The organism is Methylovulum miyakonense HT12, assembly GCF_000384075.1.
Taxonomy (GTDB): Bacteria; Pseudomonadota; Gammaproteobacteria; order Methylococcales; family Methylomonadaceae; genus Methylovulum; species Methylovulum miyakonense.
The window spans coordinates 2740019-2797689 of the sequence record NZ_KB913025.1 but is presented as its reverse complement, the minus strand read 5'-3'; the positions used below and the strand labels follow the sequence as shown (position 1 = coordinate 2797689).

The window sequence follows — 57671 nt, the reverse complement described above, 5'->3', positions numbered from 1 at the left end:
GCCCGCGACATCATCAAAGTCAAAAGCGTCAAAAACAAAATATTGGAAAAAGGCTACGGCTATGTGCGTATCAGCAGTTTCCAATCCGGCACCGGCGACAACCTTGCCGAATCAATTACTGCCCTGAAAAAAGACAACGGCGGCAATTTGAAAGGCTTAGTGCTGGACTTGAGGAACAATCCTGGCGGCGTCTTAGATGCGGCCGTAAAAGTCAGTGACGCCTTTTTGACCAATGGCCTGATTGTCTATACCGAAGGCCGTATTGAGAACTCGGAAATGCGCTTTAACGCCGCCCCGGATGATTTGATTGATGGCGCCCCCATCGTCGTCCTGATTAACTCGGGCTCGGCATCGGCCTCCGAGATTGTCGCCGGAGCCTTGCAAGACCAAAAGCGCGCAATCATCATGGGCGAAAAGTCTTTCGGCAAAGGTTCCGTGCAAACCATTTTACCGACAACCAACGGGGCCGCCATCAAACTGACGACCGCGCGCTATTTCACGCCATCCGGACGCTCCATCCAAGCTGAAGGCATCGAGCCAGACATATCATTGGCCAGGGTGAAATTGGAAACGCTCGATAAGTCAGAATTCACGCCCGTGAAAGAAGCGGATTTGTCCGGGCATCTACAAAATAACAAAGGTAAAACCAATGGGGCAGGCCTACCTGATAATAAAGAGAAAGAGGATTTGGACGTGAAAGATTATGCGCTCTCCGAAGCCTTGAATTTATTAAAAGGCATCAGCATCATGAAAACCCGATAAGCTTTCATGCCCTTCATAACCGGGAGCTTCTGGCTTCCGGTTACCGTTATTTGCCAACCTTAACCGGCAAGCTTTTTTAACGTTGAATTCAACCGCTGCAACGCCAACCGCAATTCCCCGTCACGAATGCTGAGGCTTTGTTTCTGCATCATATCCAGGGTCGCGGCCGAGGGGATCTTGGCTTTAAACACAGGTTGTGAAACCGCCCCAGTGTTCACGGTCATGATTTTTATCTGCACTTTTTGTACGCCCCCACGTGTTAGCGGCTCAATATTCGCCAGCATGGCCTGGGTATAAAAACGCAATTGCGAAGCCCACATCGCCGAATCGGTATAGACCACCAGGGAATTCCCGCTGATCAGACAATGGCAGGCATGTTTTGCCAGATTTTCAGGCAACCCGCGACGGACATGCTGCAAAATCCGCTTTTGCTGTTCAATTTGGCTATGGAAAAAACCGAGGATCCGGTTTTGGAAAGCCAGCGGAATATGGAAAGGCTTTTTTGGCATAAAATACTCAGGCTAGTTTGCACCTATTATAACCACCGTCCGGCCAACCATAACCATTTCGCCGCTTTTATTGTTTATCAGCTTTTAATAATTCATGTTAGTACATCTTAAGACCCTGGGCTGCCGCCTGAACGAAGCGGAACTGGAAACCTGGGCGCAGGCCTTCCAAAAATCAGGCCATCAAATCACCCGCCAAGCCGAAGCCGCCAATCTGGTGGTCATCAATTCATGCGCCGTAACCCAAGACGCCGCGCGTAAATCCCGCAATCTGATCCGCCGTATCCACCGCGACAACCCCCAGGCAAAACTCGTGGTCAGCGGCTGTTATGCGACCTTGAACCCTGACGAAGCCGCCGCATTAATGGGCGTTGATCTGGTGGTCAGCAACCAGGACAAAGGCCAACTGGTGGAAAAGGCCCTGGACGAATTGGACATGGGCACCATGCCCGCCATGTCCACCGAACCGGGCGAAATCTCCCTGTTCACCCGTGGCCGGCAACGCGCCTTTGTCAAAGTCCAGGATGGCTGCCGTTACCGGTGCACGTTTTGTATCGTCACCGTCGCCAGGGGGGAAGAATCCAGCCGCACAGTGCAGGCCGTAGTCGATGAAATCAATGCGCTGTACGCCCAAGGCATTACCGAGGTCATTCTGACAGGCGTCCATTTAGGCGGTTATGGCAGTGATTTAGGGCTTAATTTGGTGGCTTTGGTGCAAGCCATCATGGCCCGGACGGCCATCCCTAGGTTGCGCTTAGGCTCATTGGAACCTTGGGAATTTACCGAGGGTTTTTTCGAACTGTTCCAGAATCCCCGCATCATGCCGCACCTGCACTTGCCCTTGCAAAGCGGTTCCGACAGCGTCTTACGGCGTATGGCGCGGCGCTGCAAAACCGAAGAATTTGCCGGGATCGTCCAACAATTACGCGCAAAAATCCCGCACTTCAATATCACCACCGACATCATCGTCGGTTTCCCGGGAGAAACCGAACAGGAATGGCAAGAGAGCCTCGCTTTTATCAAGCGGGTTGGGTTCGGGCATATCCATATTTTCACTTATTCGAAACGGGAAGGCACTAAAGCGGCCAGTTTACCTAACCAAATCGCTAACGAAGTCAAAAAACAGCGTAGCCAGCAACTTCATGAACTGGCAAACTCAATGAAACAACAATTTGCCAAGGCTAATTTGGGGCAGGTTTTTCCGGTATTATGGGAAGCCTACAGCGAGCCCTATGGGGAAGGCAAGCAACGAGTATTTGGATATACGCCCAATTATCTTCGTGTAGGGTGCGTCATCAACAACGGCGAATCTTTAGAAAACCAAACCCGCAATGCCAAAATCACGGCATTGGCTGAACATTGCCTATCGGCCGATTTGGCGCCATAACACAAATTTGACTGAAACCACGATCACTTTAACTTATCCTATGGCATTGTTTTTATTATATGTTTAATGATCCTACAGCCATTTAGCTGACGTTAAGAATACAAGGGGCATCGCATTACCTCACCTAAAAGCCGTACGCTTTTGCCAATAATGGGTGGGCAATAGCAGGCCGCCCCCTTATCCATTGATGGGGATTTTTTCGACCACAATGTTGCCATCTGCCAGGGACATGGCAAAACCATGCCTGCCCTGACGCTTGACCTCGTACATGGCTTGATCGGCAACCTTGTACAATTGTTCTATGGCCTGTTCCTGGCCTCCATTGATAGCTATGCCGATGCTGGCCCCAAGCCGCACCACCACGGTAGGGCTGATCCTGATGGGCATACTGACCGCAATGCAAATATCCTTGGCAATCTGCCGGGCATAGTCGGCGGACACACCATCCACAAGGATAATCAGGAACTCATCACCACCCAGCCTCGCGGCAATATCGCTGGCACGCACACAATTCTTAAGCCGCGCGGCAACTTCAACCAAAACATAATCGCCCGCATCATGGCCATAGGTATCGTTGATCTCCTTGAAGAAATCCAAATCTAACATAAATAAAGCCAGCGGGGTTTCTGCACCTGTGCGGGTGCCGATTAGTTGTGCCAGCAGCCGCTCGGCGGCGGGCCTGTTGAACAAAGCCGTCAGTGAATCATGGTCAGCCTCGTGCCGGATGCTGGCCTCGGCCACAATGCGGTCGGTGATGTCGTAAACGACACCTTCGAAACAGACACCATGCAAAGCATCCGTTTGCCGTGAAAGTATGCAGTGGACCCAGTTATTTGAGACGTCCCCACGCTTTTTTAAACGCAAATCCTGAACGACTGACAAGTTCCTACTGGCGGCTATAGCCATGAGTTCCCGCATGAGTTCCGGCTCGGCGAAAACCAGTTCAGGGAAATTCTGCCCAAGCAACTCTTTAGGCGATAAATGGGGCAATGCGATGACCTTCCCCAAGGCCGGGTTTACAGTCAACAACCTTCCCGTGGCATCCAGCAAGAAAATGCCGGCGCTCGTCGTTTCAAAAATGTTGCGCAACTGGCGCTCAATAACCTCGATTTCCTCACGTAACCCATGCTCTGCGGAAAATTTTTCCTGCAATGTTTCCAACAGCCTATTGATGTCTTCCACCAGTTGTCCCAGTTCGTCATCGTGGTTACGCGGCAATGGCCCCAAACGCTCCTGCTCCCCCACCCTGATGGCGTGCAAGGTATTGGACACCTTCATTAATGGAAGCGAGAGGGATGACCGTACGATCAACAACACGATCAAGGCGGTTAGGCCGATCAGCACAGATGAATTCAGCCCACTGAGCAAGGCGCTGTGCCGGGCTTCCAAAAGGTTGTATTGCGCTTCAGGGGTAATGGCCAGGCTACCAATCACTTCCGCCTCGCCAAAAGGCGAGTGCAACGTGCGGACAACCCCGGCTTGCCAAGGCACCTCGGTGTCTTTTGCCTTGGCCAGTTGCAGGCCTTGGGTACTGCTCAAACGGGCCTCATGGACAATGTCATTACGCAACAGGCCCTTGAGCACATCCTCGCCGATAGTGCTGTTATTGGAATAGGCGGCGATGGCGGCGGTGCTCTCCACCGTGTCAAGCAGTTGGTTGAGCATGACCAGGGTCTTTTCATTGGACCGGTTGAGTTCGGTAATGAAAAAAAGCACCGACGTGATTGCCGAAAACAGCAATGCAACCCAAAAAACTGTCTTCGCCAGTTTATGGTGAAGGTAGTGTTTTTTCACGGTTTCCACGGCTGCACCAATAGCAAGACGCGGATAGTGCCATCCACGCGTGTTTTGTCGATATACCCGATGGCGCCTTCATTTTCCCGGACTGTTTGCAATACCGCCTCATCATCAGGCAGCCGTTGCGGCGGCGAGGCTTGACCGGTGAACATGATTCTCGCCCAGTAGGCATTGATCTGTTCGACGGGGCGCCCGGTTAGTTCTTCGTAAAATTCGGCACGCAGGGGGGAAGATTGGTCTATGGGCAGGGCGAATTTGCCATTGGGGAAGATGCGCGTGCGGCCCATAAAAATATCTTGTACTTGCTTGGCTGTAAGGCTACTAAAGTTGCTTTTAATATGGGCGATGACCGCCACATCGGCTTGGGCCACTGGCATAGCCATGGCCGAAAGGAGCGAAAAGAAGGGGATGAGAAACTTTTTCATGTCAAAACACGAAGTCCATACCGACTGACCAGACGTTGACCATGTCGGGCGTCGGGCCGGACGCAGGCGCCAGCCATAATGCCGTGCCATTGTCGCCCAGCCAGTAATGGCTCCATTGTGTCTTAAGGGCGATATGCTCGTGGATATCCCAGCGTAGGCCTAATGAAATTGACTTCTCATCCACGCCTATAAGATTGGATAGGCGGCCAATGGAATTTTGTAGCGCAGCCACCGCCGGGACAGGCGCCAAAGGATTGGAAAATTTAACCCGGTTATTCAGCGTTTCCGAGATGCCGAACAGCGAGTACAAGGTCAGTTTTCCAAAGCGCCTGCCCAGGCTGAAATAGCCATTCGCCACGCTGGGATAGGTGATCAGGTCTGTATCGATATAAGAGGCTTCCAGTTGCGTCAGCCAGACACCGTCATCATAAGCCAAGCCGATGGAACTGTAATGGAAGGCCTTATTCTTGGTGGAGATTTGTTGGCTAAGGGATTGCGCACTGGGCCAGACGGTGTTGACCGCCGCGTTATTAAGTCCGTCCAATACTGGTTGCAATGGCGCCAGTTCAAGGTTATTCAGCAAATAGCTGTAACTCATGCGGACATTCCAGTTCCCGACTTCATACGCCAATTTGCCGCCGGCAATGGACAAGCTTCGGTCGGCTATGACAGAAGAGTTAGGGATGGGGATTTGTATGAAACTGTGGCCACCGAATGCCTTGATGGTCATTATGCCTTCGCCAACCGTGAATTTCTTGGCAATGTCCGCGCCATCAAAATGGTAGATGGGCAACCCCCCGTAAAATTCATGGGGGGGGCGCATCCATAAATAGGCATATCCGACGTTACGGTATTCCGACAGCATAAAAGTATCGAAACCCAAGCGCCCTGCCCGGATGTCCAGGTTATCCGCAGGCCGCCAACGTAGAAAAGCCCACTCCAGGTTTTGCTCTAAAAAATCACCCGTCGTATTTCGCGCAACCCATTGCACCGTCGCGTGCCATGAGCTGTTGATGGCCGCATCTAGCTGCAGCCCCAAGCGGGAATCGCTGTCAAAGCCCCAGCTATCCGTCACGCCCGGCGTTTCTTTAGTGGTGCCCCGAAAACTGAGCTGGCTAGTGTCCGTGCCGCTGGCGCCCAGTGTGCCAAATCCCGTGACGGTAAAATCCGGATAGGAATCTTTAGCAAACGCGGTAATGGCAACCCAAAAAAGGAGCATTGTGGTTAATGAACGGATGGTTTTCATAGTATCTTTAGGCTTATATCACCGTTAAATCTTGAAAATGTCCCTGCGCAGGCATTGGGCGGCATTTCCACGGATAATCCAGTTGACCACGCCTCGCCAGCAAAGCCAGTGTAGCAAATATTTAGCCCCTACACCGCTAAAGTGTTCCGCCCGCTTGGCCGGCGCAACCATTTTCGATGCCCGTAATGCACAAGCGCAATTAATCCTGATTAAGACGGTGTGCAATACCCGCCAATGCTTTGGCCAATAATTCCGGGTCACCCGATTCAAACTGCAAGGCTTCGGTCTCTTTCCGTAGCCAGGTAAATTGCCGTTTCGCCAATTGCCGTGTTGCGGCTATGGCTTTTTCAGTCATGGTTGCCAAATCTGTTTGGCCTTGCAGATACTCCCATGCTTGCCGGTAACCCACGGCACGGATGGCCGGTAGCGTCCCATCCAAGTCACCCCGCAAGTATAGTGCCTGGACTTCTTCCAGAAAACCCTGGGCCAACATTTGCCGGAAACGTTGGGCAATTTTTGTGTGCAAAATAGCGCGGTCTGAGGGGGCGACTATCAATTTACTGACATGGTATGGCAAAATTTGCGGGGTATCAGCAAACAAATCCGATAACGGTTGGCCGCTCAGCTCATACACTTCCAACGCCCGTTGCACCCGTTGCGGGTCATTAGGGTGGATTCTGGCGGCGGCTTTCGGGTCTACCGCCGCCAAGCGTTGATGCAGCATTTCATTGCCAAATTCCGCCAATTCCTGGTCTAGCCGCGCCCTGATAGCAAGGTCGGCTTCCGGCAATTGCGCCAAGCCCTTGCTTAAGGCATTAAAATACAACATCGTGCCACCGACCAATATCGGCAATTTTCCGCGCCGGGTAATATCCGCCATGATCGCCAAAGCTAGGGTGCGGAATTGCCCCGTCGAGAACGCTTCGGACGGGTCTAGGATGTCGATAAGGTGATGCGGGATGCCGCCGCGTTCAGCTACGGCCGGCTTCGCGGTGCCTATGTCCATGCCTTTGAAAACTAATGCGGAATCGACGCTGATGATCTCACCATTAAGTTGTCGGGCCAATTGCACGGCTAAGGCGGTTTTGCCCGACGCGGTTGGCCCCATCAAGAAAATGGCGGGGGGATTTGGATTCATAAAATGCTGTACCTAATGTTAGCCCAAAAATATGAAAAAACCTGAAACCGACTTAGATCGTGTTTTAAAAGCGTCGTAAGAGGTTCAATTAGGCGGCACAAGGCAAGGCGGCAGGTATTAGATATGCCGGACACCTAACCGCATTGAAATTGCTTATGGCGGCAGCTTTCTAGCTAACAAGCCGCCAATCCACGCCCTGGAAAACCTACATCCAGAACCACTACTGCCCACGCAAAAAGAACCTGTCCAGATCACCTGTGGATAACGCAATCCATGTCGGGCGGCCATGGTTACATTGCCCGCTGCGTTCGGTTTTTTCCATATCCCGCAATAAGGCGTTCATTTCATCAATAGTCAAGCGGCGTTGGGCGCGGATGGAGCCATGGCAGGCCATGGTCGCCAACAATTCCTGGATATGTTCCTGCACCCGCTGGCTCATGCCGTGTTCGGAGACATCCGCCAACACATCACGCAGCAAGGTTTCCACATCGGTGTTGCGCAATAAGGCGGGGACTGAACGCAACACCAAGGTTTCCGGGCCGAACCTGTCCAGTTCAAAACCCAAGGCGGTGAATACCGCCTGTGAATGCTCCGCCAATTCCGCTTCGGCAGGGCTGACGGTGATTTTGATCGGCAACAGCAACGGTTGGCTGACAACCGTGCCTTGCTGGTATTGTTGCTTCAGGCGTTCGTAAGTGACCCGTTCGTGCGCGGCATGGGCGTCAACCAAAATAATGCCCGTGCGGGTTTCGGCAAGGATAAAAATATTGTGCAAATGGGCGATGGCATAGCCTAGCGGAGGGTAATCCGTTGATGCTCCAGTATCCGCGTGGACAGCCACCAAAGTCTCAGGCGCAAGTTTGGCATATTGGCGGATTTGTTCTTCGACTTGCAACGGCACGGTGCCTTGCTGGGGTGGCCTAAATGGGTACGCATTGGGTGCGGGGGTAGGTTCCGCCGTTGCGGTTGCAGCTGTTGGCAAATCCAGCCGGGTGGCGGCAATTTCTTGGAATCCCGGGCGTAAATTTGCCAAACTGCGGTGCAAGGCACTGAACAGGAAATCATGCACCAACCGCCCTTCCCTAAAACGGACTTCCAGTTTTGCCGGATGGGCATTGACATCGACCAAGGTCGGGTCTAGCGCCAAATACAGGACAAACACCGGATGCCGGCCGTGGAACAGCACATCCTGGTAGGCTTGCCTGACAGCATGGGCGACCAGTTTGTCCTTAACCAAACGGTTGTTGACATAGAAAAATTGCATGTCCTGCTGGCTGCGCGAAAACGTCGGCAAACCCACCCAGCCCGTCAATTGCAAACCGGAGGCGGCCATATCAATTTTTACGGCGTTATCGACAAAGGCGCTGCCGCAGATAGCGGCAATGCGTTGCAATTGTTGCGCCTCGTTTTGCGCGGGCCTTAGTTTGAAAATTTCTTTTTGGTTGTGTTGCAAGGTGAAGCCGATGTCGAAGCGGCTTAAGGCCATACGCTGCAATAGGGTTTCGATGTGCGTGAATTCGGTTTTTTCGGTTTTTAAAAACTTGCGCCTGGCGGGGGTGTTGTAAAACAAATCACGCACTTCGATTGTCGTGCCTGGCGGGTGTGGGTCAGGTTGTGGGGTATAGTTTGCTTCTGAACCATCGGCATTGACACGCCAGGCACAATCCGAGCCGGGGATCCTGGAAACCAGCGTCAATCGGGATACGGAACTGATGCTAGGAAGCGCCTCGCCGCGAAAGCCCATGCTGGCGACTTGTTCCAAATCTTCTAAGGTGGCGATTTTGCTGGTGGCGTGGCGCGACAACGCCAATGGCAAATCCTCTTTGACAATCCCGCAACCGTCATCGCGGATTTTAATCAGGCGCATACCGCCTTGCTCTATGTCGATATGGACGTGGGTCGCCCCGGCATCAAAGCTGTTTTCAACCAGTTCTTTGACCACGGATGACGGCCTTTCAACCACCTCGCCTGCGGCAATTTGGTTAACCAGTTGGGTGGGGAGGGAATGTATACGCATTAAAATTAAACTAGGGTTACAGCCATTTTGCCGGAAAGCTATGCACCCTGTGCATTATTGGCCGATTTTTGAAGGGCATTCACAACGACTCACAGGATTTAAAAACGGATATAAATGCCGAGATGCAGGTTGTAAATTTTTTGAGGAAAAAGTTTGCCGGGCTATAACAGGCAAACCAATGATGATTAGGTAGTGATTGATAGAAACTGTCCCTGGAAAAGCTTACGCCCTGCCTGCTGGATGCTCCGCGGCCTAACCACGGGCAATCCATGCAAAATGACGGCCCCAAGCCTAGCAGTTGCCTGATAACCACTACCCATGCTTAGAGTGCCGCCATGCGGCTATCCACAGGTGCGGATTCTTTAAAGTAGTGATAGACGCCTTTGAATATGGCCTTGGCCATTTGTGTCTGGTAACGTGTGCTGAGCAAGTTTTGTTCTTCCAAGGGATTGGAGATGAAAGCGGTTTCCACCAAAATGGAAGGGATATCCGGGGACTTCAACACAATAAACCCCGCTTTTTGTACAGAATCACGGTGCAATTGGCTAATGCCGTCAAAATGTTTTAGGACACTGTCCGCCACTTGTTGGCTTGCTGACAATGTGGCGGATTGTGACAGATCCAACAGCACCGAAGCCAGCATATCTTCTTTGTCGCTCAAATTGACACCGCCCACCAATTCCGCTGCATTTTCCGATTTTTCCAGCCAACGGATCGCCTCGCTAGATGCACCCTTAGTCGATAAGGTAAAAACCGAAGCCCCCCGTACTGACGTGTCATTAAAGGCATCAGCGTGTATGGAAATGAACAAATCCGCTTTTGCAGCCCGGGCAATTTGCATCCGGTCACGCAGGCCCACGTAATAATCGTCTTTACGGATCATCACCGCCCGCATGCCAGGCTGGGCATTGACTAATGCGGCAAGCTTTTGCGCAATGGCAAACGTGACGATTTTTTCTTCCGTGCCACGCGGGCCGTGTGCACCGGGGTCGTTACCGCCATGTCCCGCATCAATGGCAATGATAATGTCGCGGCCTTTGTTGGCGACGGCTTTCAATTCAGGCGGTTTGGTTGTGTTGGCTTTTTTTGCCGTTTGCAATGATGCGTTTTTAATGGGCCCTACCGGAGTGGTTTTGCTGGTAAGGCCGACAACCAAACGGTGTTCGTCACTATTATTGGACATTAATGTGAATTTTTCAGGGCTGACCGGTTTTTTCAAATCCATCACCAACCTTAAACCTGCGGCATTTTGGGTGGCCAACCTGAGCTTGGCAAATAAAGGATGCGTGGAGGGCGGTTGGCGCAAGGCCCCTGTTAAACTGGCATCCTTAATGTCTATAACCAACCGCGATGGGTTTTCCATGACAAAAACCCGGTGCTTTGGGGAAGCCGTGACAGCAAATGACAGCCGCCCTTGTTGCTTATCATAAGCCAATGAATTAATTTGAATTTGCTCTGCAAAAGCAACGGCAGAAAAACACTGCAAGGCCAGTATGCACAATTTTTTATGGTAATTTTTCATAGACAAGGCCGAAAAAATAATATCCGAATTGAGATTATATATGAGTAGCCCTTTATGTATATATAAGCCGGTAAATTTTTATCTATTTACCTCAGGCTCTAGGGCCAGCCGCCGCCCGCCACCTTCGGCGCTTAAGGAAATGGTGAAATCAGGCGCCGGTAAAAAACCCTCCCCCTTGTCCGGCCATTCAATAAAACAAACGCTATCCTGAGAAAGATAATCACGTATGCCTATCCATTCCAATTCTTCCGGTTCGGCAAGACGGTATAAATCAAAATGGAATACTTTCCGGCCATTGATAGTGTATTCCTCAACCAACGTATAAGTAGGGCTTTTGACCGCACCGGCAAAGCCACTGGCACGAAGATAGGCCCTCACTAACGTGGTCTTGCCCGCACCCAGATCACCATACAAAAAAACCAGGGATGGGCAGGGCAATAACGGCCATAATTCAGCGCCGAATTGTTCCGTCGCTTCGGTGTCGGGTAAAAAACGCTGCATCATTGATTGACCAAACGCCTTAAATAAGGCATCAGGTCACTCGCCAACAAGCCCCGTTCGCCGTCCTGTTCCACAGCAAGGTCGGCCGCCTGCCCATGGATATAAACGCCTTGTTGGGCGGCATCTTTTAGCGGAAAGCCTTGCGCCAGCAAACCCGCTATCACCCCGGAAAGCGCATCCCCCATACCGCCTGACGCCATGCCCGGGTTGCCAGTGCCGGAAACGGCGATATCCTCTTCCGAGGCGATTAACGTCCCGGAGCCTTTAAGGATGGCAATCCCGCCGTATTTTTTCTGGATCAATTTGACCACTGCAAACCGGTCTTGCTGTATTTTCGTAGTGGACAGGCTCATTAAACGGGCGGCCTCCCCGACATGCGGGGTCAAGATGCTCCTATAAGGGGACAGCACCAAGTTATTATGCGCGGCGGGTATTTTTGACAGAATATTCAAGGCGTCCGCATCAATAATCGACAATTTTCTGGAATCAATAACCGCCAGCAACAAATCCTTTGCCCAATCGCTTTGCCCTAAGCCCGGGCCAATGACAATCACATTGGCTTTTTCCAGCAATACGGTAAGCTGGTCGGAATTGTCCACCCCATGGCACATCAGCTCAGGCCGGTTGACGGTCATCAGGCCCGTATGCGCCCTGCGGGTGGCCACACTGACCAACCCCGCACCTACCCGTAACGCCGCCTCACCGGCCAACATCACCGCCCCAGAAAAACCCAGCTCCCCCCCGATTATCAGGACATGGCCATTGTCACCTTTATGCATGCCACGCTTGCGGCGGGGAAAATGCCTGGGCATGACACGGTAAACGGTTGACGGCACTTCCTGAAAAATATCAGCAGGCACGGTCAGCGCCGAATAAAATATTTCACCGCAATAATCGGCGGCGTCCCCTGTAAACAAACCTTGCTTAAGGGCTATAAAAGTCACGGTGCAGTTTGCTTTGACCGCTTCGCCCATCACCCTGCCGGTATCGGCATTCAGCCCTGAGGGTATGTCTACAGAAATTACGTTCGCTTGGCTCTTGTTGATGATCCTAATGGCGCTTAAATAATCCCCCAACACCGGCCTGTCCAAGCCTGTGCCAAACAAGGCATCGACGATGACATCCGCCCGCACTGATAAGCCAACATTAAACGGCATGACCGTACCGTTCATGGCGATGTACTTCTGGTAGGCCTTCAAAGCATCACCCTTGAGGCCTTCAGGATTCACCATCGTATAAACGTGGACATTAAAACCTTCGGACAAAGCCAAGCAGGCGACGATATAACCATCGCCGGCATTATTGCCGGAACCACAAAAAACGGCGATATATTTGGAATCCCGCCATTTGTCTTGCAGGCGTTTGAAAACTTCGTACCCGGCTTTGCCCATTAATTCAAATCCCGAAATACCGCACTGGTATATCGCCCGGTCTTCAAGTTCCTGGATTTGTTTGGTCGTGTAAAGGGTTATGGGAAGTGTCTGCATGATGTTTTGTTAGCAAGCCGTTTAAAAAGCCGTTTTTATTCCGGGCCATTTTCAAGGGCGTTTTTTATGGTACATTAATCCTTGCTTATTTAATTGGAACTATAAACAACACTAAAGAGATAAGCGGCCACTTTATAACCCATAATAATAAATAACCAGACCATGAGGAAGAACCATGAACAAAGTTTTGAATGAAGTATTGATGGCTAACCGGGAATATGCCGCCAGTTTTGACAAAGGTGACCTGCCTATGCCTCCAGGGCGGCATTTTGCTATCCTGACCTGTATGGATGCCCGCCTCGATCCTGCCAAATATGCGGGCTTGTCAGAAGGCGATGCCCATGTCATCCGCAATGCGGGCGGCCGGGCCAGTGATGACGCCATACGCTCACTGGTCATTTCTTACAAACTGCTGGGCACCCGCGAATGGTTTGTTATCCATCATACCGATTGCGGCATGGAAACCTTCACCGATGACATCATGCGCGATTTGCTGGCGTCTAGCCTAAAAACCGCCTCCATTGATGAACATGGTTGGCATGATTGCTGTGAAGGCCCAGGCTCCGCCGAAGGCAAATATATTGATTGGTTGACTATTAAAGACCAAGCGCAAAGCGTGCTGGAAGATGTTGTGCGTATCAAATCCCATCCTTTAGTGCCTTCGGACATTCCTGTCTATGGCTACATTTACGATGTGAAATCTGGCCGTTTAATTGAAGTGCCTGGGGCGACGGCGGCTGGCAAATAAAACAACCTACTTGGGGCATCACAGATAACCTCCCTTCAAGGGACGTTATCTGTGTCAAGCAATTGGCTAATGAGACTGTGAAAAAATTATTTTATGTCCACGAAAATCATGAAAAAACACGAAAGTGTAAAACTAGATTAAATATAAGTTATTGAAATCTATTATTTAATTGTTTCGTATGTTTCGTGTTTTTTGTGGACAATCATTAATTCTTAGAGCATTTTGCAATACTTTCACAGTCTCTAATCCTTATCCATCCATTCTTCCAACGCGGCAATAATGCTTTTTGCCTGGTCTTTGCTAGAAATATTGAATTTGGACTTTTGCTGATATTCGCCATTGCGTTTTTGGTAACGGCGGATCGTATATTTATCCGGCCCGTATTCTTCCTTGGCACGGTTCCAATCCTGGTAGCGATACATCACGGTTGCCCAAGCGCCTTTGGTCAGGACTTTTTTATCCAGTTCCTTAACGGTTTCAATACCGCCATCCTGATAACTAACCGTCAATTCATCTACTGTTTCAGCCATTTCTTCCCCAACCATTAACAAATAATTTGAAGTCTATCATATCAGTGCAACACACTGATATTATTTGCTGATAAACTGCCCAAAGGCACGGCTGCCCTCGCCTGTCTTAATGGTCTTGATAACCCGCAGGGTTTTGGCATCAAGCACCGAAACATTGCTGTCGAACCAATTGGCGACATAAACATGGCGGTCATCAGGATGCGTGCTGATACCCTCAGGCTTTTCACCGACACCAATCAGGCCTATAGCTTTTAAGGTTTCCGTATCAATCACCGAAACCGAATTGTCATCCTGGTTAGTCACCAACAAGCGGCTATCGTTGAGGGCTAAAGCCACGGCATAAGGCAGCATACCGACCTTGACCGTAGCCAGTGCCTGCATCAATTTTGTGTCAAGGACAGTGACATCATCGCTTTGCACATTAGCGACATACACCCTCTCGCCCCGGCTATCCACCGTCAAACCAAACGGATGGCTGCCAACTGGCGTGGTTTGCTTGACCGTCCAATTTTTGAGGTCAATCTTGCTAACTGAATTGCCCAGCCGGTTAGCCACATACAGCCAACGGTTATCGGGGCTTACGGCCAAACCCGATGGCGATTGCCCCACGGCAATGGTCTGCAGGACTTGATAATTTCCGGCATCGACGACGGCAACCGTGTTGTTATACCAATCGGCCACATAGATGCGTCGGCCATCAGGGCTAGCGGCAATCCCTAAAGCCCCGTCACTGACCTTGACTTGGGCGACCAAAGTGCGCGTTTGGGTATCAATCACCGCGAACCCATGCGTTTCCGGGGTGCTGACATAACAATGTTTGCCATCAGGGGCAAGGGCGACACCCGCAGGTTTACCGGGCACGGTAACGGTTGCCGCAACTTCGCCAAGCCCGGTGTCAATAATGGAAACACTGCCGCTTAATTGGTTGCTGACATAAGCCAACGGTGCGGCAAGCAGCGCGGATGTAAAAAAAGCGGTGGCGCAGGCCACCGCCTTAAAAAGTTTAATCGGCACTGAAATAAACCTTATTTCTCAGCCAAGGTTTTCAGGTTCGCCAAACCGCCTTTCAAAATGGCCGTGACTGCCGTGTTGGCCGCTTCTTCGTTCATTTCTTCTGGGGGATTGTTGTTCATATAGGCACGGTAATAGCCGGCTTTCCAAGACACCAAGGCAGAACCGCCTTTATCTTCGACTTCAATGCTGGCCGCATAGTTGTCTACCGGCAATACCGGCACTTTTTCTTCCGCCCCTGAATGGGTGATCGTTTTCGCAACGCTCATATCGGTGATTTTGTACGCATAAGTCATTTTCTTATCGTCATATTTTTTCAGCTCTTCGGTGATGGTTCCGCCATCTTTCAAAGTCAAAACACGGATTGAGCCTTTATTGTTGCCTTTATCGGCGGTGGTGCTTTTGACACCTGGCAACCAAGACATATCGTCGTAGTTTTTAATGATGCCCCATACTTTTTCCGCGGGCGCGTTGATGGTCACCTCTTCTTCAGCTTTTTGGCGGACAGGGCCATGGGCATAGGCAACCGCTGTAAACATGAACATGGCGGATAAACTTAATAAAGCAATTTTTTTCATAGTAACTTCCTAGTGGGATAAAGATAAACGCGGCATTATATGCCAACTACACCTTACTGGCATCAGTTGATGCGGGTGCTTTTCCATACTCATGGCCAATTTTAATCGCTAACCTTAATCCCATACTTTTCAAACAGGGTGTACAACGTAGGGCGGGTCACACCTAAAAGCTTTGCCGCATTAGAAATATTGTTATGGGAGATGGCCAATGCCCTCTTGATAGCCGTGGTCTCGGCAGCTTCCCGGACCGCTTTAAGATTAAACGGCATGGTTTCATCGCCAAGTTCACCTAATTCAAGGTCATCAAAATCAATGACGGCATCGTCCGCCATGATCACGGCCCGTTTGATTTTATTTTCCAGCTCGCGGATATTGCCGGGCCACGGGTAGTTTTCTATCGCCTGCACGGCCTCCGGGCTAAAGCCTTTCAGGATTTTATTATTGGCCTCGCTGAAGCGTTTCAACAAGACATTGGCAATGGTTATCGCATCCCCATCACGCTCCCGCAAGGGCGGGATACTCAGCGTGATTTCGCTGACGCGATAGTACAAATCGCTTCTGAACCGGCCTTCGTCGATCAAGGCCTGCAAGTTTTGATGGGTTGCGCAAATGATACGGACATCAACGGGAATTTCCTTGCGCCCGCCGATGCGTTCTATGCTCCGTTCCTGAAGAAAGCGCAATAATTTCGACTGCAAACCAACGGGCAAATCGCCAATCTCATCAAGAAAGAACGTGCCTTTATCGGCGTATTCGATCTTGCCCTTGGTTTGTTGGGCGGCTCCGGTAAACGCGCCCTTTTCATAGCCGAACAACTCGCTTTCCAATAAGTTTTCCGGGATCGCCGCACAGTTTACGGCAACAAACGGCTTGCTTGCACGGTGGCTTAGGCCGTGGATAGCCCTGGCGAGCACCTCCTTGCCGGTGCCGCTTTCACCTAACAGCAAGGTTGTCGCATTGGTGGGGGCGACTTTTTCCACCATACGCGTCAAATCCTGCATCTTCTTGCAGGAAGCGATAATGCCCTCCAAAGGCTCCTGCGATTTATGCTGCAGTTGGGCATACGCTTTCTGCAAGCTGGCAAACTGGAAAGCCCGCTCAACAATCAGGTTTAAAATATCCAAATCAATCGGTTTCTGATAAAAATCATACGCCCCCATGGCAACCGCCCTGACGGCATTGTCGCGGTCATCATTTCCGGTCACGACAATCACCTTACTGGCAGGCGCCAATTGCAGGATTTCCTTCAAGGTTGCAAGGCCCTCGCTGGCATTGGCAGGATCGGGCGGCAACCCCAGATCCAGAGTGATGACTGCGGGCATAAAACGCCTTAACGCCACTATCGCGTCATTCCTGTTGCCGGCAATGACCGTCTGGTAACGTTCAAACCCCCATTTTAATTGGGTTTGCAAACCATGGTCATCTTCAATGATCAATAAAACGTTCTTCTCACCCACTTATCACCCATCCTCTGCGCCGTTTCATTTTCAATGCACCAACAACCACTGTTCCAACATAACCAACAACCAAATCATAACGCCATAATAAGAGGCGTGGCTATCCTGGTGCAGATGGATAAGGTTTTTAATGTAAGCAGGATTCAAAAAACCCCGCTTAGCCACACCTTGCAAATTCGCCTCGGCGAATTCTTTTAGGTTTTTATCGGCGCCCATCCAGACCCCGAAAGGCAAGCCAAAACCCTGTTTGCTTTTTGCCAAGGTTTCTTTCGCCAAAAAACCTTGCATCGCCTGACGGTAAAAAGAGCGTAATTCAAACCCTTGCATCAGCCATTTTGAAGGGACTGAAGCGGCAAAAGCCACTAGGTTTTCCTGCAACATAGGGTATTGCACCGTGACCCCCGCCAGATCGCACATCCGGTTGACTTTCCTTAAATCATTATCGGCAAGCGTGAATTTGTTATCCAAAAACAGCATTTTTTTGACCAGATCATCGCCCCCGGTGCGCTGGTATGTGGCTTGCAATTGGGCCAGGGGAGCCCCGCTGTCAATCTGGGACAGAAAGTCTTGCGCAAAAATATCCTCCAGAGGGGCCCTGTGCAGAAAGTTATACGTTTCCAAACGTTGTGGCATGGGGATTTTGGCCTGTTCGATATAGCTTTTCACCTTACGTAACGGCGGTAAGCTAGCCGCTACCGGCTCCAGCATGGCTTTGGCGAACCCCGGCACATGCCGGTACAGGTCGAAAATTTTTTGTTTGGCATAACGGGCGTTGCCCGCAAAAATCTCGTCGCCGCCATCGCCAGCCAATAACCGGGTCATGCCGTGTTCGCGGGCGAGTTTTGCACAGTAATAAGCGGGCACGGCCGAGGCATTGCCAAACGGTTCATCGTACGTTTGCGCAAGCAAGGGGATCGCGTCCAGGACATCGGCGGGCGTGACATAATACTCATGCAAGTTGGCGTTAAAATGCCTGGCGGTGATGCGGGCGTAGTCCATTTCGTCATAGCCCTCGGCGGCAAAGCCGATGCTAAACGTGTCAACAGGTTGCGCGGACAATTTTTGGAACACGCCGACCACGGTGCTGCTATCCAAACCACCACTTAAAAACGCGCCGGTTTTTGGGTCGGGGGCGCACTGTTTTGTTGCCTGTTCCAGTTCGCCATGAAGCTGGGCGAGCAAATCTTGCTGACTGGCGGTGCTGTCCTGATAACGCCTTTGCCAATAATAGCCGTTAGTGGCTTGGTTGTGGCCGACTTCCAAAAATTCGCCGGGCTGTAGTTTTGTTATCCCTTCATAGATGCTGCCAGGGCTAGGGACCATGTGGAAATACAAATAATCGAAGAGGGACTGCCGGGAGATTTCCGGCCGCACATCAGGATGGGCCAACAATTGCTCCAGTTGGCTACCAAAAACCAACAAATTGTCTTGCCGGTAAAAAGCGAGCGGCCGTAGACCCATCCTATCCACCGCCAGCAATGCGTAATGCTGGTCGGCCTGCAGCACACCAACGGCAAACGCGCCAGCCATTTGCCCCAGCACCTTGCGGCCTTGCCTTAGAAAACCTTGCGCAAGGGCATAGGCATCGCCATGGGATTGTGCCATAGTAGCCAAAACCGGGTCTTGCCATTGCGGTGACCCGTCAACAATCACCAACAACGCACCATCCTGATAAATGCCCGGTGCGGCAATTAGGCCATGACCGCCCAGGCCAGCGGCTTTATAATGGCGGGCAACCTGTGGCGAACCCGCCATCAGGCCACGGGTGGCGTCACGTTGGGCATCAACCAGCCGGGCCGAAGCGGGCGTCTCGGTGGCGGATAGCCAACCGTAAATGGAACTCATAGTCGGTCTTCCTACAGTTTGTTGGGGCATCGAAAAACCCGGCTATTATGGCATTGTACGGTTGCTTAATGAAAGCGGTTAGGTCCGGTTACCCTAGCCCAAGCGAAATGGGTGGCATGTTTATAGCTTATCTGTAAACCCAAACGCCCTCAGGCAGGTTTTAGAAGCCCGCCAGACCTGACGGCAATAGAAACGGCAACAGGCATTTACCCCAAGGTTTATCAATCGGTGACCAGCATCTGATGAAAAAAAATTTCACCCCCGAAAAACTCCTATCCGGCAACTTTTCCGAACCAGACCGCCTACAAATTGACAAGGCCATGGCGATAGTGGGGCAACTTGTCGATGACCCGCGTTATTACCGCCCTAAAGGCTATGAAGTGGCGACCATCCTCATGGATTTCCATGTCGATTTAAACACCATCCTGGCCGCGATCCTGAGCGACCCGCGCCTGACCCCGCTCAAACTGTTGCCACACATCAAAGAACAGTTTGGCGAAACCGTGGAGGCGCTGGTCAAAGATGTCAACTGGCTCAACACCATCGCCATTTATTCGTTGGACATGACCGACCAGCCCAACCAGTCGGAAATCCTGCGCCGGATGCTATTGTCGATGACCCAAGATGTGCGGGCGGTGCTGATCAAGCTGGCTTACCGGATCAAACGCTTGGGCGTGTTGCCTAAAGAATCTTACGAAATGCGCCGTTTCATCGCCCAAGAAACCTTGGACATTTATGCCCCTATTGCCAACCGTATGGGCATACACCAGCTCAAATGGGAGCTGGAGGATATGGCCTTCCGTTATCTCAAGCCACAATCCTATCTGCATATTGCCAAATCGCTGAACGACAAACGCACGGAACGGGAAGACTGCATCAAACGCTTTATCGAGCTGCTAAAAAAGACGCTCGCCGCCGAAAACATCAGCGCGACGATTTATGGCCGCCCCAAGCATATTTACAGCATCTGGAAAAAAATGCAGCGCAAGCAACTGGGCATAGAAGAGCTCTATGACCTTTTGGCGGTACGCGTGATTGTCGATAACCTGGGCGCTTGCTACACCACCTTGGGCATCGTCCATAGCCTGTGGCAGACCATCCCCAAAGAATTTGACGACTACATCGCCAACCCCAAGGAAAACGGCTACCAATCCTTGCATACGGTCATCATCGACCCTGACGGAAAGCGCATCGAAGTGCAGATCCGCACCCAAGAAATGCACGATTTTGCCGAATTTGGCGTTGCCGCGCATTGGTCATATAAAGAAGGCGGCAAACATGACGCGGCCGTCGAAAAAAGCATCAGTTCGTTGCGCAAATTGCTGGAGGAAAAAGACGACGACGAAACCCTGAGCGAACACTTCCGTAATGAGCTGTTCCATGACCGCGTCTATGTGCTGACACCCAAAGGCAAGCTCATTGATTTGGTGAAAGGTTCCACGCCGCTGGATTTCGCCTATGCGATACACAGTGAAATAGGCCACCGTTGCCGTGGCGCGAAAGTCAACGGGCGTATCGCCCCCTTGACCTATATCCTGAAATCTGGCGAGCAAGTGGAAATCCTCACCGTCAAGGAAGGCGGGCCGAACCGCAATTGGATAGACCCTAACCTGGGCTACCTAAAATCATCCAACGCCATCAGCAAAGTCAAAAGCTGGTTTAAAAACCAGCAAGAAACGCAAAATATTGCCGCCGGAAAATCCATACTCGATAAGGAAAGCCTACGGCTGGGCATCAAAACGCCCAATTTGACCGAGCTTGCCAAGTATTTCCACCAACCCAATACCGACCAATTGCTGGAGTTCATTGGCCGGGGTGACATCAATACCCGCCAACTTGCCGCATTTTTCAAAATTCCTGAGCTGGAAACGGCGAAAGTGAAAAAAACGGCGGCAAAACCGGCGGACAAGACGGAAGTGTCCGTGGATGGCATCAACCAAATCAAGACCACATTCGCCAGCTGCTGTAGCCCTGTCCCCGGCGATGACATCATCGGTTTCATTTCCTTGAAAAAAGGCATCATCGTCCATAACAAAAACTGCCCTAACATCATTAATATGGGGCATGAAAAACAAAGCCGTTTGATTGGCGTGGCATGGGGGAAACAAACCAGCAGCCATTTCGTGCCGATCGTCATAAAGGCCTTTAGCACCCAACACCTGCTGAATGAAGTGTCCCAGCTTTTGGCCGAAGAGAAGATCTATATTGCCAATGCGGCGATGGAAACCCAAGCCGATTTTTCCGCCCTACTCAACCTGACCATCCAAATCAAGAACACCGACCAATTAAGCAAGGTCCTGAAAAAAATAGGCTGCTTGTCGAATGTCATTGACGTCAAACGCAAGATTTAAAGGTGGCGGGGATTTGTGGAGGCTGGATGGCCGCTGTCCTTCGGGCACGTCCTTACTGTAAAAAGGTGGGTTCCGGCAATCCACGCTTACGAAGGCTGGCCTTTAGGCAGGCGGCGGGTCCGGCCTAAGGAAGGTTAGTTTCCAAAGAGCTCCTGTCCAACCACTACCGGAATGCCAAAGCTAGCCGTTATCGGCCATGTAACATGCGTAGGGCGAACGCTTCGGGTAAATGGCATTGGCGCATTTTGGCAATGACCGACTGATAATCATAAGGCAATTGCATAAAAGACACCCGCCGCAACTCCTTGTCATAAATGGCGAATTGCGTGTCGGTGTGGCCATTACGCGGTTGCCCGACCGAGCCTGGACAAACCAAGGCCTGCTGATAAGCCGCCAAACTGATTATTTGGCCGGTTTTTTGTACATCATTATACTTGCGGCGGGCAAAAATGCCCGGTATGTGCGAATGCCCATGAAAGCATAAACCCATGCCATTTTGCTGCATATAGTCAAGATTATCCTGATAAGTCATGGCATACACATAGGCATAAAAATAATCAGGGTCCATAGGCGCCCCATGCACCGCATACCAATCTTCCTGTTGGATAGACAGCGGCAAATCATTTAACCACTGGCGATAGTCAGCCGATAGCTGGCCAATCGTCCAGTCTATGGCCATTTTAGCCTCCCGGGAAAAACCTTTAGCCGTGTCGCCAGTCGCAACACCGTAATCGTGGTTGCCTTTTATGGCCTGGAAACCGCAATCCTGTAAGCGCTCAATACACGCTTGGGGTTCAGGCCCGTAACCCACAATATCGCCCAACACGATCCCTTCGTTAATATGCTCGGCCTTGAGGTAATCCAGCACACAAGTGAGCGCCGGGTAATTGGCATGGATGTCGGCCAAAAGCGCTAGATAACGCCCGCTAGCCTGACGTTTGGCTGCTTTGGGGGCAACGGCCGTTGATAACAGGGAGGTGCTTGTGGACGTTGGTTTAGCATCAGACGGATGCTGTAATACTTTGATTAAACGTTGTAGCAAGTGTTCTTTTTGTTCATTTGGCATAAACATGGATTGCAATTGCCCTGCGATCACATGCTGGCATTCGCTGTCCTGAAAAACTCCCCGCAGCAGCCTAACCAAATTACGGCCCAACTCTTCAATAAACGCGGCATCAAACCAAATAAAACTACGGATAAAAACCCCTAACATAATCGAAAAGGCGACAAAACCGTCCCACGCATAATACTCATCATCCAGATAATAAACTTGCCCTTCTGCGGACACGGCAAAATTTGACAGGCCTTCATCAAGTTTCTCGCCAGCCGTTTTGGCTACCGTCAAATAAAGTTCAAATACGGCAGTGAGCAAAACGAGGTTACGTTGCCGTTCGCTGGCCGATTTTAAGGCCATATGCAAAGGTTCAAGCCGGGGGCAAATGCTCGCAACGAGACTGGTGGCATCCTGCCCGGTTATCAGCAGCCAGGTTTTGAAAGGGTGGTGCACTGCCAATTGCCGTTCTTTTTGTAATGTCCGCCACATCCAAGCCCGCGCTTGACTGGCAGTCAATTCCAAATCGGAACGCACTTTGATAACATCGGAAGCGTTCGTGTAGATAAGCGTGCCAGGCCGGCCAACAAACGCGGTACCTACAGCCAATGCCTGCAAATCCGTTGCTAAAAGCCCGGTGATGTAAGGCAGCTCATAGTGGGATCGCCCATCAACGGCCCCGATAATTTCAACCGTCCACATAGTTTACAAAGTTGTCATTTAGCCGGTGGCATAAGCCGTGCCGGATACGGGCAGACATTTCCACACCCCGTACCCCGCACGGCTCAACGCTACTGGATTAAGGGCATAGCGGAGCAATCAACGGCATGTTTCTGCGTACCGCAGCCCAGCCCATGCCTAAGTTGGTTTTCCTGTTGGTGATCAATACCACCAAAGCATCAGGCTTCTCAGGGATAGTCGCCATGAAATGCAAGGTCTGTTCGGTGGTCATTTGCACTTCCTTGATCATTTTCTCCACTTTTTTGCCGCGCTGGGTAGTCAACAGCGATTCGACCGCCCGCACGTTTTTGCCGCGCAACATATCCACCGCCGCAGCCGCAACCGCATCCAGGTAAGAAGAGGTGAAATAAGGCACATTGTGCGCGACCGCAATCAGTAGTCCGGTTTCCAAATCAACCACGGCACAACCCAGCGCACCCTCCACGTCAGATAAAACACTTTGTAAAATATCATCTAATTTCGCCATGACTAACGTCTCCTAAAAATAAAATACAACATAAATTATCATTAAAAATTAATGATATGGGAAATACTACTAGCCATACTCAAGTATAGCCAGCAAAGTATTCAGTAACAGCCTTACATCCTCCAAACTACGCGCATCGACATGGATCACTGGCCAAGGGTCACCCCGCTCAGCCAAGGCCGAGTAATAATCATCAACGCTAGGTTGCATGGTTTCGTCATAATGGGTAATGCCAATGACCGCCGGACTTTTAAGCAAAAAACGGTAGTTTAAATTTAAGTAATAATCCATTTCATCCAACGGGTTTTCATGGGTATTGTCAATGAGGACAATCAGGCCCAACGCGCCTTTGGTCAAAATATCGGTCATAAAATCAAAGCGGCGTTGCCCGGGCGTCCCATAAAGATAAAGCACCCCACCACCTTCTAAGGTTAGCTCGCCATAATCCATCGCCACTGTCGTTGTGGCTTTACGTTTGATGACGCTGGCTTCGGATGGCTTTACTTCAGTGGAGACGGGCGTTTTTTCGCTGATGGTGGTGATCGCCGTGGTTTTTCCCGCACCGACACAACCCGTAAACACTATTTTGGTTTGGATAAATCCAGTCATTACGTCAGCCCCTATTTCAGAATTTTAGACGGTTTCTGATTTTTCTCAGCAAGTTCTGATGTTCCAAATCTATCTGTTTTTCGTGGAGTTCAATCGCCGCCGCTTTTTCGATCAGCCCAACCAAGTGGCACGCATTATAAAAATCATAAACAGCTTCGACAGGATATTGGGTTGCCGAAGGGATGTCCGACAACTTTATGGTGTTGCTGTGCATGAAAGCGGCCAGTTTGACGTAATTGCCGCATCCGGGCAGACCCAAATCAGGCCAACGTATCAAATGCACAACATCTTCAGGACTTGTGCCTAGCAGCAATCGGCCTTGGGATGCCTTAAAAGCGGCATACCAAATCAGATTGCTCAGTGGCTTAGGGGACAACTTCGTGTTGCTGACAACCTGCCGTAGTTCAGGCTGGGTAATCGGTTTAATGCGTATTGGGTCACGGTCAAAACAAGGTATAAGCTGCTCCAACGTTAAAGGGCAATAATAGGATCCCTTAACAGGGTCAAGGTACACACCCACATCATTAACCCGGATCAATACAGGGACGGATTTGCAGTCCAGGACCGCTTTTAAAAGCCCATGCTCCGGAGAAAAAACAGCGGGGCCGATAGCTTCCTCTTCCGAAGTTGCGGGAGGGGACGCTTCTATCCGGATATAGGCAGCTTGCTGGGATGGGGGGACGTCAGAAATTTCATTTACGTCTTCGGGAACTTTATCAATGTGCCCAACTTCGGCGGTTTCGGCGGTTTCGGCGGTTTCGGCGGTTTCGGCGGTTTCGGCGGTTTCGGCGGTTTCGGCGGTTTCGGCGGTTTCGGGTGGCTGGCTGCCCACGGCTTTGTTAAGCACCTCGACTAAAGAACGTAAACGCGGAATTTTTGTATGGTCAACCAGGATATGGTTGTTGTCGGCAGTGCTGCCACTGTCATAAAAGAAACAACGCGTCACCGGAATACCAGGAAGAAGGGATTCTTTTAGGTGTTTTTCAGTTAAAACAAAAAAATCCGCATTTTCAGTCGTGACAATAGACCACGTCTGTTGCAGACGCGCTTCGGCTAAGGACAGGATGGCAGAAAAATACTCCGTTTCAGATTCGCTAAAATCAACTAACCTGATTGTTAAATGACTAACTATCATTTGCCCTGCCTAATATATTCAATGATCCCAGGATAATTTGTTTGCCTTCTTAAGCGGATAAAAATTATAAATTTGGTGGGCAATTTTACCCCCAATGACGGCTTATTTTATAAACTGGTTGTAGTATAGATTAATTAAAACCTCTGTATTCTTCTGCCCTTAACATAAAGCCATAGGTATCTGGCTTGTCTATGCCCCGGTTGGGATGGGAAACTTTATATATCGTAAGGGCTTATCCGAAATAGCCTCATCTACAAAAAAACAGGCCGCAATATATTTGCTACGCTGCTTAGAGCGGGTTATTTTATTTTTTGTGAATTATATCACATTTTATTTTCTATTTTTTTGAACTATTGAAGCGAAACTTACTTCAAGCTCTCCGTCACATGCGGCTCAATTAGCTGGTACATCAACTGATGCATTTTGGGGCTACCCGCAATTAAATTACCAGACTGCAAGTAATTGTCATTAAATGAAAAATCAGTCACCACCCCGCCTGCTTCCTTAATCAACAAAACGCCCGCCGCAATATCCCATTCCATCACGCCGATTTCCCAGAAGCCATCCAAGCGGCCGGCCGCCACATAAGCCAAATCCAAAGCGGCGGAACCTGCGCGGCGTATCCCGGCACATTCCATGGTCAGTGAGCTGAACATGTTCAAATACGCTTTAAGGTGTTGGTCGGTCTTAAACGGGAAACCCGTGCCAAGCAACGCGCCTTTCAGGCCTAATGGCTGGGTGACCCGTAAACGGCGGTTATTCAATGTCGCCCCGCCGCCCCGTTTGGCGGTGAACAGCTCATCGCGCAGAGGGTCATAAATTACGCCAACCTCTAACCGGCCTTTGTGTTTCAAGGCGATGGAAACGGCATATTGCGGGAAACCGTGCAAAAAGTTGGTCGTGCCATCTAGCGGGTCAATAACCCAGACAAAATCATTACCCTGATGCTCGCCGCTTTCTTCGGCCAAAATCGCATGGCCTGGATAGGCTGCCCTGATGATATTGATGATTTCCCGCTCCGCCATGCGGTCAACTTCACTGGCGTAATCGTTTTTACCTTTTTGATCAATGCGGAGTTGGCCGATATTATCGGATGAACGAAGAATCAAGTCGCCCGCGCTTCTTGCCGCCCGGACGGCGATGTTTAACATAGGTTGCATAGGTCAGTTTCTAATGGGCAGATAAAACAGGGTATGGTAGCAAATCTTTTGGTAAACTTAAGGCTTTTTTCGGCTTGCTATTTTAAAGCGCCTCCTTTTTCCAATCTTGAAAATGCTTGGCAATTTTGGGACTCTGGATTGGCCTTTTATCGTTGCCAGCCTATCAACGCAGGATTAACGTTGCTTTCGCATATTAAAATTGTCCTGGTCGAAACCACCCATCCGGGTAATATCGGTGGGGTGGCAAGGGCCATGAAAAACATGGACATGACCCGCTTGGCTCTGGTCGCCCCCAAAATATTCCCTAGTAACGAGGCGACCGCCCGCGCTTCAGGGGCGGATGACATCCTCGCCGCCGCCACGGTCTATCCGACGGTGCAAGAAGCGATTGCCGATTGCCAGTTGGTCATCGGCACCAGCGCCAGACGCAGGACGATCAGTTGGCCGGAACTCAACCCCAGGCAATGTGCGGAAAAAACCGTCATCGAAAATCCACACCAACAAATCGCCATTATTTTCGGGCGTGAAAACTCCGGACTGAAAAACCATGAACTGGATTTATGCCATTATTTGCTGCACATCCCTTGCAACGAGCATTACAGCTCCCTAAATATTGCCGCAGCGGTGCAGGTGGTTTGTTATGAGTTGTTTGTTGCGGCGGATATGGCCGACAACACCCGTATTGGCGACCAAGGTGATTCCCCTTTAGCGACCGCCATGCAAATGGAGTCGTTTTATCAGCATTTACATGAAGCCTTGATAGACATTGGCTTTATGCGCGGCGACAGGTCCCGCTCGATTATGCGCCGCTTGCGCCGCATTTATAACCGTATCCAACTGGACACTAAAGAATTGGACATACTCCGGGGCATTTTACGTATGTCCCAAGACCATCAACATAAGGACTAATATGTTCACCCGATTAAAAGAAGATGTTGCGTGCGTGTTTGCCCGTGACCCTGCCGCACAAACTTGGTTTGAGGTCATCACCACCTATCCTGGCGTCCATGCCGTGATTATCCACCGTCTCAGCCATTGGTGCTGGAAAGCCGGATTCAGATGGCTGGCACGCTTTATCGCCTATGTCAGCCGTTGGTGGACGGGCATTGAAATCCATCCGGGCGCGGAAATTGGCCGCCGCTTTTTCATCGACCACGGCATGGGGGTGGTGATAGGCGAAACGGCCGTGATTGGTGATGATTGCACGCTCTACCATGGCGTGACCTTGGGCGGGACCACTTGGAAAAAAGGCAAACGCCACCCTACCCTGCATAATGGCGTGGTCATAGGCGCAGGCGCAAAAGTCCTGGGCCCCATCGACATTGGCGACGGTGCGCGCGTAGGTTCCAATTCGGTGGTGCTAAAACCAGTCCCTGCGGGGACGACCGTGGTCGGGATCCCGGCGCATATCATTGGTGGACAAAAAGCGAGCAAGCCTGAACCTGTTGAAACGGGCCGCCCGGTCAATTTCAATGCCTACGGGGCAAGCGCCGATATGCCCGATCCGGTGGCATTGGCGATCAACCGTATGCTTGACCACATCAACGATCTCGACAAGCAAATCGAAACCATGCAAAAAGCCCTTAACGAGGCGGGCATCAATTGTAAAAACCCGCCGATTTGCACGCTTGATGGTTGCCAGATCAATGACGGTTATAAAGAAAAATAAGCCTATAGGCGGCAATAAAAACACGGATTTTATATCCACTAGGTTTTGGCCTTCCCATCCGGTCTTGTGGTAACTTATTCCTATCCGGTTGTGATGGGCCGAAAGGGGCGCCACCCAGGCGGCACTTCCCACTGCCCAAACCAACTTGGCCTGTAATCTACGTATGCCAAACACAAGGTGGTCTTGATGATTATTTTATGGACTGATGCCCTGGTCTTTTTGCTATGTTTCATGGTGCTGGCCTGTGCCGTTTACTTGCACGGCAAGGAACACATCCGCCGCCCCCTGCAACAGATAGGGCAAAATAAAACAGGTATGGTGTCACTGACCGTGCTGCTGTTTTTTGTTGGCATTGGCCTGCTGGATTCCATCCACTATCAGGCTTCCGGCAAAGGGATACAGGGTGCGGAGGCTAGCCATGAAATCATCAGCCTCTTGGATATTTGGGCCACCCCGCTACGGGAACACGGTGAAAAAACCTACTCGGCGCCTTTCGCACTAACACTTTATAGCAAGGAAATGATGGCCACAGCGGACGGGGCGGTGTCTTGGGGATACCCGCGTTTGGTGTTCGGCGGGCGGCATGTGGATGACCCCAAGCAACATACCGCCGATGCCGTACAAAAAACCATCACTGGCTTGGCCCAGGGCTTAGGCTGGTCAGGTTTAATTGCGCTGCTGTTTTGGGGTGGACTGAAACTGGGGGGAAAAAACCTACCCGCCCATGGCGCGGCCCAAGCGGTATCGTTGACGGTATTGGCGCTATTTTGCACCGCTTATGCCCTATGCTATGTGTCGCAATACTACCATGTGCTGGGCACCGATAAAGTGGGTGAAGACGTGCTTTATCAGGCCATAAAAAGTATACGGACGGGGCTAATCATCGGCACATTGACAACGCTAATCATGCTACCCCTGGCGATCATCTTTGGCATTCTCGCCGGATTTTTCCGCGGTTGGATTGATGACCTGATCCAATATGCCTACACCACCCTCAACTCCATCCCCAGTGTCCTGTTGATCGCCGCTTCCATTTTGATGGTGCAGGTCTATATGGCCAACCATGAAGAAGCGTTTACCAGCATCGTCGTCCGTGCCGATATGCGGCTGTTATTTTTATGCATGATTTTAGGCGTCACCAGTTGGACGGGATTATGCCGCCTCTTGCGTGCAGAAACCTTAAAACTGCGGGAGATGGAATACGTACAGGCCGCTTATGCGCTAGGCGTAAAACCCGCCACTATTCTAATCCGCCACATCCTGCCCAACGTCATGCACATCGTCCTTATTTCTGTAGTGCTGGACTTCAGTTCGCTGGTGCTGGCGGAAGCCGTATTGTCATACATCAATATCGGCGTGGACCCGACGACTTATAGCTGGGGCAACATGATCAATGGCGCACGGTTGGAAATGGCGCGTGAACCGATGGTGTGGTGGTCGCTCTCGGCCGCCTTTATTTTTATGCTAGCCCTGGTGCTTGCGGCCAATTTATTGGCCGACACCGTGCAGCAGGCATTTGACCCCAGGCGCATTAATGGATAAGGCAAGCACATCATTCAATTTAGCCAGCATGGGCGGCACATAGATGGAAGGGTTTGTTTTTTATAGTTACTTGATCGCGGCAATAGCTTATTTCCTGCTATTGCTGCTGGCGGCGATTGGCATTAAAAAAAACACCATCACCTTCCCTTTTTTTATTGCTGTCGCATTCTCTTTGCTGTGGGCGGCTTATATTTGCACCATCCAATACCGCTGGTTTTCCGATGACCTATCAATTCCCGACAGCTTAGGCTATGAAACTTTACGGGATGCCGCCTGGTTTTTCGTATTAGGCACCCTTATTTCACGGCAACGCTACAACCATAGCTATAAGCTCCTCTACCAATCCAGCTTCGCTTATGTTCTGGGCGTATTCATGCTGTTCCTGTTCAGCTTTGAAATATCAGACGATTTACGCGGTCACGTCCTTCACATTATTGGCGAAAAAGTTCATGTGCGCCTGCTTTCCCACTTGGTGTTTTCCATCATCGGCCTGGCCCTGATTGAAGACCTGTATAGAAGTGCGGCCCCAGAACTGCGCTGGGTGATCAAATTCCTTTGTATCGGTTTAGGGTCATTATTCACCATCGATTTTATCGTCTATAGCAAATCCCTCCTGTTCACCAAACTCGATTATCCGCTGTGGGGCTCAAGAGGCATCATTAACGCATTGGTCACGCCATTGCTGGCCGTGTCGATGTATCGCCTGCAAACCACTAACATGTCCGGCATCGCTCTATCGAGGACGGTGGTTTTCCACAGCACCGTCTTGATGGGGACGGGTTTGTATCTGATATTGATGTCGTTGGCGGGATTTTATATCCGTGACTTTGGTGGCAGTTGGGGGGAAGTGGCCGAAATTTTATTCATTTTTCTGGCGATCGTCATTTTGCTGGTGCTCTTTGCCTCCGGAAAAATCAGGGCCCAGGCAAAAGTCATTTTTAACAAGCATATCTTCAGCTACCGTTACGATTACCGTGAGGAGTGGCTAAAACTCAGCAAAACAGTCGCGAAACTGAATTCTTTAAGTGATCTGTCAGAAGCCATCATTAAAACCATGGCGGATTTGATCGACAGCTCAGGCGGGGGCTTATGGCTAAAAGATGACCAGGGGAATTATTATCTTGCCGAAGCCAGGAACTTAGGCTTTGAAGCCTCTGAGGACATCGCCGCCAACCACGAAATGGTGCAGTTCATGACAGATAAACAATGGGTGATAGACTTGTACCAGTTCTTAAAGGATCCCGGTTTCTACAATCATATAGATTTATCGTACTGGTCCCCGGCAGAGAAAAAAGTCTGGCTGATCATCCCCTTGTTTTTGCAAAATGACCTGGAAGCTTTTGTGGTGTTGACCCAAGCGAGGGCGCCACGGGCGCTTAATTGGGAAGACCATGACTTGCTAAAAACCGTCGGCAAACAACTCGCCAATGCCCTGGCCTTGAAACGGGCCAGTGACGCGCTGTCGCAATCAAGGCAGTTCGAGGCGTATAACCGTATATCCGCGTATTTAGTCCATGATTTGAAAAATCTGATTGCGCAAATCGCCCTTATTGTCAAAAACGCCGAAAAACACAAAAGCAACCCTGAATTTATTGATGACGCCATCACTACGCTGAAAAATGTCGTCAATAAAATGGACCATTTGATCGTCCAACTCAAACAAGGCAATGGCACCCCTGACCAAAATATCCGGATCAACCTCGCTGAAATAGCCGCTGATTTGGTCATTCAACAAGCCGGTAATAAACCGGCATTACAATTTATAAAATCCATTGACACTGATATTTTTGTCATGGCTGAAAAAGAAAAAATAACCGCGATCCTGGGGCATCTCGTGCAAAATGCCCAAGATGCGACCCCCGATAATGGCACTGTCAAACTGGAATTAGGCAAAAACCAACAACACGCCATGATTAAAATCTTAGACACTGGTTGTGGCATGGAGAAAAAGTTCATTGCCGAGCGCTTGTTCAAGCCATTTGACACCACCAAAGGCAATGCCGGCATGGGAATCGGCGTTTATGAAGCCCGTGACTATATCATCAAGCACTCAGGCACTTGCGTCGTCGATAGCAAGCCCGGTAGCGGAACGACATTCACCATCACCCTGCCGCTTGCGGATGATGCCTTGACGCTATAAGCCTTTAGGCTTGGGCAAGGCCCAGCGGCACAAACCAAGAGATGGCAGCGGTTAACTTGCCAGATGACCAATAGACTAAGCACCCACTATTTTGGTATAGTTGTTGCGTTTTCCAAATATTTCTACACATTCGTGTAATTTTTGTCCCATTACTCCCTGGAGAAAATCAATGCCAATTAAAGTTGCTATCAATGGTTATGGCCGTATTGGACGTAATATCGTCCGTGCCTTATACGAAGCGGGCCGTACTGATGAAATTCAAATCGTCGCCATCAATGACTTAGGCGATGCCAACACCAACGCACATTTGACCCAATATGATTCTGTGCATGGCAAATTTCCTTTTGATGTCAGTGTTGATGGCGAATTCATGGTTATCAATGGCGATAAAATCAAAGTTTTCTCGGAGCGCGACCCTTCCAAATTACCTTGGGGCGACCTGGACATTGATGTCGTCCACGAATGTACCGGCCTGTTCACCAGCAAAGCCAAAGCCTCTGCGCACATCACGGCGGGCGCGAAGAAAGTCATTATCTCAGCCCCAGGCGGCGATGACGTTGATGCGACCATCGTTTACGGTGTCAACCATAAAACCCTGAAAGCCACAGACACCGTCATTTCCAACGCGTCTTGCACCACCAACTGTTTGGCCCCTTTGGTCAAACCTTTGAACGATGCCATCGGTGTTGTCCACGGTTTGATGACCACTATCCATTCTTACACTAACGACCAAGTCTTGACTGACGTTTACCACAGCGATTTGCGCCGTGCCCGTTCCGCCACGCAATCCATGATCCCGACTAAAACGGGTGCTGCGGCCGCAGTAGGTTTGGTATTGCCAGAATTGAAAGGTAAATTGGACGGTTTCGCGATGCGTGTCCCCACTATCAACGTGTCCGTGGTTGATTTGTCATTTACTGCAGCAAGAAGCACCAGCAAAGCGGAAATTGATGAAATTTTAAAAACCGCTTCCGAAGGTTATCTGAAAGGCATCTTAGCCATTAACCATAAACCGTTAGTCTCCATTGATTTCAACCACAACCCTGCTTCTTCCATCTACGAAGAACCATTGACTAAAGTCGTCGATGGCACATTTGTCAAGGTATTGTCTTGGTACGATAACGAGTGGGGCTTCTCAAACCGTATGTTAGATACGTCAATCGCTTTAGTTAATGCGGAATGATACCAATGTTAAGAAGAACCAAAATTCTAGCCACATTAGGGCCTGCGACTGATAAGCCTGGTGTGCTTGAAGGTCTGTTTGCGGCCGGGGTTGATGTTGTCCGCATGAACTTTTCCCATGGTTCCGCCGAAGACCATATCGCAAGGGCCGAAGCCATCCGGGAAATGAGCAAAAAGACTGGCCGGCGGGTGGGCATCCTGGCTGATTTGCAAGGGCCTAAAATCCGTATCGCCCGCTTTAAGGACACCAAAGTGTTTTTAAAAGAAGGCCAAGATTTTGCCCTCGACATCAACTTTGACCCGTTGTTGGGCGACAACACCCAAGTCGGTATCACTTACGAACCCTTGGCCTTAGAAGTCGTCCCCGGCAGCCGTTTGTTATTGGATGATGGCCGTATCGTGCTGGACGTGGTCAATGTTGAAAACATGCGCGTCAACTGCACAGTTGTGGTGGGCGGTGACCTGTCCAACAACAAAGGCATTAACCTGATGGGCGGCGGCCTTTCGGCAGCGGCCTTGACTGAAAAAGACAAGGAAGACATCGTCACTATTGGCAAAATCAAATGCGATTATGTCGCCGTGTCTTTCCCCCGTTGCGCCGAAGACTTGAATGAGGCACGCCGTTTGCTGGAAGCGGAAGGTTGCTATGCAGGCATTGTTTCGAAAGTTGAGCGTGCCGAAGCCATTGTCGATCCGGTCATGGACGAAATCATCTTGGCATCCGATGCCGTGATGGTGGCGCGTGGTGATTTGGGTGTGGAAATTGGCGATGCCAATCTGCCGGCCATCCAGAAAAAACTGATTAAACGTACCCGCGAGTTGAACCGTGTGGCCATTACGGCGACGCAAATGATGGAATCCATGATTGAAAACCCGATTCCTACCCGTGCGGAAGTGTTTGACGTCGCCAACGCCGTTTATGATGGCACTGACGTGATTATGCTCTCAGCAGAGACCGCATCAGGTAAACATCCGGTCAAAGCGGTGGAAGCCATGCACCGCATTTGTATCGAAGCCGAAAAGCAGCCTAGCGTCCGGGTATCAGACCATCGCATCAACATCCAATTTGAACGCGTTGATGAAGCCATCGCCATGTCGGCCATGTACATGGCCAACCATACCAAAATAAAAGGTATCGTGGCATTGACCGAATCAGGTTCGACACCCTTATGGATGTCGCGGATCAGCTCGGGCATCCCTATTTTCGCCTTCAGCAGTGTGGAAGAAACGTTAGGTAAAGCCACGATGTTCCGTGGCGTATTCCCTATCTATTTCAAGCTTGATGAAACCCAGGACCATGCCGAAGTCAACCGCAGCATCGTGAAAGAGTTGCGGAAATGGAATATTGCCAAAGACGAAGACAAATTCATCATTACCAAAGGTGACTTGACTGGCGTAAAAGGCGGTACCAATGCCCTAAAAGTGATTGTCGTCGGCCAAGGCCTGACGCCCTAACCCATCCCCTCCCCTGCACCCGACAGCCTGTTGGGTGCAGGATCTCCCTCCTTCGCCACACACAACAAGCTTCATTCGCTTCATTCCAGCAAACCGGACAAGCCTAAGGCCCTCGGTTTTCCATAAAGGGACGCTAACGCAAAGCCCTTGCGCCTAAAAGTTAATGTCAACCGGAGCAATCGGCAAGAATTAATAAAACAGTAACAACAGTTAGTCACAATCCTCAGGCTTTATCGCAAAGCTTTAGCAACTAACTATTGAGACTATCATCATGACAAAAAAAATATTGCCTTTTTTAATCCCTTTATTGGCCTGTGCCCCTCTGGCGCAAGCAAATGTTGATTTGGTCGCCGTCGGAAAAGTCGATGGCGGCTACCAAGACCTTTCACCCAGAACCGCCACTGCGCTTGAAAACGGCGTGGCCGGGAACATTTTAGGCGGCGTCGGTTCTGGCCTGGCTTATGCGGGCGGCAACACCTTCATTGCCCTTCCTGACCGTGGCCCTAATGCAGTCGCTTACAATCCGGTCCTTGACGACACCACCTCATACATCAACCGTTTCCATACCTTTAACTTGGCTTTAGCCGTCAACCCAAGTTACGATGCACTGGCTGTGGGTTCGATGCCTTACATCTTGTCCCCGCAACTGACCGCCACCACGCTGTTGTCGAATGGCCAACCCCTGACCTACGCACTTAATGGTGCGCCAGCATTAAACACCACCAGCAAATATTACTACACTGGCCGTTCAGACAACTTTAATCCGACCCGTAAATCCACCAACCCTTTCAATGCCCGTCTCGACCCAGAAGCCGTGCGCGTGGCAAAAGACGGCAAAAGCGTCTTTATTTCTGACGAATACGGCCCCTATATTTATCAATTTAACCGGACAAGCGGACGGTTGATGAAAACATTCAAGTTGCCTAACCGCTTCGCTGTTGCCAACCCCCGTTCCTACGAATCAGGCCCGGACGGTGAAATTGCCGCAAACACGTCCGGCAGAACTGCCAACAAAGGCATGGAAGGCTTGGCGATCACCCCTGACGGCACAACCTTAGTCGGTATCATGCAAGCCAACTTGCTCCAAGACACCAAAAAATACCTGCGCATTGTCACCATTGATATTGCTAGCGGCACAATGCATGAATATGCCTATAAATTGACCGATGGTTCCGGCGCCAGCGACATCGTAGCGATTAACGACCACGAATTTTTGGTTGATGAACGTGATGGTAAAGGCTTAGGTGACGGCTCGGCAGCGGTTGTCAAAAAACTGTATAAAATCGACCTGGCTGGCGCAACCGACGTCAGCGGCGTAGCCACTATCGACGCAACCACTCCGTTAGTGACCAAATCCGCATCACCCTTCTTGGATGTCGTCGCTGAATTGGTGGCAAATGGCATTAGCGCGACAGAAATCCCGGCAAAAATTGAAGGGATTGCCTTTGGCCCTGACCTGGTTGTTAATGGCGTGACCAAACACACGTTGTTCATCGCCAATGACAATGACTTTTTACCTTCTGTAGGCGGGGTCGCTAACCCTAACCAGTTTTTCGTCTTCACTTTTGAAGATGCCGACCTGCCTAACTTGACACCACAAACCGTAGCACCCTTTGCCCTAGACAAGAATGACCGCGGCTAATTGACAAGCCCTCTCCTCTTTGGTAACAAAAAAGGCCGCATCATGCGGCCTTTTTTGCTTAAAACCGGATGGTTTTAATGTGCATCATCATGGTGCCATTCCGGCAGCATCACGATGCAGTTAGGGTTAAACCCCTGGTTCTTCAAGGTATCAATGGACGCTTTCTTTTCCATCTTGACCAAATCAACCACCGTAATTGAGCCGTCATCCATTTTAGGCAAATTCAAAAAGCTGTTCTGCACAAACGCATAATGTTCATCCGGCGAAAACACGACATGGTGCGCACCGCCCGCGGTGGGGATGGACTTTAGCAACTTCGGTTGCGTGGGTTTGCTAATGTCGAACACATTCAACGCCCCCGGATTGGCGGTGGTCACAAACATGCGGTTATGGTCGTGGTTGAAATAAATCTCCAACGGCACACCTTGTTTGATCAGGTTAAAATCATAGATTTCGTGGAATTTAAATTCCTTGCCGTCCTTATCCCAAACGCCCGCCCAAATCGTGCCGCCGAACATATTGTTGACATACACGGTGGCCGGATTTGCGCCCGGCAGGAATACGGCCTCAACGGGCGAAACCCCGGAAGGCGATGGTTTGTCAGAAAGTTTGTGGGTGGACAACACTTTGCCGCTGCTGGCTTCGATGACAGAAACCGTCTCGCCCGGCGCACCCAAATCCGATGGGCGTACGGTGCTGGTCACAACGATACGGTCAATGTCATCCTGCAAACCAATGCCATGCGGATAGCTGATAAACGCGTGCGCGCCCGCCGTTTCTGGCGCGGCAATGGTACTGACGGCTCTGTCGGCTTGCGCATCGCCGACGATGACATTGCTGGAACCCATGCAAGTCAAATACCAGGTTTTTTGGTCTTTCGAAAACGCCACATCCTCTGCCACTTTACAGTCCGGCACATCCACCGTCTTGAGGCGGTAAGGATATTTTTTCATATCCATGACTTGCAGCGGGTTGCTGCCTAAAGAAGTGAAATAAGCCTTGCTGGCGTCTTTATTGTAAAAAATATGGTGCCCGACCAAATCCGGCGGCAGCGGAATATCGGTGATTATTTTGCTGAAGTTAGCCGAACTTGGGTCTACGTCAATGATGGCTATGCCTTCGCGGCGCGGGGTAACGTTGGGTTTGCTTTCATAATTGAGCATCGCCAGGATTTCGGCGTGCGCCAGCGGCGACAACAATGCCACACCTACCAGCAGGGATTTCAGAGTATTTTTTGTTTTCATTGTCAACTCATGGATTTAAGGTGGAGATTGGCCAACCGCGGCACGGATGCCTTACCTGTGCCGCGGTTGTGGCAATTACGCTTCGGCGGTAGTCGGGTCAATCATGGTTTTAATTTCAGAAATGCGGTTTGCCGGGAAGCCACCTTTTTCCGCATGTTCTTTCACAGTCGCCTCATCAGGCGCGATGTAAACGCAATAGACCTTATCATTGGTCACATAACTTTCCACCCACTGGATCTTGGGGCCCATGTCGCTAAGGACGCCGCAGGACTTTTGGGAAATGCCTTGCAGATCTGCCGCCGTCAAAGCGCCTGCCCCCGGAATGTCACGTTCGATAATGTATTTTGGCATGATGTGTCTCCTCGTATAATAAAAAATGACCAGTCGTCTCGAAAAAACATAGTAGCATCAATTCCTGAAATATTCATCCAATAAATTTGTGCAGCATTGCTTAAGCGGCACAGAGGATTTGTCAATTTTCATACGCAACAATACGCCCTGCCAGGTATTGACCAATAAATCCGCCATTTCCCCGGCGGATTTGTCGGTCCGCACGGTACCTTCCTGTTGGGCTTTAGCCAGGCCCGCCTGCAACAAATCACGGTATTGGTTGACCGCCTGTTGCAAGGAAGCCCTGACCACTTCGCTGGTGTCGCCGATTTCGCCCATCAAATTCCCCAACAAGCAACCGCCTTTAAAATCGGTCTGTTCCAATTCATTGATCAATTCGCCAAAATAGCGTTTGATCGCGCCCAGCGCATCACCATCCGGGTTTTGTAAATGGGCGTCCAGTTGCTTGATGAACGGGGCGATATAATGCTGCGTGACTTCAGCGGCAAAATTTTCCTTGCTACCGAAATAGTTATAAAACGAGCCCTTGGGGATTTGCACGGCATCCAAAATTTCCTTCAGGCCCGTACCGTGATAACCCTTATGGGTCAGCAAGGTGACACCTTGGCTTAATAAATTTTCTTTATTGATTTGTTTTTGTGTGGGTTTGGGTTGTGGCATGGCTTCCTAAATAGGTGAACTTCAGTTCCTGCCATTATGCCGTTATCATGAGCCTTACGTCAGCTAAAATCTACCCGGTTGCGGATGCCCCGGCTTACCATAACCTTACAGGCATGGCGGTAAATTCTGCACACTATTAATCGACATTTGCTAATATATGGAACCTGATGTTGGCTAGTGCCTATTGGTTTTGCTTATCCGAAACTTAAAGCCCCCCCCATATTTTCATGTTAAAAAATTTTCGGATAACCACTTGCCATTTAGCCACAAACTACGGATTAGGACATTGAAGGATTGAGCTATGTTGTTGACAACATTGGAGAAGAAAGGATTGGAGCGGTTCCATGCGCTGCAGGCGGACGCGGCGGACACGGTCGCGGGCCGGTTTTATCAAGCGCACATGGCGATTTATGGACAACTTTGGGCCTGTGGCCGTCAGGCTTGCCATGAGGAGATTAAGTTACACCTCGAATTTCTTCGTCCGGCACTTGAATTCGGGCTATTGCAGCCTCTGGTGGATTACCTGGTTTGGCTGGACAATATGCTGTCGGTGCGGGCAATTCCAGTTGCCCACATTGCCGAGTCATTAGAATATCTGGCGGATTTCTTTTCTGGACACATGGAAGCAGCGGACGCCAAAGTGGTCAATACCGCGCTATTGGCGGCACGGGACACTTATTTAGCGTCCAGAGGGGCCAAACCGGCTCCTCCCCAGCCCCCTAAACCGTGGCCCGAAACAGCGGCATTTGAGGCGGCGTTGCTCGACGGCAACCAGAAAGGGGCATTAGCAATAGTAAACTGTTGTATCGACGACGGGCATAACCTCATTGACATCGAACTGCACATTATCCAAGCCGCGCTTTACCATATTGGCGAAAAATGGCAATCAAACCTGGTGTCAGTCGCCAAAGAGCACATGGCGACGGCAATTGCGCAGTCCGTGATGACAACCGGGCTGCTACGGTCAACACAGTCAGGGCAAACTGGCAAACGGGTGTTACTGGCCTGTGTCGAAGGCAACTATCATGCTGTCGGATTGCGCATGGTCGCTGATGCGTTCCTGCTTGGGGGCTGGGATGTGCACTATCTTGGCGAAAATGTACCCTCCCTAACACTGGTCCAGGAGGCAAAGGAGTGGAAACCTGACGTGGTAGGCCTGTCGGTGGCGCTTGCCCACCACCTACACGCAGTTAAAGAAACCATCACACAACTTCGCCAACAACCGGGCGACGCAAGGCCCTTCGTAATGGTCGGAGGGCTTGCCATCAACCGTTTTGAGAAATTGGCCAAAACGTTAGGCGCCGATGCTTGCGGCAAGGATGCCCAGGCCGCGCTCATCCATGCCAACCGGATCATTGGTTAACCCAATATGAAGTGGATCGGACCTGAGCTAAAAGGGTTGCTCACCATCGCAGTGGCCACCATCCGTGATGACGGCACACTGGTAAAAGCAAATGCCGGATTCCTGCGGCTCATCAATATGGAGGGGGAGCAACCGGCAGGCAAACGGGTGGCCCAATTCTTCATCCAACCGGATTTTGCCTTGCTCGTCAGTATGGAGGCGGATACGGAAGGGCGGATTTACCACGGACTCTTGACCCTAGGCGATTATATGACGCACGCACGCACCCTGCGCACCCGCATTTGGCGGGTAAACTCGGAGCTGCGCTTGCTTGCTGAATATGACATCGAAGAGTTGGAACGTCTCTATGGTACCCTGCTCGCGCTCAACCGCGACTACGCCGACGCCCAGTTCCGGCTTGCCCAGACCAATCTGAAGCTACAGCAACGCGAGGCGGAAATCCTTGCCTTGTCATTGACCGACCAACTCACAGGCGTCGGCAATCGCCGGCAATTGGAACAAGTGCTGCCTGTCGAAATCAGCCGCGCCGAACGCACTGGCGAGAAGTTTTGCGCACTCATGGCCGACCTGGACCACTTTAAGAAAGTCAACGACACATGGGGACATGATACCGGGGACGAAGTGCTCATAAGGTTTGGCAAACTGTTACGCCAGCAAACACGGGTGACAGACACGGTGATTCGGTTTGGTGGCGAAGAATTCATCATCCTGATGCCACATACCCCTCTTGAACAAGCCACTGCCATTGCGGAACGGATTAAGGGGGCAATGGGCGGCTGCCAGTTGGAAGTGTTTCGGGATCCAATCACAGTCAGCATTGGTGTCGCTGAACTTGTGGCAGGCCAACAAGGCACCGAATTCTTACGCCGCGCCGACACCGCGCTCTACAAGGCCAAGGCGTCCGGGCGTAACCGGATCATGGTTGGCTAACGGGCAACAAGCCCAAGCGCCAGTCTCCCCCTCATGCAATTAAAAGGCATCGAGTATCGCTTTTTTCTTAGCCGCATATTCATCAGCCGAGATCAACTCCGCCTCAAACAGCTTTTTCAATTGCGCCAATTTCTCCGCCGGATCAACCACCGGGTTATTGCCGGTGACAGTCCCGGCAGCATTGCTGTTCATGGCCTGGGCGATGTTCTGCCCGAAACTGATGCCCGCCCCTAAACCCATGCCCATCCCGGCACCGCCGCCCTCGTTACGCGCCGCTTCGCGCAAGGCTTCCAGTTGCTGTATTTTGGCATAATCCAAACCCACGGCTTGCGCGGCTTGGGCTTCGGCGGTCATGTCGGCGATGCGGTTGATGCGTTTTAAGGTCTCTTCATCAAAATCCGTACCTTCGATTCTAAAATCGGTGATTTCAAAACCCAAATCGGCAAAAATCGCCGCCATTTTTTCGCGCACGCTTTCGGCGATTTCCTCACGGTTGGCATCAATATCGAGATAGCCGAAATGGCTGGTGGCAAGAAAATCCGCCAGCGGTTGATTTAAACGGGAGACGATAACGCTGCGCATGGTTTCGGTAGTGAACAGCCCATGGCTACCCACGACATTGACGAAAAAACTCCCCGCTTCTTTGATCCGGTAACTATAATTACCGAACGCCCTGAGGCCCACCGGAAACTTGTAAGTAGGGTCTAAGTATTTGATTAACGATGTTGTTCCCCATTTTTGGTCGAGGATGACGGTCTTGCGGAAAAAATAAATGCCGACCTTATGCTCGCTTTCAAAAAACTGCATGAATTTGGTGATGGTCGTCCAAAATGGGATATTATCGGTTTTGAGATTGACCGAACCTTCGTCTTGGTAAACCGCCTGCACTTTGCCTTGGTATACAAAAATACAGCCTTGGCCTGGGCCGACGATTAAGGTTGAAGCGTTTTTGATTTCATCGCCATTGTCGGTCCATTGTTCAAACAAGGCGTTTGGAGCTGGATTTTCCCATTCGATCACCGACCGTAATTGGCGTTTTAAACCGTCAAAAAGTCCCATTATTGAATTCCTCTCGTGCGTAAAATTGTGATTATAGCCTACGGTGCTAAAGACCTATGAAAAAAGCCTTAACAACAGAATTGCAAACGCAGCTTTGGGAAACCATTAAGCACATTGAAAAAAACTCCCACATTGAAATGGTCGTGGTGTTGCGTCCGCGCTCGGCGGATTACCGTGACATTGCTTGGGTTTGGGGCGTTTTTGGTGCGTGGTTGGGCTTTACCTACGTCATGTTCGCACCCGAATATTTTAGTGATGACATCGTGTATGCCACACCGATCGCCGCATTTTTGTCCGGTTTTGCGCTTGCCCATTTCCCATTGCTGACACGCTTAAGCATTAAAAAAGCACGTTTGGAAAAAAGCGTCGTGACCATGGCGCGGGCGATTTTTCAAAAAGGTGGCATCCAGCATACCCAAGCTAAAATTGGGGTGTTGGTTTATGTGTCGTGGTTAGAAAAACGGGTGGTTTTACTGGCAGACAAAGGCGCGGAAATGGCCTTGCCCGTTTCGGAATGGAAAACTTTACACGCTGATTTTCAAGGTATTTTTCACGAACGTAAGCCTTTAGATGCGTTAATTACCCAACTGGAAAAAAGCCAGCCTGTGTTTAGCCGTCATTTGCCGCCGATTGCAAATGACATTAACGAATTGCCTGATGATTTGGATGTGGATTTATGAGAGCGATGCTGTTGATTTGGCTGTTATTGCTGGGTCTTATGACCTGTTTTAACGTTACAGAAGCACGGCCTGGCGGTGGGCATTCCAGTTCGGGGCATAGTTCCTCTTCCGGTTCTTATAGCTCACCATCTTACGGTTCGTTTTCTTATAACCCATCCTTTTCTTCCGGTTACAACAACGGTGTTTCTGTAAACACTAACCCTGCGGGATTAGTATTTTTTCTTATCATACTGATCATCATAATTATCATCCTGAAAAATAAAACCGCCCCGCAACCCTTTGTCGCCGCACCTACGGCAATTAACAGATCACGGCAGCAAAGTTCCCTCAAAAATGAACTGGACTTGCTCAAACAAAGCGACCCCAACTTTTCGGGCATTTTATTCATCGATTTTGTCCACTCGCTCTACACCAAGTTTTACAGCTACTCCACCCATCCTGAATTTAGCTATCTCAGTCCTTTCCTCAGCACCGAACTACAACAGCATTTTGAAAAAGCCGCGCCGTGGACGGTTAACGAGATCGTCATTAACGGCATCCGCTGGGAAAGCATCAGTACCCAAGGCACAGAGACTGAAAGCATCAGTTTAGTCATTGATGCCAATTACACCCTGCATCAGCAAGATAAAGCCACACGCTACACCGTCACCGAGCGCTGGCTGTTTTATCGGCAAAAAGGCTTGCTGTCCGCCGAACCGGACAAAATGCAAACCTTATGTTGCCCACAGTGTGGCGCACCCGCGCACTTCACTGATTCCGGCGAATGCGGTCATTGCGGCACGGTCATCAATAAAGGTGAAAAACAATGGTATTTAAGCAAGCGCGTGGTACTGCGGACGACTGCCTTAGCGGCTAGCGATTTGGTGTCTTATGCCGAGGAACAAGGCACGCAACTCATAACCATCAAGCAAGACGGCTTGGCGGAACAAATGCAAAGTTACATCCAACAACAATCCTTACCCGATTGGAACAGTTTTTGGCAACCCTTTGCCGATGACATAGTAAAAGCCTATTTCCTGAGCATTTACGAACATTGGAGCCAGCGCGATTGGCAAGGCGTGCGGCATTTGTTGTCAGATCGTTTGTATGAAGCCAATTCATTTTGGCTGGCTTTATACGCCGAACACGATTGGCATAACCGTTTGGACGACATCAACATCAGCCAAATCGTGCCCGCCAAAATCGAGCTGGATAAATATTACCAAGCGATCACGGTGAGGATTTTTGCTTCGTGTTTTGATTACACCGAAGATGCTAACGGTAAAATCATCGGCGGTTCCAAACGCAACCGCCGCAGTTACAGCGAATACTGGACATTCGTCCGCCGCACAGGCAAAGCCGCCCACACTGCACCGTATAGCTTGACCAGTTGCCCCCAATGCGGCGCACCCGCCGATAATATGGGACAAACCGCCGAATGCGGCTATTGCGGATCAAAAATCAGCACCGGGGAATTTTCTTGGGTATTGTTTTTGATTATGCAGGATGATGTTTATGAGGGCTGAGCAAACTCAATAATCAGCGTGTTCCGGTAATAAATCACAGCCCTTAGGCATTGATTTTAATATACTAGCGAATTGCTCAGCCAAGCAATTTCACAGTTTAAACAGGAGCAATTCCTTAAGCACTACACCTCAATGGCTTCCTCCGTTATGCCCCGATATGCGTTGTAAGTAATTTGACATAAGTTTTATGGTATAAAATATAAGCTTTTTGAGCCACCGCCCCCATGCCACGTTTAAAATTTGTCCGGCCACTCAGCGACACAGACAAGCAAGAGTTGGATGCGCTTTACAAGACCCACCCAAACTTTAAGGTGCGAAGACGCGCCCACGCCTTGTTGCTGAGCGGCAGCGGGCATACGATAAACCAGCTACAAGCCATTTTCCAGGTTGACCGTGACCCTATCAGCCAGTGGATCGACCGCTTCAACGCGCAAGGCGTCGGCGGGCTTGGGGATTTGCCGCGCTCCGGGCGGCCACCGATTTACACGCCGGAAGAAATCGCACTGTTCCGGGCACAATTGGACGAAGAACCGCGCCAAATCAAGCAGGCCCAAGCCCTTCTGGAGGCCCGGACCCGGAAAAAGTCGGCGACCGGGACGTTAAGGCGCATTTTAAAAAAACCGGTTATTCATGGCGGCGGTGCAGGCGCTCCGTAAAAGGAAGGCGTTGTGCCAATGGCTTTGCCAAGGCCAAAGCCATCCAAACCGTCATGAAACAATGGGCCGATGAAGACAAAATCAGCCTGTACTATTTTGACGAGTCAGGCTTCAGCACCGCGTCCTCCGTGCCTTACGCCTGGCAACCCAAAGGCCGGACGTTGGAAATCCCCTGTTTCCATAGCCAGCGCCTCAATGTCCTGGGGTTTGTTTCCCGGGACAGCCGGTCTTTTTTCCACACCGTTGAAGGGCGCGTCAAAACAGAACAGGTGGCCGGGGCCTTCGACCTGTTTGCCGCACACTATGGCGACGGCTACGCCGTCCATAAAAAACCGTGCGTCGTCATTATTGACAACGCTTCCATGCACACCAGCCGTGCCTTTTTGGCACGCCGCGACGACTGGATGGCGCAAGGTGTCGTGTTGCATTATCTGCCGCCCTATAGCCCTGAGCTTAACCTGATCGAAATCGTCTGGCGCAAGATCAAGTATGAATGGCTGCCCCTATCGTGCTATGCCAGTTACGGGACATTGAAACAGGCCGTATTGGACATCCTTTCAAAATTCGGCGATGAATACCGGGTTACTTTTGTGTAATTACTTAGTGAATTGGTATACATCCCCCCATTAGACTGGTTTCTTTTTCAATCTTTTATAGGGCAACCATCATGGCAAACAATTTAGGCATTATTGATGTAGAAAATAACAACACCTTCCTTTTAGCAAACGATTTAGGCAAGATAAAAGGGACAAACATAGCGGCTGGTACAATCAGCTACCTGAGCGACATAACGTCTAACGACAAAATTGATTTTTATCGTTTTGAACTAGACAAACCCGCACCGCTTAACAGTTATATCGAATTATCTTCGCCCGATGTCGTGGCAATCCAGGCGTTTTATCAAATGCGCCTCTATAGCTACGATGCCGCCAACGACAGTTACACCGAAATTCAAGTCAGCGCACAGCTCAATAACTACCCATATAGCTACCGACTAGAACTCACTTCTTTGAAAGCGGGCACTTATGTATTCGGCGTTGCAGGTGCGGAAAGGGATTTTGCCAATGCCACAGGCTTGTACAATTTACGGATTTCCATCCCCTCCCCTAGCCAGCCCGGCAAGGTCATTACTGGCACAGACAATAACGATACCCTCGTAGGTGGCAACGAAGAAAACACCCTTTACGGTAACGCAGGCAATGACACCCTGAAAGGTAACGGCGGCGATGATGCGATTTATGGCGGAGCCGGCAATGATGTTTTGTATGGTGGCGACAATAGCGACCTTCTCAATGGTGGTAGCGGGCTTGATAAAGTTGTCGATTCAGGGGATTTATGGGAATTCATCCTCAGCAATGACCGCTTGATCGCGAATGGCGTGGATGTGCTGGTCGGCATTGAGCAAGCGCAATTGACTGGAGGCAACGGCGAGAACCTGTTGGACGCGTCCAAATTTACCTTAGGTTCGGTGGTGTTGGATGGTGGCCTTGATGATGACACGCTCTTGGGCGGCAGCAAAAATGACCGTCTGATTGGTGGTGAAGGCTTTGATTACCTTGATGGCGGCACAGGCCAAGACATTTTAAACGGAGGAAATGGTGGCGATGTCTATGTGGTCGACAATTTAGGCGATAAAATCATAGAAGGCACGGGTTATGACCAAGTGAATTCCTATGTCAGCTTTACTTTAGGAAGTTTACTTGAAAATCTGACCTTGTTAGGTACCGCTACCATCAACGGTACAGGCAATGCGCAAAATAATATATTAGTGGGTAACGACGCTAATAATATTCTGACTGGCTATGCTGGCAGTGATGTCCTAAATGGTGGCAAAGGCGTGGATACCCTTAACGGTGGCACAGGCGATGACACTTACCTTGTTGACCGGACTTTTGACGTCATCATCGAAACCTCTTTAAGCGACCATGAACTGGTCAAATCGTCAGCCAGCAAATATACCTTAAGCGCCAATCTGGAAAACCTGATCCTGATAGACAATGGCATCCAAGGCACCGGAAACAGCCTAGCCAACACCATCACAGGTAATGGCTTAAACAATATCATCAATGGTGCTGGAGGGGATGACATCATTTACGGCTTTTCCGGTGATGACACCCTGTATGGCGGCAGTGGCAATGATTTTATCTACGGAGATAGTGATGGCAATGCCGGGAATGACATTATCTATGGTGGCAGCGGTAATGACGAAATTTATGGTGGATTAAACGGTAAAGACATCTTAAATGGGGGTGCGGGGCAAGATTTTTTTGCTTCGCAATTCGACAACAATGACATTTACGTCTTCCAGTTTGGCGAATCTTTACTGGCGAACCCTGACCAAATTGACATTTTCGGTGTAAATGGCGACAAAATCGACTTGCTATCCAAAACGGGCGCTGCAATCGGACAGCCAGACCACTTTACCCGCGCCAAAGACATTGACGCGTTTGGTTTGGACAAAGCCGATGTTGATAACATATTCATTGACGCCAATGGCAAACTTGCCGGAAACCAAGCGTTAGAAATCAATAGCGCGGCGATTGTCCAAACTTTCGGCGGGATTTCTTACCTGATTGTCAATGACGATACCGCCGGATTCCAAGCCAATACGGATTTGGTCATTTCCCTAGGCATCAATACCGCATTGCCGCCACTAGGGGCGATTTCGGCGGATACTTTTTTCTTGTAACGGCAAGGGCCGTAATTTAGTCAAGCCCTAAACGCCAAGCCCGGCTTCGTTAACCGGCCAGCAGGATAAACGGCATCACTGGCCGGACATATTACTGGAATACTGCATCGGGTTGCCGGCTATTTCGCGTGCCGCCAGAAATTGGGCGTAATAGTTGCGGGAAGCAAAGCCGAACGCCGGGCTCTGATAGGTTTTGACGATACGGACAAAATCACGGCCAACTTGGGTTTGTGCCCGCCTCATACCGCCGATACCATGGTTGTAGGAAGTGATTGCCGTAGGCCAGTCACCCAACTTGCCGTAGGCATAACTCAGGTAACTTGCCGCGCCTTTGGCTGAAGCAACGGGATCCAGGCACAAATCCACCCTCCCGCCAGGCATGAAGGTCTTCGCCGCACCTTTGGTGAATTGCCACATGCCGACCGCCCCAGCGGAGGATCTTGCTGACGGTTGGAACGAAGATTCGACGTGCGGCAACAAGGCCAAATCTTCCGGCAAGCCTGCATCGCGGAAGATTTTTCTAAATTGCCGGTCATAGCGGCGGCTGATCTCCAACCCTTTCATGAACCGTTCGCGGGTACCGCGTTGCGCGCGCACCCGTTCGGCGGCACCGTACAGGACGCTGTTAAGTTGCCTGCCGTTACTCTTCAATTTAGCAATCATTTGCTTGTCATTAACCGTTAACGGCGCGTTGTAACGCAATTTGCCCTCTAGGACAGCCAATTGGGCTTTCCAAAAATCCCGGCGCTGCCTGACCATATTTTTTTGTTCCCGGGTCAGGCTTTCTCCGACATCGCCAGGCAACACCATCACTTCGTAGACCACATCCAGATAGCGGTCATCATGAAATGCGACTTCCGAGCGGCGCCACTCCACATAGGTTTTGCGCCAGAATTCCACTGCAGGAGCCAGTTCGCCAGGTTTGTGGAATACCCCGGAGCGGACTGTAGGCCTATAGAAATTTTGCGCCGTGGCCGTCCGAGGCGGGGCGACCCTATAGGCTTGGACATTATCAGGCTTGGCGGTAGGCGTAGTGTTGCTACAACCATCCATCACCAAGGCAACCGCCAGTACAAGCCAAATCCGCATCATTAATCGGTTCATTTTATTAAGGTGATCCCGTATTGATAGGTTTCAAGTTAGCGTTTTTGCGCATCTTTGGTTAAATTGGACTCATCCGATCCACATTTAAATATCCGGGACTTAACCCATCGGTAAATGTGCTTTTTACCCCAATCGGACATCCTCCACCCTGAATATAATAGTGTATTTTAAGGGATATGATAATGGCTCAAGACACATTAAACGTCCTGTTTTTAAAAGCCCCCCATTTTAATTAATCAGGGAGCAGAGGGCAGAGGAGTAGCCCGTAAGGAGCGAAGCGGATTACGGGTTTTTCCAATTCCGCCATGCCGTATTTAATCGAGTGGATTCGGTACGGGTGTTTGAAATGGGGAATTGTGCGGTTTCGAGACCCCGTATTTCGCTATCGCTGCATACGGGCTGCCTCGCTTTAATGACGGGGCCGATAGCGGGGATCAGAACTGTCGCCGCCCGCTACCCAAATCGCCCAGAAAATGGCCGCCCCACCGGAGTTTTTATGTGGGGAATTACGTGCAAGCCTAAAATGTCTGGATATTTTCCCTTTTAATATCAATCAAGTAAAAGTCGTTTGGCGGAAGGTGTGAAGTATCCCGCTTCAAACTAGGTAATAGTTAATATTTCCGGCGGTAACATTCACCTATACTTCCGGACAATTTTGTTTTCCGGCCAGGGCTTTTGCTGGTAGCAGGCAAGGCGTTGGGCGGCAACAACGCCACTCACTCCCGCCTTCAAAGCTCGGACAGCGTATCGGATTTTCCTGTCGGACGGGGCATTCGCCCCAGCAAAGCCCGTAGGTGAGGTACCAACTCCAACGCATTGGGCGGGCATCAATCCTTGGGGTTCCTAATGTCACCCCAACGAGCTACATGGCTGATTTCGGAAAGTTATTTTTAGCGAGTAGCCCGTAAGGAGCAAAGCGGATTACGGGATTTTTCAACTCCGCCCATGCCGTATTTAATCAAGTTCATTCGGTATGGGTGTTTGAAATTGGGAATTGTGCGGTTTCGAGACCCCGTATTTCGCTATCGCTGCATACGGGCTACCTCGCTGAAATGAATCAAAAAAGATCAAGTAAGCTGGAGCCGTTCATTGGGAGGCCGTCCCGACATGGCAGATTTTGGAAAGTTATTTTTAGCCAAATCCTTTAGGAGTAATTCTGATGCAAGGTGCACCTTTAAAAGTAAAAAGGCCAGTTATTTTAATGAAACATGACAGTTTTTTGGGGTATTTCAAAGTGTCTTGCATCAAAGCAATCTTTTTACTGTTTATAACTATCCTGTTAATGCCGACCCGAACAATAGCAACAGAATATGAACCAGCTATTCGTTTACTTTATAGCGGACAAACAAAAGGCTACGTTTCAACTCCAAGCGAGGGCTGTCCAGGTTACTACATTAACTACCCACCTCCAGGCTTCCCAATATTGGTAGGGTATTTTCCAAAAAATTTTGATGCTTCTAATCAGGTTTATCGTGGGAATCTTAGAACTTGGAATTGTATAAATGGCAGTAACGATATTCATACTGACTTTGGAGCCGTCGTTGAACGTCCTTTTTGCTTTCGATCGGTGTTTCCTAGTATCAGTGCCATTTTCATATTTGCTGGTAATCCACAGCTCCCTCCAAATAGCCCCACTGACTACTATTGTCCTCTCCAACCCACTACCGCACCTCAGCCGACCAAAACCCCGCCGCCTGAACTTTGCTCTGGTAGCCCATTTAAAGGCAACCCCATTAACACCAGTCTCGGCGACAAAGTCCAGATAGAGAAGGATTACGAAGACAGCAATAGCTTGCGGTTTGAACGGACTTATCACAGCCATGCCGGGGTAGCCAACACCAGCAATAATCTTGGCGCACAATGGCGGCATTACTATGACCGCTCCATTACTTCGTCAACTTGGGAAATCACTCCGCCTGTGGATGGACAAACTGCGATGGTTGCCAAGTATGACGGCAGGCGACTGGTTTTCAAATACAGCCAAGCCACCGACAAGTGGACACCCGACCCCGACATCACCGACAGGCTAGAATACCTCAAGGATTCCAACAACGTGTTCAGTGGCTGGAAGCTGACCGACCGCAACGACAACGCTGAAACCTACAGGACTGACGGAAAACTTCAGGCTCTGAAAAACCGTAGCGGCAGTGTCAACCTAGTCTTGGACTACAGCACCAAAGACACGCCCTTGTCCTCCCTCTATACCGCCGCCGCGCAAGCTCCGGCACCGCTCGTTGCCGTCAGTGGCAAGCTCCTTAGCGTCACCGACCAAATCACCCACCATACGCTGACTTTTCTGTACGACGAAAAACTACGCATGGCGCAAATGACCGTCCCTGGCGGAAGCGTTTATCAATACCAATACGACTTAGATAAGGACGGTAACACCTTGGAGGCTTATGGCAACCTCACCACCGTGGTTTACCCTGAAAGTACCCCTACAAATCCTGTCATACGCACTTACGAATACAACAACCCCAGTTACGTCCCTGCCGCTTTTTCTAATCCTGTCGTCGGCATCCATAATGCCCTGACCGGCATCATCGACGAAAACGGCCAACGTTACGCCACTTGGAGCTACGACACCCAAGGCCTCGCCGTTTCTTCGCAACACGGCGATGTCAGCAAAAACATCGACCGGGTTGACATTGCCTACACCAGCGGCACATCAAGCACCATCTCGGAAGGCTTGCGTGACACCTCAGGCAACTTGCTCAACCCAGGGCAACCGATGAATTTCCAGATCATCCAAGGTGTTGCCAAGGTCACGTCACAAAGCCAACCCGCCGCCACGCCCAATCCTAGCAGCTGCCCCACTTCCGCCAGCAACTTGCGCTACGATACCAACGGCAACATCATCCAGCGCACCGACTTCAACGGCAATGTCACCTGCTACGCCTACGACACCGCCCGCAACCTGGAAACCGTGCGCATCGAAGGCATCGCGAAAGGCAGCCCGCTGTTGGCGGGCGGCCAATGCCCAACCGACGTGCAAGGCTCAGCCCCCACCGCCAACACCGCCGAACGCAAAATCACCACCCAATGGCATCCCCGCTTCCGTGTCCCCGAAAAAAAGGCCGAACCCGAACGCCTGACCACCTGGGCGTGGGGCGACAGCACCAACGCCAACGCCCCCCAATGCGGCAAAAACGGCGCGGTCGCCGACGGCGTGCTGTGCAGCAAGACCGTCCAGTCCACCAACGATGGCACAGGAGCGTTAGGCCTTGCCGCCAGCCCGGCCAGCACCCGCAAATGGCTATACACCTACAACGCCTTCGGGCAAACCCTGTCGGTTGACGGCCCACGCAACAATGTCAGCGACGCGTCGGACAAGAGCCAATACGGGTATTACACCGACACGGAGACCAACGTCAACAACCGCCGGATGCTGAAAACCACCACCAACGCCTTAGGGCAAGTGACCACCTACGACAGCTACGACGCCCACGGCCGCCCGACCCAAATCACCGCCGCCAACGGTGTCGTCACCCAACTGGCCTACACCCCGCGCGGGCAATTGCAGACCGTCACCACGGCGGGACGCAGCACCCAATTGGCCTACTACCCCAACACCTTGCTGAACACCGTCACCAGCCCCGCCACGGGCACCACCACCTACACCTATGACGATGCGCATAGGCTCAACACCATCCAAAACGCCGCCGGAGAAAAGCTCAAGTACGTGTTGGATAACCTCGGCAACCGCACCAAAGAACGCACGGTCACCGGCAGCGGCGCATCCGAAATCACCTACACCAGCGTCAACCGCCGCTTCGACAACCTGGGCCGGTTGTGGAAACTGCTCAACGCCGCCAACCAACTGGTCAGCGAATACAACTACGACCCTAACGGCAACCTGACCGCCACCACCGACTACCCCGACGGCACCGCCGCCAACAAGCAACAGACCCTCAACGGCTACGACGCGTTGGATCGCATGGATTTGTTGACCAACGTTATAGATAGCGTAACGAGTTACTTGACCACCTACGGCTACGACGGCCTAGGGCAACTCACCCAAGTCAAAGACCCGCGCGCCAACAGCACCGCCAGCCCGCGCCCCAATGGCACGGGCTTCACCACTAACGGCCTCGGCAACCAAAGCCAGGAAAACAGCCAAGACCGCGGCGTCACCAACAACACGGGCTTCGACCCTGCCGGCAACCTCAAGACCCGCATTGACGCCCGCAACACCACGACCCAATACACTTACGACGCCTTGGACAGGTTGCTGACGGACAGCACCTACCTCGCCGATGCCAACGGTGCCGCCCAGGCCACCACCGTGGACAGCACCATCAGCTACCGCTATGACCTGAACACCGCCGACCTGACCGCCAACCCGCCTGCCAAAAACGCCGTCGGGCAACTCAGCCACGTCGACGACCCCAGCGGCAGCACCGACTGGCAATACGACGGCGAAGGCCGCCTACAAACCAAGACCCACAGCATCAGCACCGCCCAGGCCAGCCGCAACCTGAGCGTCAGCTATACCTATGATGCCATCAGCGGGCGCGTGGCGACGATGACCTACCCCTCCGGCTTCACCGTCGGTTACAGTTATGACCCTGCCGGACGCCCCAGCCAGCTCGCCTACGCCCAAAGCCCAACCGGTACTTTCACCACCCTGCTCGACGCCTTCGCCTACCAGCCCTGGGGCGGGGTCAAAAGCTACACCCTCAGCACCGTCACCGGCACGCCCGCCGTCAGCCGCCATTATGACAGCGACGGGCGCATCGACGGCTACACCCTCAACACCGGCACCAAAAAGCTCGCCTATGACCGTATCGGCAACGTCACCCAACTGGGCGACGGGGGATTCACCGACACCACCGTCAGCAACGCCAACAACTATGTCTATGACGGACTGGGCCGCCTGACTGACTTCACCCCGTTCACNGGCACCGCCCACCACTACGGCTACGACGCCAGCGGCAACCGCACCGAAAAGACCGTCGGNAGCCAGACCCTGTACACGCCCGACGACCAAAGCAACCGCCTGGACTGGGTCGGCNNCNCCNCCTACAGCTACGACGCGGCGGGCAACCTCACCGCGAACGGCAGCGGCCCCACCTTCGGCTACGACAGCCGCAACCGCCTCGCCAGCCTCACCAACGCCTCGGGCACCGTCACTTACCAGTACGGCACCAACGCCCTAGGCCAGCGCGTCAGCAAGACCGACACCGCCAACGCCGCCAATAGCCGCTTCTACGCCTACGACGAGGCCGGGCAGCTGCTCGGCGAATACGGCACCGACGGCAGCCGCCAACGCGAACACCTCTGGCTGGGCGACCAGCCCGTCGCCGTCGTCAACGCCAGCGGCGGCGTCTACCTTGTGCTAACCGACCACCTCAACACCCCCCGGCAAATCATCGACACCAGCAACCGCCTGCGCTGGCAATGGGACTTTAGCGACCCGTTCGGCGGCAACGCGGCCAACGGCAAGCCCGACGCCAGCCTGACCCGGTTCGACTACAACCTGCGCTTTCCGGGGCAGTATTTCGATGTGGAGACGGGGTTGTTTTACAATGTCTTCCGTAGTTATGACCCTAAGGTGGGGCGGTATACGCAGAGTGACCCGATTGGGATTGCGGGTGGGTTGAATACTTATAGCTATGTCAATGGGAATCCGATTAATATCATTGATCCGCTTGGATTATTTGGTCAAACTGCTGAAGGTGGTGTTGGATGCTCTAGTTGTCATGGTGGTTTTTGGGATTGGTATAATCCACCTGTTCCGGCAAAACCTGCGCCTTACGAATCTAGAGGTAAAAATTTTGGGAAACATCACCCGACCCTCCCTATAATTAACCCTGGAAAAGATTGCAATGGTAATTGCAACCCTTGTCCGCCAAGTATAGCTCCTTTTTCAGAACCGGGTAATGAACATGGTTCAACTACAGGTTCTCATTGGCATAAAATCGACTATCATCAAAACAAAGCAACATGTGAATGTTACCCTAGCACAAGTGCTAGCCCTGATGGTATTAATTGGAAATAAGTTATGAATGAATCAACAAAATTCCTTATTACAAACCTGGCTAATCGTTACCGAGAATGTGTTCGTTCAATTTGGAATATTTATTTTATGGATCAATACCAAGCCACCCAAAACTGGGATTTGCTCGATTCATTTAAAAGAATAGAGCAGGAATTATTTGACAGTATTGTATTAGTACCTGCTTTACCGGATGATGAAGAGGAATTCAATTACAGATTGGGTTCTCCTTGTCCGAAGATAAAAATTATTCCTTCTCAAATTCCTGATCCAGGTGACAAATGGGATATACCTGTTGAGATCAATCGAACTAAAGGTGAAACTAGCGGATACTGGGACCATCCAATTACAAGAATTAATTCCAAAGCTGAACTTGCATTTGTAGATTTTTTTGATTGGGATTCTTATGGATTTATCGATATGTCTAAAATCGTGGCAGAAATAAAAGATTATCCAGAAAACCCAAATCTTATTGGGCATCGTTTGATTGTGGAATTGGTATATGTTGATATTGTTTTTATTACTTGAGTGAGACGGGGGTTCGTAACCCTTACAAGAAGGAAATATGGAATCAGGTCTTGCAAAATAACAAACAGGTGTTTTGAATATGATAATGCAAGACCTAACCCCGTATCCACACCCTCAACACCGCCACCAAAAAACTCACCTACGTCCGCCTAGCGAGTAGATACCATCTCTCCACACCAATCACAAGGGGGTACACAGCCACTTGTGGTTGATAGGGTTGCTGGTTTTTGATGACACCATAACAAATCTGTACCAGCTTCCGCATGGCAGCCCCCAAAGCTGACATCTTGCTTTTGCCCTTTCCTGTCAGGCGTTCATATTGGGCTTTGATGTCAGGGTTATAGCGGGTTGCGGTGACGGTCGCCATGTAGAGTTTGGAGCGTATCTTGGGGTTGCCGTTTTTTGTCAGCACGTAGCCCGTAAGGAGCGAAGCGGATTACGGGCTTTTCCAAACCTAACATTGCCGTATTTCATCGCACTGTTCCGGAACGGGGTTTCGGGATTAGGATTTATGCGGTTCCGAACCCCGTATTCCGCTACCGCTGCATACGGGCTACCTCGCTGGCAGGTATACGCAGAGTGATCCTATCGGCATTCAGGGTGGGTTGAATACTTTTGGGTATGTGGGGGGGAATCCGGTTAATTCCACCGATCCGACTGGTTTAACGGCTATACCTTTCCCAGGGACAGGTATAGGCGGCGGAACTGTTGCAGAATTTTGCCTTGCCAATCCAATTGCATGTAGTGTCGCAGCTGCCGGCGCTGCAGGATATGGAGCTGGTAGTCTAATTTACCCTATTATTGCTGAACCACTTGGTAATGCAATCGATAAAATATGTAAGCCAGCGATACCTGATGTAGAGCCGGATAATTTGTGCGTACAACTTGCGTTAGCTGAAGCTAAGGCAGGTGCTGGAGAACCTAGAATGGGTAAAATGGGCGATGAACCTCGCTTAATAGCACATTATGGGCCGGGGCCTTGGATAAAGATGCAATACATCCATGATTGCCCTGACGGACGGATAATCGTTATACATTACTTTCATAGTGTAACTAACTATAAAAACGTAGAATTAAAAATAAAATATATTGGTACTCATGCAGGATTATCTGGTATAACCGAAAAATAATATGGAAAAACAGTCACTTTCTAATGACATAATAAATCACTTTCGACTTTTCTTTTTTGATGAAGAGTCTGTAGATAGTTTTATCAAATGGCTATACGCGAGCAAAGAAATTGAACAAGCAATTGGCTATGAAAATTATTATTCATTATTAGAAATTGATTACAGGCAACCAGATAATGTTTATACCGCCAAGCAAATTGTAAAGAAGATTTATGAAAAAGATAAACAAGGGAAATTAGTGATTGATCAAGGAATATCAATAGCCGAAAACATCTTGAACGGCTCTATAGGTTTACACGATGGATGCAGAAAATTAGCGGATCTATGTTTAGCGGATCTATGTTCTGATAGGAATGAATATATTGACAGAGTTTTTGTTGCATATGTTGATGAGCTTGACAGGCTTGAAGACACTAATTTTTATGATGATCGAATTATGGATGATGTAAAAAAGTTATTAACCTCGTACGGAAGGGAATCGGGTTCGTCGGGAAACACGTAGCGAGTAGCCTGTATGGAGCGAAACGGAATACGGGTTTTCTCGGCAACGATATGCCGTATTTAACCGCGTTGTTCCGGCACGGGGTTTTCGGGATTGGGAATTGTGCGGTTTCGAGATCCCGTATTTCGCTATCGCTGCATACGGGCTACCTTGCTAAAAGGAGCAATTGGGTAAATTCAAATTGTGGACCACAACAATGCCCATAATAAACAGCGTTCCGAATTTAATAAAATATACATGGGTCATCTCAATTGTAATAATTAATTGTTCATTTACAGAGAGGCAAATTAACGTGGAACCTGACTTAATGCTCGAATCTGTTGCGTGGTCGTTTAAAGAACCCATACCAGATTCGCCTTCTGCTTTAACCAATGCTATTTCAGTTTATTATGATGAAATAAATATTCCTAAACCATTTGACAAGAACTTATTGACATCAACCTCGCCTTTAGAACGATTAGATGTCACCTACATATACGCGCTGCCAAAAATAAATAAAAAAAACAATCTGATTGAATGGGAAAAAGTACCAATGATTGTAAAGATTGATGGAGGAGGTAAATTTCTTACTTATGCAGATATTCTTTGGCAATTGCACAAAGCTGTATATACGTATCTAAAAAATGATGATCACCATTTTTTTGAAGGGCTTGAGTTTTCTGGAAAAAACGAAGAAGGTGTTGCTGAATATGAAATGTGGCTTGGAAACTAAAGCCGGGTAGATACTCTGTTCAAAATCAAGCTATATTCAATGATCATTAATCTAGCGAGTAGCCCGTAAGGAGCGAAGCGGATTACGGGATTTTTCGGCAACGACATGCCGTTTGTCATCGCACTATTCCGGCACGGGGTTTTGAAATTGGGAATTGTGCGGTTTCGAGACCCCGTATTTCGCTATCGCTGCATACGGGCTACGCCAATCCCTGCCTTTTTACGGGATTTTCCAACTCCGCCATGCCGTATTGAATCATGTTGATTCGGTACGGGGGTTGAAATTGGGAATGATGCGATTTCGAAACCCTGTATGTCGTGAAACGGATTACGGGATTTTTCGGCAACGACATGCCGTTTGTCATCGCACTGTTCCGGCACGGGTTCTCGGAATTGGGAATTGTCCGGTTTCGAACCCCGTAATCCGCTTCGCTCCTTACGGGCTACGCCAATCCCTGCCT

48 protein-coding genes and 1 pseudogene (1 of these 49 cut by a window edge) are annotated in these 57671 nt (G+C 50.4%); 23 read left to right on the top strand and 26 right to left on the bottom strand.

Going from position 1 to position 57671, the window contains the following annotated elements; all coding sequences use genetic code 11:
• Window positions 1-762, top strand: partial view of a S41 family peptidase gene (locus METMI_RS0113930; RefSeq protein WP_019866906.1) — the 3' portion only. It extends 552 nt beyond the left edge of the window; 762 of the gene's 1314 nt are visible here — the last part of the coding sequence; its start codon lies off the left edge, out of view; it ends in the stop codon at window positions 760-762.
• A 59-nt stretch (window positions 763-821) separates the two neighbouring features.
• Here METMI_RS0113930 and METMI_RS0113925 read toward each other — a convergent pair whose 3' ends face one another.
• Window positions 822-1271 (bottom strand): DciA family protein, encoded by a 450-nt coding sequence (locus METMI_RS0113925; protein WP_019866905.1) that lies wholly within the window; start codon window positions 1269-1271, stop codon window positions 822-824.
• A gap of 94 nt (window positions 1272-1365) precedes the next feature.
• Between METMI_RS0113925 and mtaB the strand changes: the two genes are divergently transcribed.
• Complete coding sequence (mtaB, locus tag METMI_RS0113920; protein WP_019866904.1) at window positions 1366-2655, top strand: tRNA (N(6)-L-threonylcarbamoyladenosine(37)-C(2))-methylthiotransferase MtaB; 1290 nt, start codon at window positions 1366-1368, stop codon at window positions 2653-2655.
• Window positions 2656-2832: 177 nt separating this feature from the next.
• On the opposite strand, the gene METMI_RS0113915 is transcribed toward mtaB, so the two are convergent.
• From METMI_RS0113915 to METMI_RS0113880, 8 genes are all read right to left on the bottom strand, one after another.
• Window positions 2833-4449 (bottom strand): sensor domain-containing diguanylate cyclase, encoded by a 1617-nt coding sequence (locus METMI_RS0113915; RefSeq protein WP_019866903.1) that lies wholly within the window; start codon window positions 4447-4449, stop codon window positions 2833-2835.
• Entirely contained in the window at window positions 4446-4829 is a 384-nt protein-coding gene (locus METMI_RS0113910) for a type 2 periplasmic-binding domain-containing protein (RefSeq protein WP_019866902.1), read from the bottom strand. The genes METMI_RS0113915 and METMI_RS0113910 overlap by 4 nt, the downstream gene beginning before the upstream one ends.
• Before the next feature lie 49 nt (window positions 4830-4878).
• Window positions 4879-6123, bottom strand: coding sequence for a hypothetical protein (locus METMI_RS0113905; RefSeq protein ID WP_019866901.1), 1245 nt, complete (start codon window positions 6121-6123; stop codon window positions 4879-4881).
• A gap of 199 nt (window positions 6124-6322) precedes the next feature.
• Window positions 6323-7261, bottom strand: coding sequence for a tRNA (adenosine(37)-N6)-dimethylallyltransferase MiaA (gene miaA, locus METMI_RS0113900; protein WP_019866900.1), 939 nt, complete (start codon window positions 7259-7261; stop codon window positions 6323-6325).
• A 220-nt stretch (window positions 7262-7481) separates the two neighbouring features.
• Window positions 7482-9278 carry a DNA mismatch repair endonuclease MutL gene (mutL, locus tag METMI_RS0113895; RefSeq protein ID WP_019866899.1) on the bottom strand — a complete coding sequence of 599 codons (1797 nt, stop codon included), beginning with the start codon at window positions 9276-9278 and terminating at the stop codon, window positions 7482-7484.
• Between the two features lie 322 nt (window positions 9279-9600).
• Entirely contained in the window at window positions 9601-10800 is a 1200-nt protein-coding gene (locus tag METMI_RS0113890) for an N-acetylmuramoyl-L-alanine amidase (RefSeq protein WP_019866898.1), read from the bottom strand.
• Window positions 10801-10878: 78 nt separating this feature from the next.
• Window positions 10879-11301: a tRNA (adenosine(37)-N6)-threonylcarbamoyltransferase complex ATPase subunit type 1 TsaE gene (gene tsaE / locus METMI_RS0113885; RefSeq protein ID WP_029151703.1), complete on the bottom strand. Its 423-nt coding sequence runs from the start codon at window positions 11299-11301 to the stop codon at window positions 10879-10881.
• A complete protein-coding gene (locus tag METMI_RS0113880) occupies window positions 11301-12788 on the bottom strand; it encodes a bifunctional ADP-dependent NAD(P)H-hydrate dehydratase/NAD(P)H-hydrate epimerase (protein WP_019866896.1) in 1488 nt (495 codons plus the stop codon). Before METMI_RS0113880 ends, tsaE begins: the two co-directional genes overlap by 1 nt.
• A gap of 175 nt (window positions 12789-12963) precedes the next feature.
• Here METMI_RS0113880 and METMI_RS0113875 point away from each other — a divergent pair, with 175 nt between their 5' ends.
• On the top strand, window positions 12964-13536 hold the full coding sequence (locus METMI_RS0113875; protein ID WP_019866895.1) for a beta-class carbonic anhydrase: 573 nt from the start codon (window positions 12964-12966) through the stop codon (window positions 13534-13536).
• Window positions 13537-13778: 242 nt separating this feature from the next.
• On the opposite strand, the gene METMI_RS0113870 is transcribed toward METMI_RS0113875, so the two are convergent.
• From METMI_RS0113870 to METMI_RS0113850, 5 genes are all read right to left on the bottom strand, one after another.
• Window positions 13779-14066, bottom strand: coding sequence for a hypothetical protein (locus tag METMI_RS0113870; RefSeq protein WP_019866894.1), 288 nt, complete (start codon window positions 14064-14066; stop codon window positions 13779-13781).
• Window positions 14067-14126: 60 nt separating this feature from the next.
• Window positions 14127-15080, bottom strand: a complete 954-nt coding sequence (locus METMI_RS0113865) for a YVTN family beta-propeller repeat protein (protein ID WP_019866893.1) — start codon at window positions 15078-15080, stop codon at window positions 14127-14129.
• An 11-nt stretch (window positions 15081-15091) separates the two neighbouring features.
• Window positions 15092-15655, bottom strand: coding sequence for an SRPBCC family protein (locus METMI_RS0113860; protein WP_019866892.1), 564 nt, complete (start codon window positions 15653-15655; stop codon window positions 15092-15094).
• A 101-nt stretch (window positions 15656-15756) separates the two neighbouring features.
• Window positions 15757-17112, bottom strand: a complete 1356-nt coding sequence (prsR, locus tag METMI_RS0113855; RefSeq protein WP_019866891.1) for a PEP-CTERM-box response regulator transcription factor — start codon at window positions 17110-17112, stop codon at window positions 15757-15759.
• A 30-nt stretch (window positions 17113-17142) separates the two neighbouring features.
• Window positions 17143-18957 carry an asparagine synthetase B family protein gene (locus METMI_RS0113850; RefSeq protein ID WP_019866890.1) on the bottom strand — a complete coding sequence of 605 codons (1815 nt, stop codon included), beginning with the start codon at window positions 18955-18957 and terminating at the stop codon, window positions 17143-17145.
• 242 nt (window positions 18958-19199) lie between these two features.
• Between METMI_RS0113850 and METMI_RS0113845 the strand changes: the two genes are divergently transcribed.
• Window positions 19200-21308, top strand: a complete 2109-nt coding sequence (locus tag METMI_RS0113845) for a RelA/SpoT family protein (protein WP_019866889.1) — start codon at window positions 19200-19202, stop codon at window positions 21306-21308.
• A gap of 187 nt (window positions 21309-21495) precedes the next feature.
• Here METMI_RS0113845 and METMI_RS24110 read toward each other — a convergent pair whose 3' ends face one another.
• From METMI_RS24110 to suhB, 5 genes are all read right to left on the bottom strand, one after another.
• On the bottom strand, window positions 21496-23061 hold the full coding sequence (locus METMI_RS24110; RefSeq protein WP_019866888.1) for a metallophosphoesterase family protein: 1566 nt from the start codon (window positions 23059-23061) through the stop codon (window positions 21496-21498).
• Window positions 23062-23158: 97 nt separating this feature from the next.
• Entirely contained in the window at window positions 23159-23566 is a 408-nt protein-coding gene (locus METMI_RS0113835; protein ID WP_019866887.1) for a hypothetical protein, read from the bottom strand.
• 69 nt (window positions 23567-23635) lie between these two features.
• Window positions 23636-24175 carry a GTP-binding protein gene (locus METMI_RS0113830; RefSeq protein WP_019866886.1) on the bottom strand — a complete coding sequence of 180 codons (540 nt, stop codon included), beginning with the start codon at window positions 24173-24175 and terminating at the stop codon, window positions 23636-23638.
• 16 nt (window positions 24176-24191) lie between these two features.
• Window positions 24192-25310, bottom strand: coding sequence for a hypothetical protein (locus METMI_RS27500; protein WP_019866885.1), 1119 nt, complete (start codon window positions 25308-25310; stop codon window positions 24192-24194).
• Between the two features lie 365 nt (window positions 25311-25675).
• A complete protein-coding gene (gene suhB / locus METMI_RS0113820; protein WP_029151701.1) occupies window positions 25676-26470 on the bottom strand; it encodes an inositol-1-monophosphatase in 795 nt (264 codons plus the stop codon).
• 180 nt (window positions 26471-26650) lie between these two features.
• Here suhB and METMI_RS0113815 point away from each other — a divergent pair, with 180 nt between their 5' ends.
• The 7 genes from METMI_RS0113815 to METMI_RS0113785 all read left to right on the top strand — a co-directional run bounded on the left by METMI_RS0113815 (window position 26651) and on the right by METMI_RS0113785 (window position 36100).
• Window positions 26651-27379 (top strand): RNA methyltransferase, encoded by a 729-nt coding sequence (locus METMI_RS0113815; RefSeq protein ID WP_029151700.1) that lies wholly within the window; start codon window positions 26651-26653, stop codon window positions 27377-27379.
• Window position 27380: 1 nt separating this feature from the next.
• Window positions 27381-28139, top strand: a complete 759-nt coding sequence (gene cysE, locus METMI_RS0113810) for a serine O-acetyltransferase (protein ID WP_019866882.1) — start codon at window positions 27381-27383, stop codon at window positions 28137-28139.
• Window positions 28140-28325: 186 nt separating this feature from the next.
• Window positions 28326-29681, top strand: a complete 1356-nt coding sequence (locus tag METMI_RS0113805) for an ABC transporter permease (RefSeq protein WP_019866881.1) — start codon at window positions 28326-28328, stop codon at window positions 29679-29681.
• Window positions 29682-29724: 43 nt separating this feature from the next.
• Window positions 29725-31821: an XrtA/PEP-CTERM system histidine kinase PrsK gene (gene prsK, locus METMI_RS0113800; RefSeq protein WP_019866880.1), complete on the top strand. Its 2097-nt coding sequence runs from the start codon at window positions 29725-29727 to the stop codon at window positions 31819-31821.
• A 169-nt stretch (window positions 31822-31990) separates the two neighbouring features.
• Window positions 31991-33004 (top strand): type I glyceraldehyde-3-phosphate dehydrogenase, encoded by a 1014-nt coding sequence (gap, locus tag METMI_RS0113795; RefSeq protein WP_019866879.1) that lies wholly within the window; start codon window positions 31991-31993, stop codon window positions 33002-33004.
• Between the two features lie 5 nt (window positions 33005-33009).
• Entirely contained in the window at window positions 33010-34458 is a 1449-nt protein-coding gene (gene pyk, locus METMI_RS0113790) for a pyruvate kinase (protein ID WP_019866878.1), read from the top strand.
• Window positions 34459-34729: 271 nt separating this feature from the next.
• Entirely contained in the window at window positions 34730-36100 is a 1371-nt protein-coding gene (locus METMI_RS0113785; protein WP_019866877.1) for an esterase-like activity of phytase family protein, read from the top strand.
• A 74-nt stretch (window positions 36101-36174) separates the two neighbouring features.
• On the opposite strand, the gene METMI_RS0113780 is transcribed toward METMI_RS0113785, so the two are convergent.
• The 3 genes from METMI_RS0113780 to METMI_RS0113770 all read right to left on the bottom strand — a co-directional run bounded on the left by METMI_RS0113780 (window position 36175) and on the right by METMI_RS0113770 (window position 38355).
• The gene (locus METMI_RS0113780) at window positions 36175-37344 is read right to left on the bottom strand and encodes a YncE family protein (protein ID WP_019866876.1); all 1170 of its coding nucleotides are present in this window, start codon (window positions 37342-37344) and stop codon (window positions 36175-36177) included.
• Window positions 37345-37419: 75 nt separating this feature from the next.
• Window positions 37420-37695 carry a DUF4242 domain-containing protein gene (locus METMI_RS0113775; RefSeq protein WP_019866875.1) on the bottom strand — a complete coding sequence of 92 codons (276 nt, stop codon included), beginning with the start codon at window positions 37693-37695 and terminating at the stop codon, window positions 37420-37422.
• Window positions 37696-37752: 57 nt separating this feature from the next.
• Window positions 37753-38355, bottom strand: a complete 603-nt coding sequence (locus tag METMI_RS0113770) for a TetR/AcrR family transcriptional regulator (RefSeq protein ID WP_019866874.1) — start codon at window positions 38353-38355, stop codon at window positions 37753-37755.
• A 301-nt stretch (window positions 38356-38656) separates the two neighbouring features.
• Between METMI_RS0113770 and METMI_RS24105 the strand changes: the two genes are divergently transcribed.
• Together METMI_RS24105 and METMI_RS0113760 are read left to right on the top strand one after the other, a co-directional pair.
• Complete coding sequence (locus METMI_RS24105; RefSeq protein ID WP_019866873.1) at window positions 38657-39718, top strand: cobalamin B12-binding domain-containing protein; 1062 nt, start codon at window positions 38657-38659, stop codon at window positions 39716-39718.
• Window positions 39719-39724: 6 nt separating this feature from the next.
• The gene (locus METMI_RS0113760) at window positions 39725-40648 is read left to right on the top strand and encodes a GGDEF domain-containing protein (RefSeq protein WP_019866872.1); all 924 of its coding nucleotides are present in this window, start codon (window positions 39725-39727) and stop codon (window positions 40646-40648) included.
• Between the two features lie 39 nt (window positions 40649-40687).
• Here METMI_RS0113760 and METMI_RS0113755 read toward each other — a convergent pair whose 3' ends face one another.
• Window positions 40688-41707, bottom strand: a complete 1020-nt coding sequence (locus METMI_RS0113755; RefSeq protein ID WP_019866871.1) for an SPFH domain-containing protein — start codon at window positions 41705-41707, stop codon at window positions 40688-40690.
• 56 nt (window positions 41708-41763) lie between these two features.
• Here METMI_RS0113755 and METMI_RS0113750 point away from each other — a divergent pair, with 56 nt between their 5' ends.
• The 5 genes and pseudogenes from METMI_RS0113750 to METMI_RS25535 all read left to right on the top strand — a co-directional run bounded on the left by METMI_RS0113750 (window position 41764) and on the right by METMI_RS25535 (window position 47237).
• Complete coding sequence (locus METMI_RS0113750) at window positions 41764-42387, top strand: hypothetical protein (protein ID WP_019866870.1); 624 nt, start codon at window positions 41764-41766, stop codon at window positions 42385-42387.
• Window positions 42384-43892 carry a TIM44-like domain-containing protein gene (locus tag METMI_RS0113745; RefSeq protein ID WP_019866869.1) on the top strand — a complete coding sequence of 503 codons (1509 nt, stop codon included), beginning with the start codon at window positions 42384-42386 and terminating at the stop codon, window positions 43890-43892. Before METMI_RS0113750 ends, METMI_RS0113745 begins: the two co-directional genes overlap by 4 nt.
• A 224-nt stretch (window positions 43893-44116) precedes the next feature.
• Window positions 44117-44494, top strand: a pseudogene (locus tag METMI_RS27900) (helix-turn-helix domain-containing protein); the annotation flags it as partial.
• A complete protein-coding gene (locus tag METMI_RS27015; protein ID WP_232215281.1) occupies window positions 44410-45144 on the top strand; it encodes an IS630 family transposase in 735 nt (244 codons plus the stop codon). The pseudogene METMI_RS27900 and the gene METMI_RS27015, both read left to right, overlap by 85 nt.
• Window positions 45145-45215: 71 nt before the next feature.
• The gene (locus tag METMI_RS25535; RefSeq protein ID WP_019866867.1) at window positions 45216-47237 is read left to right on the top strand and encodes a calcium-binding protein; all 2022 of its coding nucleotides are present in this window, start codon (window positions 45216-45218) and stop codon (window positions 47235-47237) included.
• 75 nt (window positions 47238-47312) lie between these two features.
• Here METMI_RS25535 and METMI_RS24090 read toward each other — a convergent pair whose 3' ends face one another.
• Window positions 47313-48329: a lytic transglycosylase domain-containing protein gene (locus METMI_RS24090; protein ID WP_019866866.1), complete on the bottom strand. Its 1017-nt coding sequence runs from the start codon at window positions 48327-48329 to the stop codon at window positions 47313-47315.
• A 1171-nt stretch (window positions 48330-49500) separates the two neighbouring features.
• Between METMI_RS24090 and METMI_RS0113715 the strand changes: the two genes are divergently transcribed.
• Together METMI_RS0113715 and METMI_RS0113710 are read left to right on the top strand one after the other, a co-directional pair.
• The gene (locus METMI_RS0113715) at window positions 49501-54342 is read left to right on the top strand and encodes an RHS repeat-associated core domain-containing protein (RefSeq protein WP_456299005.1); all 4842 of its coding nucleotides are present in this window, start codon (window positions 49501-49503) and stop codon (window positions 54340-54342) included.
• A 3-nt stretch (window positions 54343-54345) separates the two neighbouring features.
• Window positions 54346-54867, top strand: coding sequence for a hypothetical protein (locus METMI_RS0113710; RefSeq protein WP_019866863.1), 522 nt, complete (start codon window positions 54346-54348; stop codon window positions 54865-54867).
• Between the two features lie 139 nt (window positions 54868-55006).
• On the opposite strand, the gene METMI_RS0113705 is transcribed toward METMI_RS0113710, so the two are convergent.
• Window positions 55007-55279, bottom strand: a complete 273-nt coding sequence (locus METMI_RS0113705) for a transposase (RefSeq protein WP_019866862.1) — start codon at window positions 55277-55279, stop codon at window positions 55007-55009.
• A 118-nt stretch (window positions 55280-55397) separates the two neighbouring features.
• On the opposite strand from METMI_RS0113705, the gene METMI_RS24085 reads away from it, so the two are divergent.
• The 3 genes from METMI_RS24085 to METMI_RS0113690 all read left to right on the top strand — a co-directional run bounded on the left by METMI_RS24085 (window position 55398) and on the right by METMI_RS0113690 (window position 57211).
• Window positions 55398-55997, top strand: a complete 600-nt coding sequence (locus METMI_RS24085; protein WP_083930313.1) for an RHS repeat-associated core domain-containing protein — start codon at window positions 55398-55400, stop codon at window positions 55995-55997.
• A gap of 1 nt (window position 55998) precedes the next feature.
• A complete protein-coding gene (locus METMI_RS0113695; protein ID WP_019866860.1) occupies window positions 55999-56499 on the top strand; it encodes a hypothetical protein in 501 nt (166 codons plus the stop codon).
• 292 nt (window positions 56500-56791) lie between these two features.
• Window positions 56792-57211 (top strand): hypothetical protein, encoded by a 420-nt coding sequence (locus METMI_RS0113690; RefSeq protein ID WP_156829854.1) that lies wholly within the window; start codon window positions 56792-56794, stop codon window positions 57209-57211.
• Between the two features lie 182 nt (window positions 57212-57393).
• Here METMI_RS0113690 and METMI_RS27895 read toward each other — a convergent pair.
• Window positions 57394-57671 (bottom strand): hypothetical protein (locus METMI_RS27895; protein ID WP_232215228.1); only part of this gene is annotated, 278 nt, incomplete at its 5' end.

Excerpts from the sequence above, each read along its gene's own strand:
- METMI_RS0113785 (WP_019866877.1), top strand. The coding sequence starts at position 34,730 with ATGACAAAAAAAATATTGCCTTTTTTAATCCCTTTATTGGCCTGTGCC.
- mtaB (WP_019866904.1), top strand. The coding sequence starts at position 1,366 with ATGTTAGTACATCTTAAGACCCTGGGCTGCCGCCTGAACGAAGCGGAA.
- suhB (WP_029151701.1), bottom strand. The coding sequence starts at position 26,470 with ATGCAACCTATGTTAAACATCGCCGTCCGGGCGGCAAGAAGCGCGGGC.
- METMI_RS0113780 (WP_019866876.1), bottom strand. The coding sequence starts at position 37,344 with ATGAAAACAAAAAATACTCTGAAATCCCTGCTGGTAGGTGTGGCATTG.
- METMI_RS0113860 (WP_019866892.1), bottom strand. The coding sequence starts at position 15,655 with ATGAAAAAAATTGCTTTATTAAGTTTATCCGCCATGTTCATGTTTACA.
- METMI_RS0113890 (WP_019866898.1), bottom strand. The coding sequence starts at position 10,800 with ATGAAAAATTACCATAAAAAATTGTGCATACTGGCCTTGCAGTGTTTT.
- METMI_RS0113835 (WP_019866887.1), bottom strand. The coding sequence starts at position 23,566 with ATGGCGAAATTAGATGATATTTTACAAAGTGTTTTATCTGACGTGGAG.
- METMI_RS0113845 (WP_019866889.1), top strand. The coding sequence starts at position 19,200 with ATGAAAAAAAATTTCACCCCCGAAAAACTCCTATCCGGCAACTTTTCC.
- gap (WP_019866879.1), top strand. The coding sequence starts at position 31,991 with ATGCCAATTAAAGTTGCTATCAATGGTTATGGCCGTATTGGACGTAAT.
- prsK (WP_019866880.1), top strand. The coding sequence starts at position 29,725 with ATGGAAGGGTTTGTTTTTTATAGTTACTTGATCGCGGCAATAGCTTAT.
- METMI_RS0113850 (WP_019866890.1), bottom strand. The coding sequence starts at position 18,957 with ATGAGTTCCATTTACGGTTGGCTATCCGCCACCGAGACGCCCGCTTCG.
- tsaE (WP_029151703.1), bottom strand. The coding sequence starts at position 11,301 with ATGCAGCGTTTTTTACCCGACACCGAAGCGACGGAACAATTCGGCGCT.
- METMI_RS0113770 (WP_019866874.1), bottom strand. The coding sequence starts at position 38,355 with ATGCCACAACCCAAACCCACACAAAAACAAATCAATAAAGAAAATTTA.
- mutL (WP_019866899.1), bottom strand. The coding sequence starts at position 9,278 with ATGCGTATACATTCCCTCCCCACCCAACTGGTTAACCAAATTGCCGCA.
- METMI_RS27500 (WP_019866885.1), bottom strand. The coding sequence starts at position 25,310 with ATGATAGTTAGTCATTTAACAATCAGGTTAGTTGATTTTAGCGAATCT.
- METMI_RS0113870 (WP_019866894.1), bottom strand. The coding sequence starts at position 14,066 with ATGGCTGAAACAGTAGATGAATTGACGGTTAGTTATCAGGATGGCGGT.
- cysE (WP_019866882.1), top strand. The coding sequence starts at position 27,381 with ATGTTCACCCGATTAAAAGAAGATGTTGCGTGCGTGTTTGCCCGTGAC.
- METMI_RS0113760 (WP_019866872.1), top strand. The coding sequence starts at position 39,725 with ATGAAGTGGATCGGACCTGAGCTAAAAGGGTTGCTCACCATCGCAGTG.
- pyk (WP_019866878.1), top strand. The coding sequence starts at position 33,010 with ATGTTAAGAAGAACCAAAATTCTAGCCACATTAGGGCCTGCGACTGAT.
- METMI_RS0113925 (WP_019866905.1), bottom strand. The coding sequence starts at position 1,271 with ATGCCAAAAAAGCCTTTCCATATTCCGCTGGCTTTCCAAAACCGGATC.
- METMI_RS24105 (WP_019866873.1), top strand. The coding sequence starts at position 38,657 with ATGTTGTTGACAACATTGGAGAAGAAAGGATTGGAGCGGTTCCATGCG.
- METMI_RS0113905 (WP_019866901.1), bottom strand. The coding sequence starts at position 6,123 with ATGAAAACCATCCGTTCATTAACCACAATGCTCCTTTTTTGGGTTGCC.
- METMI_RS0113880 (WP_019866896.1), bottom strand. The coding sequence starts at position 12,788 with ATGCAGACACTTCCCATAACCCTTTACACGACCAAACAAATCCAGGAA.
- METMI_RS24090 (WP_019866866.1), bottom strand. The coding sequence starts at position 48,329 with ATGATGCGGATTTGGCTTGTACTGGCGGTTGCCTTGGTGATGGATGGT.
- METMI_RS24110 (WP_019866888.1), bottom strand. The coding sequence starts at position 23,061 with ATGTGGACGGTTGAAATTATCGGGGCCGTTGATGGGCGATCCCACTAT.
- METMI_RS0113910 (WP_019866902.1), bottom strand. The coding sequence starts at position 4,829 with ATGCCAGTGGCCCAAGCCGATGTGGCGGTCATCGCCCATATTAAAAGC.
- miaA (WP_019866900.1), bottom strand. The coding sequence starts at position 7,261 with ATGAATCCAAATCCCCCCGCCATTTTCTTGATGGGGCCAACCGCGTCG.
- METMI_RS0113710 (WP_019866863.1), top strand. The coding sequence starts at position 54,346 with ATGAATGAATCAACAAAATTCCTTATTACAAACCTGGCTAATCGTTAC.
- METMI_RS0113805 (WP_019866881.1), top strand. The coding sequence starts at position 28,326 with ATGATTATTTTATGGACTGATGCCCTGGTCTTTTTGCTATGTTTCATG.
- METMI_RS0113830 (WP_019866886.1), bottom strand. The coding sequence starts at position 24,175 with ATGACTGGATTTATCCAAACCAAAATAGTGTTTACGGGTTGTGTCGGT.
- METMI_RS0113745 (WP_019866869.1), top strand. The coding sequence starts at position 42,384 with ATGAGAGCGATGCTGTTGATTTGGCTGTTATTGCTGGGTCTTATGACC.
- METMI_RS0113750 (WP_019866870.1), top strand. The coding sequence starts at position 41,764 with ATGAAAAAAGCCTTAACAACAGAATTGCAAACGCAGCTTTGGGAAACC.
- METMI_RS0113755 (WP_019866871.1), bottom strand. The coding sequence starts at position 41,707 with ATGGGACTTTTTGACGGTTTAAAACGCCAATTACGGTCGGTGATCGAA.
- METMI_RS0113775 (WP_019866875.1), bottom strand. The coding sequence starts at position 37,695 with ATGCCAAAATACATTATCGAACGTGACATTCCGGGGGCAGGCGCTTTG.
- METMI_RS0113695 (WP_019866860.1), top strand. The coding sequence starts at position 55,999 with ATGGAAAAACAGTCACTTTCTAATGACATAATAAATCACTTTCGACTT.
- METMI_RS25535 (WP_019866867.1), top strand. The coding sequence starts at position 45,216 with ATGGCAAACAATTTAGGCATTATTGATGTAGAAAATAACAACACCTTC.
- METMI_RS0113875 (WP_019866895.1), top strand. The coding sequence starts at position 12,964 with ATGAACAAAGTTTTGAATGAAGTATTGATGGCTAACCGGGAATATGCC.